This is a genomic window from Bacillus sp. Je.9.29.b (assembly GCF_051129925.1).
Lineage (GTDB): Bacteria > Bacillota > Bacilli > Bacillales > Bacillaceae > Bacillus > Bacillus safensis.
The window spans coordinates 458,839-513,772 of the sequence record NZ_JBCPSO010000002.1 but is presented as its reverse complement, the minus strand read 5'-3'; the positions used below and the strand labels follow the sequence as shown (position 1 = coordinate 513,772).

Sequence of the window (54,934 nt, the reverse complement as noted above, 5' to 3'; positions counted from 1 at the left end):
TTAATGTGACACCGACGAACGGTCTTTTTTTCTCTTCAGCAAACAGCCAAATTGGAAAATTGCTCAGCACTCCTCCATCTACAATGGTACAAATGCCTTTTGATGACTTCAGTTTGACAGGTTCGAAAAAATACGGCAAGCTGCAGCTCATTCGAATGGCCCTCGCCACAGAAAACCGTTCTGGATTTAATCCATATGAAGGAAGGTCGTCTGGCAGAACAAGGATTTTTCCATTCGTTAAATCGGACGCAACGATTTTCAGTGAATCTTTTTTGAGGTCTCCAAACACGGTGACCCCTTTTCGTTTTAGCACATCGGTCAGCCATTTTTCCAGCCGGTCTCCTTTATAAAGACCGAGACGCCAGTAAATGGATACCCACCTGAGCATTTTAAACGGGATGAATTGACATCTCCTATCAAGCAATTGATGCTCATCCATTTCATCTAAAAGCGTGCGAATTTCCTGGCTTGTAAAACCTGCTGCGATGAGTGAAGCAATGATTGCTCCAGCACTTGTACCAGCAAGACGGACAAATTGAAATCCTCTTGCTTCAAGCGCTTCATAGGCACCTGCAAGCGCTGCCCCCTTAATGCCTCCACCTGAGAACACACCATCTATCTTCATCAAGGAGCCCCCTTTGATTTCACGCTAATAATAGTGTAGGAGCTTTTGCTTTCAATTAGAACTTTAATCAAAAAGGACACCCATGCTGAGGGTGTCCTTTTTGATTAAGATTCTTGATTTGTTTGTTCGTTTTTCTTTTGAATCGCTTTCAGCTGAACAGATCGCTCATCGTTTTCTTCAAAAAATTGAACGAGATCGCCGATGCGGTCAATGCTGTTCCAGCTGAGATGATGTTCAATGCCTTCTACATCATCATAAATTTTCTCTTCATCTACACCAATGATTCTTAAAAATTGCTCTAGCAGTTCATGTCTGTATACGAGACGTTTTCCAATTTTTTTGCCTTTCGGGGTTAAAATTAGACCACGATACTTCTCATAAATGAGGTATTCATCTTTATCTAGCTTCTGAACCATTTTTGTTACAGAGGAGGGATGGACAGCGAGTGCTTCTGCAATATCAGAGACTCTGGCATATCCTTTATCTTCTATCAGCATATAAATTTGTTCAATGTAATCTTCCATACTAGGTGTAGTCATAAAACCCCTCCATAATGCACCTTTACTTAATAATCAACCCAATTCTACACCATCGTTCATTAAAAAACAAGGAGTGTCCATCGGCTTAACGCTTGTAATTCCAATCATCTGAGGCATATTTCGTTTTTGCAAGATGATGGACAAACGCTAATTCTTCATCTGTCAGCTCATAAGGTTCAAGCTCAATATTTAATCCTTTTTCAAACCCTCTTTTAAACGCAGCACGCGCATCGTCTATTGTACATGTTCGGTCTGAGATTTCATTGATGGCAACCGCTTTGTTTTTAAAGCTTCGCTGCATCCGTTCTCTCACCCGGTCGTTTGGATAAAGGAACAAATCGAACAATTTGTCCTCATCAAGGTCAATTAAAATAGATCCATGCTGGAGAATGACACCTTTTTGTCTCGTCTGAGCACTGCCCGCTACCTTTCTGCCTTCTACAACAAGCTCGTACCAAGAAGGGGCATCAAAGCATACAGATGATCTTGGGTTCTTTAAGCTTTCCTTTTCTTTATCTGTACGAGGAATGGCAAAATACGCATCGAGTCCCAGCTCTTTAAAGCCCTCTAAAATGCCTTCTGAAATAACGCGGTACGCCTCTGTCACCGTCGCTGGCATTTCTGGATGTTCCTCTGACACAATCACGCTGTAGGTCAGCTCCTGGTCATGAAGTACTCCCCGTCCTCCGGTTGGTCTGCGGACAAATCCAAGACCATATCGCTTGACGGCTTCTAGGTTGATTTCTTTTTCAACGTTCTGAAAATACCCAACAGATAATGTCGCCGGATCCCATCCATAAAAACGGATAACAGGCGGGATGAGCTTCTCACTATGCCAATAAAGCAAAGCTTCGTCCATTGCCATGTTAAAGGCAGGGTCTTGGTTTCCTGAATCAATGAAACACCATTTCTCTTTTTGCATATAAAATCCCTTCTCTTTTACGTAGTCAATGTTAGATGATGGTGGTGACCACCGGTTTTCTCTCTTCATCAGTCTATCAAATAGGGACGGAATTGAAAATAATTCTTACCATTTATGATGACAAGTTTCTTATGCTTTACTATAATAGTATTTGTCTAAAACGTACCATCAGACAGGCTACTGTGCTGATGCTCAAGAAGGAGTCGAGTTGTATTGTCAATATTCAACTATATCGTCCTCTCACTTTGTGGACTTTTCGTTCTTTATTCCATCGGCAGCTACATTTATCAGCAGCGCATTATGAAAACGCTGACGGAAGAAGAATTTATTAAAGGTTACCGCAAAGCCCAGCTCATTGATGTGAGAGAGCCAAATGAGTTTGAAGGCGGACATATTTTAGGGGCTAGAAATATTCCCCTTTCCCAGCTAAAGCAGCGCAAAAATGAAATACGTCCTGACAAGCCTGTTTATCTCTATTGTCAAAATAATTTTAGAAGCGGAAAAGCAGCCCAAACTTTACGTAAAAACGGCTGCCGTGAGATTTATAATTTAAAAGGCGGCTTTAAAAAATGGGGCGGCCGCATTAAAACGAAAAACTAACAAAAAAGACTCTGGGAGCATGATTCCCCCTGAGTCTTTTTTCTTTATTTTCTTTCAAAAACGAGAACTGGATTCCGTGCGGCCTTTGTTTCGTCCATACGTTTGACGACCGTTGTATGCGGCGCTTCCTGCACCACTTCAGGATTCTCTTCTGCTTCTTTCGCAATTTGAATCATTGCTTCGATGAATGCATCAAGTGTTTCTTTTGATTCTGTTTCAGTCGGTTCAATCATGATACATTCCTCTACATTGAGCGGGAAGTAAATCGTTGGCGGATGATAGCCAAAATCAAGTAATCGTTTGGCAATATCCAGTGTCCGCACACCTAATTTTTTCTGACGTTTACCTGAAAGGACAAATTCATGCTTACAATGACGATCAAACGGCAAATCATAATGAGCACTTAAGCGGCGCATCATATAATTCGCATTTAACACAGCATTATCGGTTACAGCCTTTAAGCCGTCTGGCCCCATCGAGCGGATGTACGCATAGGCTCTGACGTTAATGCCAAAGTTGCCATAGAATGGCTTCACGCGCCCAATTGATTCTGGACGGTCATGATCAAAGTAAAAACGGCCTTCCTTCTTCACAAGCACCGGCTTTGGCAAATAAGGAATTAATTCCTTTTTAACGCCAACAGGACCTGAGCCAGGACCTCCGCCTCCGTGCGGGCCTGTAAAGGTTTTATGAAGATTTAAGTGGACAACATCAAATCCCATATCTCCTGGTCTTGCTCTGCTTAAAACAGCGTTCAAGTTGGCTCCGTCATAATAAAGCTTACCACCCGCTCCGTGAACGATTTCAGCCATTTCTAAAATATTTTCTTCAAAGAGGCCTAGTGTATTCGGGTTAGTAAGCATTAAAGCAGCTGTTTCTTCATTAACAACGCGGCGTAAATCTTCTAAATCAACAAGCCCGTTTTCGTCAGATGCGACGGTAATGGTTTCAAATCCAGCGACTGTCGCAGATGCCGGGTTCGTTCCATGAGCAGAATCAGGCACAATGACTTTTGTACGCTGATGATCTCCTCTTGCTTCATGGTACGCACGGATCATCATGAGTCCCGTCCACTCGCCGTGTGCTCCTGCCGCAGGCTGTAATGTCACAGCGTCCATTCCCGTAATTTCTTCAAGATGTTCACCTAGATCGTATAGTAATTCTAATGCACCTTGTACAGTGTCTGCCTCTTGTAGCGGATGAACCTGCGAGAACCCTGCAAGGCGTGCAACCTTTTCATTAATCTTTGGATTATATTTCATCGTGCAAGAGCCAAGAGGATAAAATCCGGAATCAACCCCATGATTGCGTCTTGATAATGCTGTATAATGACGCATAATATCAAGCTCAGATACTTCAGGAAGCTCAGCATCCTCATCACGGATGTACGTCTCATCAAATAAAGACGGGATCTCCTGTTCAGGTACATCTAAATCAGGCAGGCTGTACCCTATTCTTCCTTCTTTAGATAATTCAAAAATAAGCGGCTGATCTTGTTTATTCATGGCGATCCCCCAATTCCTTGATAAACGTATCAATTTCTTCTTTTGTTCTTAACTCTGTCACGGCTACAAGCATGTGCTGCTGAAGCTCTGGGTAGTCTAGCCCTAAGTCGTAGCCGCCGATGATTCCTTTTTCAAGCAATCGTTTATTGGCTTCTTTCACAGGCTCCTGTAACTTGATCACAAATTCATTAAAATGAGCTCCTTCTACATCCGCCTGCAGTCCATATTTTTCTGCTTGCGTCTTGGCATAATGGGCTTTTTGCACGTTTTGATAGGCGATGTCTTTTATGCCTGTTTTCCCTAGTGCCGTCATGGCAACAGAAGCAGCTAACGCATTTAATGCTTGGTTTGAGCAAATATTTGACGTCGCTTTATCTCTTCGAATGTGCTGTTCACGCGCTTGAAGGGTCAGGACAAATCCACGAACACCATTTTCATCTTCTGTCTGCCCGACTAAACGACCTGGCACTTTTCTCATCAACTTTTTCGTCACGGCAAAATATCCGCAGTGAGGTCCGCCAAATGCAGCCGGGATGCCGAACGGCTGCGCATCACCAACGACAATATCTGCCCCGAGTTTTCCAGGAGGCGTCAATAATCCGAGTGCGAGGGGATTGCTAGAGACAATGAATAGGCTTTTTCCTTTATGTGCAATGGGTTCAATGTCTTTTAACGGCTCGACTACACCAAAAAAGTTTGGATATTGCACGAGAACTGCTGCTGTATCATCGCAGACCGCCTTTTCCAATGCAGCTAGATCTGTCTGCCCTTTTTTCGCAGGCACTTCAACAACTTCAATGTTTTGTCCTTTGGCGTATGTTTTTAGCACCGCTCTTGATTCAGGGTGAACCGTTTCAGAAACAACCACTTTTTTCTTCTTTGTGTGTCCCGCAGCGAGCATTGCCGCTTCAGCCAGTGCCGTCCCGCCATCATACATCGAGGAGTTGGCAAGATCCATACCAGTCAGCTCAGCAATCATTGTTTGAAATTCAAAGATTGCTTGCAATTCACCTTGCGAAATCTCAGGTTGATAAGGTGTATACGCTGTATAAAATTCAGAGCGTGAGATGACATGATCGACAATGACAGGCTGGTAATGATCATATACACCAGCTCCAAGAAACGATGCATAGGAAACTGTATCCTTATTCTTTGCAGCTAGTCGGGATAATTCCCTGACAAGTGCTGTTTCAGATGCGGCTTCTTTGATGTTGTATGCTCCTTTGAATCTAACTTTCTCTGGGATATCTGAAAAAAGCTCATCAATCGACTGAACGCCGATGACATCCAGCATTTCTTTTTGATCCTGCTCTGTTTGCGGCAAATACCTGTGCTTCATCCTCTATTCCCCCTCGTTATTTGGCTCTTTTATAAAATGGTGTTGCGACGATTTTGGCTTTTAGACGTTTTTTGCGAACTTGTACCTCCACCTCTGCCCCAAGCTCCGCCACTGAGGTTTCGATCAAAGCAAGCCCGACATTTTTCTTTAATGTTGGGGATTGAGTGCCCGTTGTAACAATCCCAACCTGCTTTTCTCCTAAAAAGACTGGATAATCTGTACGCGGTATCCCTTTATCGATCATTTCAATGCCGACAAGCTTTCGTTTCAGTCCCTCTTCTTTTTGTTTTTTAAGTGCAGCTTTTCCGATAAAATCAGCTTCTTTATCCGTTTTGACAGCAAAACCAATGCCGCCTTCTAATGGAGAGATATCCTTTGTCAGCTCCTGGCCATAAAGCGGAAGTCTTGCTTCAAATCTCAAGGTGTCACGTGCACCGAGTCCGCATGGAATGAGTCCTTTTGGCTGCCCCGCTTCTAATAAAGCTGACCAAAGGTGGACCGCATCTTCTGACTGACAGTAGATTTCAAAGCCGTCTTCCCCTGTGTAGCCTGTTCTGGAAACGAGCACTTCTTTATTTGCGACCTCAGCTTTTGATAAAAACGTAAATGGCTTAAGCGATGTCACCTCTTCATCTGCCACCTCTTTGATGATGTCAGCTGCAAGAGGTCCTTGAAGCGCTAGCAAGGCGGTTTGATCAGAAATATTTTTGATCAATACATCATCCTTCTCTTGGTGCTTCAATAGCCAATCCACATCTTTTTCGATATTTGATGCATTGATGACAAGTAAATAGTGATTCTTTTCTTTTTGGTAGACGAGCAGGTCATCTACCGTTCCGCCATCTTCATAACACATGGCTGTATATAGTGCCTTACCGTCTGTCAGCTTAGACACATCATTGGTTAATAACCTTTGTAAAAATGGAAGGGCATCTTGACCTTTGACGTCCACCTCACCCATGTGAGACACATCAAAAAGCCCTGCTTTTGTTCGAACAGCTTCATGTTCTTCTTTAATGGAAGAAAATTGGACAGGTAATTCCCAGCCCCCGAAGTCAATGGTTTTTGCGCCAAACGTTTCATACGCATGAAAAAGCGGTGTTCGTTTCAACATCAATCGTTTCCCCCTTTTTTCTTACAGTGCAAATGCAAGCTGAATTTTCAGAAAAAAATCACAGCAAAAAAGGACAGAGCGCTCCCTTTTATCAAAAAGAAGTCTCTGTCCTTGCACCTGAAAGTTTACAGCACAATATCCTTGTGCGTTTTCCCCTTTGGTGGTTTGCTAAAACCCTTAAGCAAACACTCTCCAGAGTTGCGTCCGGTAAGAGTACTTTTGCCTGAGAGATTCACTGAATCATTCAGCTTGCTCCTTCGGCGCCTGCCAGTGCAAAATAACCGCCAAGTCTCTCCCCATACCATCATCCGCTCATATTTTTCACATTTATTGGACATACTATCAAAATGGGTGACTTATTTTCTAGATCACTTATCAACATCCTACCATTAGAAATGGATGAAGAGCAACAGAAAAATCATTAACATTTTTAAAATAACCTTTCGATATCGTTCGCTTTTATTCATATATCTAGTCTTTTATAGACCTCTAAAAAAATGAAGCGTTTAAAAACAGAACAATTTTATCAGATCCTACTAGAAAGAAAGGCAGGCGACCACATTGAATATTCAAACGATTTTTGATCAGGAATGGGCAAATGAATTTCAGCAGCGGCTTTCAGCAGACGGCCCCTGGGCGAACTGGGATATGTATCGTTTAGCGACGCAGGTTCAAAAAGTCACAGCCATTGATTCATTCGAGGGGCTGCAAGCTCCCAAGCACCTGCCTGCGTTCACACCTTTAAAGCACCAGCTCGAAGTAGCCAGAAGAGTCGTAGAAGAAATGAATGGGAAAGCCATTCTAGCAGATGAAGTGGGACTTGGAAAAACCGTAGAAGCAGGACTCATTATCAAAGAATACATGATTCGTGGACTTGCCAAAAAGATTCTCATTCTCGTCCCCGCCTCCCTTGTGTCTCAGTGGGTACAGGAGCTGCGGACGAAATTTTATATTGATGCTGTTGAACAAAAAAAGAGCTATGTGTGGGAGCAGTGTGACGTTGTCGTTTCCTCTATTGACACAGCCAAAAGACAGCCGCATCGAGACACGATTTTATCGATTGCCTACGATATGGTCATTATCGATGAAGCACACAAACTGAAAAACAATAAAACGAAAAACTATGAATTTGTGAGAAACCTGAATAAGAAATTCTGCCTGCTGCTGACAGCGACACCTATTCAAAACCGGATCGGAGAAATATTTAATCTTGTTTCCCTTCTGAAGCCAGGACACCTAGGAAATGAACATCAATTTAAAGATATCTTTGCCAAAAAGGACTTGCAGCTTGAAGACCATGACCGATTAAAACAGCTCGTCAATAAAGTGATGATTCGAAACCGAAGACAAGACACAGGCATCGAGTGGACAAAACGGCATGTCAAAACGATTTCCATTGATTTCTCTCCGACAGAACAAGCATTGTATGATGAAATCTGCAAGCTGAAAGAGAATCCGTCTTATACAAAGCATATGTTTTCCATTATGACCTTGGAACGAGAATGCTGTTCAAGCCGTGAAGCAGTTTATATGACGATTAAAAAAATGCAGGAAGAAGAAAAGCATATTCTCGGATCTTCTGCTATAACGCAAATCATGGAGAAAATCAATCAAGTGGAGCAAAACTCAAAGGCGCTTGAAGTCGTCAAACTCATTCAGCAGTTAAATGAGAAGGTCATTATTTTCACCGAATACCGCGCCACACAAATTTATTTACAATGGTTTCTACAGCAAAATGGCATCAGCTCTGTGCCATTTCGGGGCGGCTTTAAGCGGGGCAAAAAAGATTGGATGAAAGATTTATTCAGAGAACGGGCGCAAGTGTTAATTGCGACAGAAGCTGGCGGCGAAGGGATCAACCTTCAGTTTTGTAACCAAATCATCAACTACGACCTCCCGTGGAACCCGATGCGTTTAGAACAGAGAATTGGACGTATCCACCGCCTTGGCCAAGAGCGGGATGTCCACATTTACAATATGTCAACAAACGGAACAGTTGAAGAGCATATTTTAAAGCTTTTATATGAGAAAATTCAGCTGTTTGAAAACGTCATAGGCGATTTAGATGATATTTTAACGAGGATTGATATTGAAGATGTCGAAACAAAGTTGCATCAAATCCTCTTCCAGCATGAACCGGACGGAGACATGAAAAAGAAATTAACCCAGTTTGCTTCTTATTTAACTGAAGCACAAACACCACTTTTAGAAAAAAGACAGCAGGGCTCATAAAGGAGAGTTGATCAATGGAGCAGCATGACATTCACACCTTTCTTCTCCGTTTTTTCAAAGCGAATCAATGCAGCATATTAGAAGAAAGTGCAGGACATATGACCGTACAGCTGACAATCGAAATGGATAAATTGATTATGAACCGTCCTTTTTATTGGCACTGGCTTGAAAAAACTGGCGGTGTACCTGAACCGCGGCAATTGACATTCATCACAGATCAAAAAAAAGCGGGTGATACGACCAGTGGTGAATTTATCCATTTCGGCTCCCCCCGGTTATTTCAAATATTTGAGGCGGTCAAAGAGCAGGGCCGTTTTATCCGGCTTTATGAACGAGTCAGCCCGCTCACGAACAACCAGATCGCCCTTGAGCCATGGCTTGGTCTCAATGTAAAAATTTCTTACCTTGCAGACCGCAAGAAGGATAAGCTTTTATCATTAGGCCTTCATCTCATTCGCGGAGAAGTCATTGAACAATTTCAAGAGAAGCTGGAAGCTCGTGAGCTGTCGTCTCAAATTCCCGATTATTGCTTTACGATGAGTACAATGATTAAGCCTGAAAGCGGAATCAAACGGCTCTACAGCCTCATGGAGCGTTATGCCCATGAGGAGCCGGACGACTGGGCAGTGCGAGCCGTTCAAAAATGGAAGGAAGACTTCGAACTTTTAAACCAATTTTATGAAGGGACTTCAGACACATCTGTAGAATATGAAATAGAAAGACAAGCACTTAAAACTTTATATGAACCAAAAATCAGTCTTACGATTGAAAATGGCGGACTTTTTTACTTACAGCAAAAAAGAGGAGGTTGACTCATGGTCCCCCTCCCCTTTTATGTGACATACAATTTTCGATCAGTCTAAAGCTAAGTTTGTCTGTTTGTATTGGGCGGAAACATGACGCAAGCAAACTATGAGGTCTTACCACCTATGTCTTTCCATTTCATGCGTTAAGTGCCTGAAATACATGATTCAGTATTTTAGGAGGGTATTTGTATGGAAAAGAAAACGAACAAATTAGACAGTGAATGGATTCAATTATTACGCGAAGCTCGCAAGGCAGGACTAACAGTTGAAGAAGTCCGTCATTTCCTCAAATCAAATGAAAAGTCCTCTGAGTCTCCCCCTCTGGTAAGAAGTCATTCTATCAAACCTTTCTGAATGTGCTATAATATCGAAAGGAAGGTGATGACATTGATTGGCCAGCGTATTAAACAATACCGCAATGAAAAAGGCTACTCACTATCAGAACTGGCCGAAAAGGCTGGGGTAGCGAAGTCTTATTTAAGCTCAATAGAAAGAAACTTGCAAACAAACCCCTCCATTCAATTTCTTGAAAAAATCTCCGCTGTTCTGGACGTCTCGGTTCATACACTTTTAAACGAAAAAGATGAAACCGAATACGATGGTCAATTAGATAGTGAATGGGAAAAACTAGTTCGAGATGCAATGACATCAGGGGTTTCGAAAAAGCAATTTCGTGAATTTTTAGATTATCAAATCTGGAGAAAAAAGCAAGAAGAGGAGTAAAGCGCACGTTTTAGCGCATACTCCTCCAATTGCTATGCAGACCTTGATATCAGCCTAAAGACTGGCTTTATTTTTTATCTTCGCTGTGTGCTTTTTCGTTTTCTTTCACGTAGCCTTTTTCATCCGTATGCTTTTTTGGATTGATCGTTAAACCATTCCACTGAGTCGCTTCGAAGGAAAGATCAATTTGAATCGCATCGCCTTGGTATTTATTTTGGATATAGTGACCAGCTTTATCCTTCGTCTGGTCATTGATAAATTCAATGATCATTTCCACTTTATCGTAATCAAACGGATTCTTTGGAATGCCGTCATACTCTGGAGCCACTGTTCCATCAACAGTTGCTACATTAATTTTCCCACTTTCATGTAAAAACTTCTCATCGACGGCATGACGAAGCTTTTCAAATGCGGTCTGATCCTGTTTTGACGTTAATTGATGCAAGTCAAGCAGGTTTGCATGGTCTAAAATAATATTTTTCGGATAACCATTTCCACCTTCGGCTCCAACCGTAAGAACACTCACCTGAAACTGGCTGAGAAATTCTTCAGCTGTATTTTTACCGCCATTCTTCGCGGAAGATCCATCAGTAAACTGGCTATAATCAAGACTCATCAGCACTTGGTTTATCGCTAGGGATCCCTTATTATCAAAATGAAATTCTTTCTTGATCCGATCACCAGGTTTTAAGTTCGAAAGGTTGATGGCGCCGGAGTTCTCTTTAGCAGATAAATCCAGCTCTCCTGTCGAGTAGACCGCGTTTGCCTTTTCAATATCATTAAACGCCGCCCATGTTCCCCCGCCAATTAATGCAAGACCTAAAGCCCCTGATAATACACCTAAACGAATTGATTTCTTCATTGCCATGAATAATAAACCCCCTAATTTATTGTTTTATTGAAACCTGATTAGGTTACAAACGATTTAAGCTTGTTCCTCTTTCATATGTACATCAGCCGTGTGTCTACGATGTTTCGCTGCGCCCACAAAATGAATGGTTGAATAAACGAGCAGCATGACACCTGGTATGATAAGGAGCAAAGCAGTTCCAGCAGATGTCCCTGCATACGAAAGAAGCTTTCCTGCATAAGGAATATTCACTCCCATATACTGCGCAGTTACCTGATCCGCTTTTACCAGCGTGCCGTCCTGATACATATTATTGTCACCCTTCGTCTCAAACGCTTTATTTGCACCCTTTCCCTTCACCCCAACAATTCGATGGGTCACAAAGGACTGATCCTGCTTTGTTTGAAACGTAACAATATCTCCTTTTTTGAGCGTCTCAGGTGAGGCGACCTGTTTTACGACAATCAGTGACCCAGCTGAAAATTCTGGTTCCATCGAACCTGATAATACTTGCTTCAATTGATAACCGAAGATCTGAGGTTCTCCTCCTGTTGTTCTTGATGACAACACGACAATAATAGAGGCTATCATCACCGTGAACACCATCACATAAAGAATACTCCCAGACATCTTCATCCATTTTTTCATAACCCCTTCTCCCCTTCGCCTATCATTTTTTCACTTTAAAAGACAGCTCCATTTAGGACGCCTTTTCTTGACACTTTGAGAGCACCATCGGTTTAGACCAAAAGTACGCCTGATCAGATGCGCCAAACCCTTTAGGATAATAGATTTTAAATGCATAGCTGCCATTTGTTTTTGCTTTATCTGTCGTGACAGTCGCTGTTTCTTGCGACAACAGGGACTTTATGAAGCCCTTCTCAAGAATATGACCATCTTGTAATGGCTTCTGACCATTTCCTATTTTATGTAATTCCCACTTCCATTCAGAGTACGCAATAGGCTGTCCACTATTTTTTAGTGTCATGCTCAGCTTTTGAGGTGCGCAGACTGTTCCTTCGATCATCGTTTGATCGATAAGCTCCAATTGACTTTGATCCCATTTTTTAGGCTGACAATGCTGATCTGTCTGTTCAAAATTTTCATATGTTTTCATGACAAAGCTTTTGTGCTCGACATCGTTAAAAGAAGCATTCGTTGGTGTCATAATGGAAGATGTCAAAATCAAACAAATGGCACAAAAGAGTACAAAGAGCGACTGTTTCATTCATTCCTTCAACTCCTTGAACTTTTGTTCTTTAAAAAGAACGATTATATACAGTATAAGGAAATACCTATAAAACCCAAAACGTCAAATTAGTCCATTTTGTTCTTAAACAAGAACCATTACGAGAAAATTCTCCCATTTCCTCATTTTTTCACCATATTCAATATTTTTTTGTGTGACATTTGTACTTCTTAAAACTTACATAAAAATGCAGGATTTGGTCAGGATATGAAGAAGGTGAGGTGATGTTAAGTGAAATATGGAAAAAGCATAATCATGCTCAGTTTACTGCTGAGTCCTATGATTCTAGAGGACAAACCCGTTGATGCGAGAGGTTTGACTGCCGCCGCAGATCAATGGGAAACGCGGGCAGTCAAAGAAGCAAAAAAAAGATACCCGCTAACGCAAGTATTATTTAAACAAAAAGTATGGGACCGCCACCGCGATAAGGAATCTGTGAAACAGTATCATATTACGTTAAAAGACCATACAAAGGAATTTGGGGTGTTCGTCACCATTTCCTATAACCCTTACTCAAACAAGGTGAATAAAGTGATTGTTGTGGAGGAATACAGCTAAAGTGGCATAAAAAAACCGCCTGCTGGCGGCTTTTTACTTTCGTCGATGGCGCTGGCGTTTTTTAAGCATCATGGAGAAGCCAAACGGCAGAACCCCAAATAAACGCTGTGAAAACGGCGGTTTCGTTTCCATTTTTTCTTGTTTGTGTTCCTTCCGTTCGTCACGTGGTGTATTCATATATTTAATGATTTCCTGCGTCATATATTTTACATAGTCATTTGTTTTCAAGCACATTCACCTCTTCTTCCTTCAAGTGTTACCAGGAAGAGGATGATTTTATACACTGGCTAATCAGGATTTGCCCATCTCATGATTTCACCGGTCTTCCAATCCAGCATCAGTTCACGCTCATCGGATAAACCATCTTTTGTTTTCACCTTCACCAAAACAAGGACAAGTTTTTTCTTTAAATCGCATTTCATCCGCTTCAGTGTCACACGGCCTTCTTCAGTATCAATATGGGTTTTCTGTTTCGCACAAATACGTTCTACTGTGCTGGCAGCTTCACTCACACCCACCCTAAAAAGCTGCTGTTTTTTATAAAAAGAAATCGTCAGCTCTGCACTTTTCAGTTCTTTTTGAAACCCCATCGTTACCGCCCCTAGGATCAAGAGAAAAAATAAAATTGCCGCAAGTACATGCGGATAGATAAACCCTTCCTCTCTTTTCACGATTTACGAACCACTCCTTTATATGTGAAAAAAACGGCTTCATACACTTTACCAGATCCATCTGTGACTTTAAGAATCGCTCTATGCTGACTCGTTCTCACGTGAAATTGTTTCACCTTATGCAATAAAGGAAGATGTCCAGCTTGATCCGTTCGTTTTCGAAGCATCTCTTGGTATGGCTCAATCGTTACCACTCGCCCTTGATCGGAAATATACTCTAACACTTTTCCTCCTTTCACCGATTTGACAGCAGCTGCACGACTTAATTCCTCATCTAATTGCAGGACAGTCTGTTTCCACTCCATTTGGGAAAATCGATTGATGTCTTCAAATGGACGAGCTTTCTCAGCTGCTGAAAAGATCAGCACACAGCCAAAAGAAAGAAATAGAAATAGCTGCAATTGCCACAAAGCTTGTAAAAGGGTAAAAGCTTGGTCATCGCTCCACATGCCGAAAGCATATGGTCTCTTTTTTTTGTACTTTGTATGAAACACATCCCTTCTGTTTACGCCAATTGAAAACATACGTGATCTCGCCTCTCTTCTTTTTGATGGAAGATGTTGTCCCATTTATGAACGCTTCATTCATCTGTTCATGTAAAACCTGATAAGCTTCAAGCTTGGCTCTCACTTCCTTTTTCCCCATCATGAGTTTTTCATAGGCTGGCATGAGCACTAGGGCAGCAAATAGAAAGAGATGACAAGCAAACAGCGTTTCAAACGTACTAAATCCTCTATTGTTTTTGAACATGGATTCGCCCGCTTCCTAAATAAATCGTCAGTTTATACGATTGACTGCCAAATTCGACAATGAGAGATCCACCGCTGCTTGGATGTCCCTTTGCATTAAAATAGATACCTTGCGAGAATGTAGTAGTTTTGATGCTGCCCTTTTTATGCTGATAAGAAGCCATGACTTCGTTACTCTTTTGGTCTATTACCTGATAAGATACATGAGGCGGATCGATCCCAACATGTACACGTGTTTTTTTGATAAATGCAGTATATGATGCCAATTGAAGATCTTGTTTCATGATGTTTACTTGTCTTTTGGCTTCAGCGCTCTCTATTATATTTGGGATTTTCCATCCCATGATCGACAAAACAATCGATAAAACAAGTAAAATCAACAGCTGTTCAATCAGGGTAAAACCCTTCTCATGTAAAAATAATTTATTCATGCTTCACGTTGCCGTTTTGAATGACAATCGCTTTTCCATTAGGACAAGTTAACCCCTTTTTGACATAACCTTCTTTTTCTAATTCAGCTAAAGATGGCGTCTTCCCATCATGCTCCAATTCATATGCCATCACTTGTGTGCTGACCATTGATTTAAGCCCTTCACAGCCCTTTGCCTGAATAGCTTGGTGATGACGTGTGATATTTGGTATGGTAATGAGTAAAAGAATGGATATTACGAGCATGACTATTAACATTTCTAACAGGGTAAATCCTTTATCATTCATGTCTCTGTCCTCCTTCTTACACTTGCTCCATTAGTTGATACATTGGTAAAAGAATAGATAAATACACGATGAGTATAAGAAGTGCTGTTACCCCATAAATAACTGGCTGCAGCCAAGAAATCCATTTTTCAATTTTTAGCTCTGCATTCTCTAATAGAAATTGGCTGTACGTGTACATTTCTCTCGCAAGCATTCCGCTGGCTTCACCATGCTTGATAATGGCTGCAAAATGTTTTTCGAAAAAAGGAGACACGCTTACTTGATGGGCCATGCTTTCTCCTTTTCTTAACTCTTCCATCATTTGTTCACCTATTTCTTGAAGAAAAGGCAGGTAGCTTTGCTGTTTAAAAGCTTGCAAACCTTCGTACATCGATAATCCAGCTTGAAGCAGTCCACTTAGCTGAAGAGAAAAAAGGTACGTATGCATCAGCTGCATCCCTTTATATAAAAAAGGCAGCTTACTCATCACCCTCAGTTTCTCAAGGGTCGACTTTTTCCTAAAAAAAACAGCATAATATCCAATAAGACAGATACACAGACAACTAGTGATGAGCAGAAAAGCATGAAGGAATTGAAATAGTCCAAACATCCCTTGAATCAGCCAAGACATGCGGGTATCCATCGATGAGTACAAAACAGAAAATTGAGGAATGATCATTTGCTGAACGAGTACCAGCACGACCAAAACCGTGAAGATGAGGAAAAGCGGGTAACGTAACATACGTTTAAACGTGTCTAACTGTTTGATTTTCTTCTCTAAAAAACGGGCGCTTTGTTCTAAAGCACGGGCTAGACTGCCATGCTTCTCAGAAAAACATAGTATAGCGATGACTTCCCGCTGAAAATGGAGTCTTTCCAGCACTACATAAAAAGGCTCGCCTTCGTGCAGCCACTGAATACCTAGTTTTAATTGCTGCCGCTGTTGTTTCGATAACTGGATATTCACCATCACTAATGCCTCAATCAATGTATATCCAGCCTGAATTAATTGAGCCAGTTTTGATAGGCATTCAGCTTGATCCTTTTTAGACCATACTTTAGAGGCTCGCTTCTTCATAAACCCAGCGGTGATATGTGTTTTTCGATAAATAGCCTAGTGCCACTCCTTTACGAATTAATTTTTGCAATGTTTCATATGACGAATGAGCATATTCTCCTTTTGCCTCTTTCATACACTCACCAAGCTCTTTTCCGAAAAGCAATTCAAATACATTTGTTCGTCTGAAAGGCCGATTTAATTTACAGTAAAGCTGACATGTTTCTCCGCAAAAAGGACATATGAGCTCAATTAATCGCTGGGCAGCAATCGCAACCATGGTTTGTTCGAGTTCATTCATCGTGACACCAAATTCAAGCATGCGGTAAAGGGCTCCTTTTGCATTTTTTGCATGGAGCGTACTCAATACTAAATGGCCTGTCAGTGCTGCTCTAATCGCCGTTCTCGCCGTTTCAGCATCTCTTATTTCTCCTAGCACAATCACATCTGGATCATGTCTTAAAATAGCGCGTAATCCAGCGGCATACGTGATGCCGGCTTTTTCATTCACTTGAACCTGCAGCACTTCTTCATTCCTTGTTTCGACAGGATCTTCAAGGGTAATAATATTTCGGTTAAAATTCTTTTTTGCAAACTGGATCAATGAATATAGTGTTGTCGTTTTCCCTGAATTTGTTGGCCCAGTAAATAAAATGAGTCCATGCGAGTGGTTTAAAAAGGATAATAATCTGGCTGAGGCTTTCGGAAATAATGATAGATGTTTTATTTTCGGAACATGATCCTGCGGTAAAATTCTAATCACTAAGCTCTCATCATTCACTGTCGGCAAGGTAGACATCCGAATAAATACTTGACCTTTTCTTAGCATCACAGCTAGTGAGCCATTTTGCGGCCTCCTTTTTTCCCCGATATCCATAGAAGATAAAAACTTAAAATGTGCAATAAGCCTCTCTCCGCTTTTTTTATCAATCGTTCGCTGCTGGATTAAATCTGAATCAACACGAAATGACACTGAAGCTTCCTTTTCTTTTGGCACAATATGCACATCAGAAGCCCTCATGCGGCATGCTTCTTCTAGCAGCTCTTGCCTTAAATATTCAATTCCATACAAGTGGATCACTCCTTTCTCTGATCACATTGTAGAATGGCGGAACGTGAATGACAAAAGAGCAATTTATCATTTTCATGACTAATAAATGATGAAAACCCTCAACTCACGATGCATTACATCATTTTTTAGAAAAGAGCATATAAAAAAACCTGACTTTTACAAGTACAGGTTTTTTGGTCATGATGTGGCTTCTTGCGGCTGCTCTTCAAAGATACGAAATCCTCTTTTTTCTAACGCTTTTGCAAGGCTATGCTCAGTATTTACTTTTGAGAAATCAATGCCCAGTTTCACTACAGTTTGAGCGATCTCTGGGCGGATGCCTGAAATAATCGTCTCAATTCCTAGCAGCTTCGCACTATCGACCACTTTAAACAGCTGATAGGCCACCATCGTATCAACAACGGGAACACCAGAAATATCAATAAATAAGTGCGTTAGACGCAGTCTTGAAGCCTGTTCTAGTACGGATTCCAGAATGATTTTGGCCCGGTACGTATCGATCTCTCCAATCAGCGGCAAAATCCCAATTTCCTTTGATACTGGAATAACAGGTGCACTCAGTTCTTGAATCATCTCTCTTTGTGCATTCAGCTGACTGATTGTCACGCGGTCATATTCTTCTGATAAGCGCTCAATCATGTCATCAAATGTGGCGTGAAAGTGCTGATTCCACTGACACACATCTTGCAGCGTCACTTCAAGCTCTGTTTCTTGGGTGAATGTCTCAATTCTCGAACAGAAAATGTGGCGGAAAATCTTAAATTGTCCAATGATTTCATATAACGGCACCTCGTGCACTGCTCGATCACGTGCAATATCAACAGACCACTTTTTCAAATGGTTTTCTACTTTGTCAGACAGCGTCACAAGCGTGGCTGCAATGGTTTGAATAAACGCTGTGTTCTGTTCCTTCAGCTTCTTTTCCGTTTCCTCTGAAGCATGTTTAGAATATAATGAGCCTTCTTCTGTTCTTGTTTTTAGCCATTCTTCGGTCATGACAGGGGCTTCTTTTAGGATAAATTCGTATAATTGCTTTGATTTTTCATTTTTCATTTATTTCTTTCGCTCCTTTTTCACTAAAACTCGTGACATACAACTTTTATGTATAAATGACCGCAGATGGTGAACAATAACATTACACGTTTGATATTGGGCTATAGCCAAGTGGTAAGGCAATGGACTTTGACTCCGTGATCGTTGGTTCGAACCCAGCTAGCCCAGTTCAGCACAAAAACGAAGACGGCTGAAGCTTGTTTCAGCTGATCTTCGTTTTTTATTAGGAAACTGATTGATGAATCGCTTTCTTTTTTGATATTTTCATGAGTTCTCCTGGATTATAACCTACTACCAATTTATTTCCATCAATAATGATTGGTCTCCGTAGCAGCTTTGGTTTTTCAATGAGAAGCTGTAAGACCTCGTTTACTTTTAAGTCATTAATATTTAAATTTAAGCTTTTAAAAGCCTGACTTCGTGTGGCTAAAATTTCATCCATTCCTTCAGTTGTTAAAGAAAGAATCTTTTTTAATTCATCTAGTGTTGGCGTTTCTCTGAAAAGGTGACGCTCTTTAAAATCAATTTGATTCGCCTTTAACCAATGTTTTGTTTTGCGGCAAGACGTGCAGCTCGGGTATGAATAAAAAGTAATGTCACTCATTAGTCTTCCTCCTTAGGTCGTTAACCTTTTCTCTTATGGAGTAAGTACCCTCATGCTTTTCGGCATAAACACTTTTTCATCATTTTTTCAAAAAAATTTTTTCTACATTCAAAATAAATTGTTCACATGATGTCAAAAATGTAAATGTTTACATAACAAGTGGTGATCAGCTATAATATGAATCAAAGGGGTTTTTAAGGGGAGGGAAAGAAATGAATCGCATGTTCCGCGTGCTTGGCTTTTGGACGGGTATTTTTGCTGTCATGTTCTATTTAGGACATATGAAAGATGCATCGCTGCTGTTCTTCGGTCAAACCGTTCTTTTTGTATTTTTATCCTACTTGAATTTATCCGAAAGAATGTATATTTACATTTTCGGAGCGTACTTGACGATTTTCTTTGCCGGATTTACATATTATTCGATTTTCATCATGGTTCCCGGTACCGGACATTAATTGAAAAAAGCATCTCTTTAGAAGAGATGCTTTTTCATGCCTGCAATTAAAGAGAAAATCCATTAATAAACGGATTTTGCTCCTGCTCCGTCAGCACAGTCGTTTCCCTGCCATGTCCGCTTAAAACAAGAGTTGATTCTGGCAATGACAATAATTTATGATGGATTGATTGTAGCAGCACTTCCTGACTGCCGCCTACTAAATCTGTTCTCCCGATGCCGCCTTCAAATAGCGTGTCACCAGAAATAACAAAGCCCTCTTCCGCCGAATAGTAAGACACACTGCCTGGTGAATGCCCTGGTGTATGGAACATTTCTAATGTAAAAGATCCAATTTGAAGCGTTCCTTCTGACGTAATCAATTTTTCAGCTTCTTTGACCGTAATTCCATTCCCAATCAATCGAGCTGAACCGTTTAATTCAGCATTCGTGAGCCATTCTTTTTCATTTTCGTGTACATACAGCGGCACTCCCCACTCTTCGCGCACCTCATCTGCCGCGCCAATATGATCAAAATGAGCATGTGTCAATAAGACAGCAAGCGGTGTGAGCTGTTTTTCTTTTACATAAGCAATCAGCTTTTGCGCTTCACCGCCTGGATCAAAAATTAAGCACTCTCCCTGCTCATTTTTCCAAATATATGCGTTCGCTTGTACATAGCCTAGTGGCATTCTTCTCCAATTCATTTTCATCACCTACTTTATTCATTCTTTTTTATTATGAAGGCTATTCAATAAAAATTCAAACAATCGTCAACTGGAATCTACTCGACAAGCTTTATGAAAACGGTTAAAATGAAAAGAAAGGAAATCAAGGGGATTGATGACAAAGGGGGACTTTCACATGATGCTCGTCATTATTTTTGGTCTAGTCACGATTTTAGCTGCGCTCGGCATCTATCGCTCACTAAAAAAAGTGAACGTACTTGCCATCGCTTTTGCAGGCGCTACATTTTTGGTTTTTGGATGGTTCACTGTCATGACCATCATCTATAGCGGTTATCCAACTGCACATTAAAAGCCTGCTTATAGCAGGCTTTTTTTATGGATTTAAATGCTTATTCACGCTTTCTAATTTGCTTGTAAGTGTTGTGGTTTGATCCCGTCTGTCATCGATGCGAATATTGGTCGCTACTCGGTGCAATCCCTTCTCAAAAGGGGCTTCATGAATTCGCTGAATGACCTCAAATAAAACGGATAATTCGCCTTCAATTAACGTATTCATCGGTGTTAATTGATATTTGATTTTCCCTTCTTGTTGAAAGCCTTCTAAAATTCTTTGTACATCTGCTACGTAAGCACTGACACTTGGTGTTTCAGTGCCTATTGGAATGATGGTGACGTCTGCTATAGCCATAATTTTTCCCCTTTCAATTAAATTCTCATGTTTTCTCGTCCTCATTGTAACCTATCCTCATTCAATCATGCCATGCTTACGTTGCGTTTACGGCAGGTTTGTCTCGTTCTATCGTCAAATCTGCTCTCTCTACCTTCCCGATCTTTGTAAACAGAAGCAGGCATATACCTGAAACAGCTTCAATGATGCCGCCGGCCGCAATGACATACCCAGACCCAAACAGGGTTGCCATATAACCGCCAATGAGGGCGCCTAACGGAATCATCAAGTAGGAAATCATGTTGATGATCGCATACACTTGCGGCTGATCCTCTGCCTTTACTGACAATTGAATCATCGTATGTTCGGGTACGTTAACTGCACTAATGGCTGCTCCTAAAGCAAAAGCTGATATAAACACAAGTGGTAACAATGCGTTCATACCTGTGATAAAGAAGGCGATTCCATCAACAATCCCAGCACCTATAAACAGCAATCCATACCGATTCACTTTTATCTTTGTCAAAACAAACCCCATCAAAAATGCCCCTAGTGCGGTTGTGACTTTGATGAATGAATAGACGACCGGTCCACTATGTAAGTCTTCCGTTAAATAAATAACAGACAATGCTTCCCATGGTGCCGCAGCAAAGTTTGAGCAGACACAAAAAATCGCTAATGGAAACAAAATATGGTGGCTTCTAACAAGTGAAAAACCTCGAATTAATCTTTTGCCGTAAGATAACCCTTTTTTGGCTTTATCGATGATGGCTTCTGTTTGATATGAAATCATGAACACCAATAAAGCGGACAAAAGGTAAAGAGGAATGATCACAAGCATTGTATAACCTACACCTACAAATGCAATCATGACACCACAAATCGTGACCGTCACAAGTCTTACTACATGACTTGCTGATTGGATCGTTGCATTCGCTTTTTGTATGAGGTCCTCATGGACAAGCTTTGGAATAATCGATACAGATGCCGGTTCATAGGAGCCTCCTGTCGCCGAATGCAGCAGCATACAGCCAATGATGAGGACTAATGGTGTGAAACCATAAAAGTAACTAACCACGATCACAAGGATAATTGCTCCTCGTGTTAAATCAGCAAAACACATCCAAAATTTCAATTGATGCGGCTTCATCATAGGCGTAATAAATGGTCCAACAATCGCTTGAGGAACAAAGCTGACTGCAATAAAAAAAGCTGTCCCTATGGCCCCTTTCCCTCCTAGTACTAAAAGCCACAAGATGGTGTTGAAAGATAAACTATCAGCCGTAATTTTGCACATTTTAGAAACAAATAAATAAGTAAAATTTCTTTTCCACAGGCTTTGAGCACTCAATAGTCGACATCTCCCTAAATCATATCCTTTTTTTTACATCCATATCTTTCACAATAGCTTACAAGGAGGCCTTCGTCAATTGCTTCAACATTGTTTTTATTGACCATAAGCAATTGATTGTTTCTCAAAATATGAAAAAGCACCAGACAGGTGCTTTTAACACTTACACGCTTCCCACAAAAGCCGCTTTGTTTTTTCATAGATCGAATCAAATTGATCTATGGAAAGAGGATTTTTCCCTAGACCAAGCTCGACTGTATAGCCCTCACTATGAAATTGATAAATAAACCAATCGCGATAGCCTGCATAGCTGTCGAGATATTGGATCGGTTTGTAGCCGCTTACTAGTTCGAATCGTTTGACCGTTTCTTTTGAGATGGCTGGCTCATGGCCAAGAAACCCCCAATAGATCTCTTCTCCTTGTGTATGAAGGGCGATCAGCCGGTCAAATCGTTTTCGCAACGCAAGATTTGCCATCGCTTTCGCTTCTGGTTCTGTTAATGGCTCGCGCCCTGGATAATCCCGGTAGGACGGTGCCTTCGACTGATGACGATAGTACTCGATCTCCCAATAAGCAGGAAATTGATTGTTTAAATCCACCCCTCGAATATTTGCTTTCCATTCCCGGTAATCGGAATATCCATCGTTTAGCAGTGTGAATTCTTCACGATGAAGACCTAGTGACTCCGGTCCATTACGAACCAAATCCACTCCATCTGGATTGACCATTGGCACGATGGATAAAGCGGTGGTCTGCAGGATATGAACCGCTTCATAATGTCTTGCCTGAACGGGATCTGACGCTGCTAAGCAAAGCGATTTCAACCATTTTAATAAAACAGACGTCGTGATCCATTCATTTGCATGAAATGAGGCATTGAGATGAATAGAATGTAAATGCTGAACAGGCTCTGTTCGGATCTCATAAATAGGTGTATCAAGCACTGAATGGCCAATGACGCTAATATGAAGAAAAGGAAATACGGCTTTCAAGCGGCTCAGCTCTTCTTCTAATTGAGCGCTATCATATTCAAATGTTCCATTAATCCAATCATCGGATTGCTGCAGTCTGTAAGGTGCAATAAATCTCTGCACATCACCAATAGAATTAAATACATGGACTCCTTCTGGAAGTCTATATCCCGGCAAAAGAAGGTTATCAGTGCTTGTTTGATTAGATAAATGAAAAGCAGCTTTGCCAATACCAAGCTGCTTTGCCACAGCATCCCTCCCTGCTTCATCCAGCTGCCATTCAATTTTTCCAAACGACGTTGTCTTCATTTACATCCCTCCTCTCATACTATATGAGCCGTCAGACAAAAAAAGAAAACCTCTGCTTCTAAAATAGCAGAGGTTTTTTCATCTATTAGGACGCCTTTTTCAGCTCCGTTTCACCTTCTTTTTTGGATGGTGAATGGTCCGGGCTGTTTCGATCATAAAATCTAAGGAGATCTCCGTAGATGATTTGATCAGAGAATTGAAGCTCCTGCTTCGCTTTCTCTTCATAAGACTGACACACATTTTTATCTTCTGCTGGCTCGCCTGTCTCTTTATTGTAGCAAACACCATCTGTAAAAATGCTGTCCTTCGTTATAAAGCTTCCATCACGGAGTACTGTAAAGTCATTCTTATCTTTTGATAAAAGGTCATGACCAAATTGAATTTGTTTACTTGTATCAATCCCTAGAAGATTGAGTACAGTTGGACGGATATCGACCTGACCGCCTACCGTATCAATTTCTTTTGGATGTTGATCCGTTACCCCTGGAATGTGTACAACAAACGGGACTTTTTGAAGCTGCACTTCTTCAAATGGCGTAATCTCTTTATTTAAGAATTGTCCCATGGCTTCGTTATGGTTTTCAGAAATTCCGTAGTGATCCCCATACAAAACAAAAATGGAGTTATCGTATAACCCAGCTTCCTTCATCTTTTTAAAGAAAAGCTTAAGGGCTTCATCTTGATAACGCACTGTAGGGAAGTACTTGTTCAGTGTTTTGCTTTTTGAATCATATTCATCAATGAGCTTATCTTCTTCATCTAAATCAAAAGGGAAATGGTTCGTTAATGTAATCAATCTCGTATAGAAAGGTTGCGGGATCGATTTCATTAATTCAGCGGACTGCTCAAAGAACGGACCATCTTTCAGTCCCCAACCAACTGAGTTTTCTTCATTCACATCAAATGATTTAATATCAAAGAACTTATCGTAGCCAAAGCTATCGTAGATAAGGTCACGGTTCCAGAAGCTTTTGTTATTCGCATGAATAACAGAAGAGTGGTAGCCCTCATCCTTTAACAGCTCAGGTGTCGCTGTAAACTCATTACTTGGATTTGTGAAGAACACAGCCCCTCTTCCAAGTGGATAAAGAGAGTTATCTACAATAAACTCTGAATCAGATGTTTTCCCTTGACCTGTTTGGTGATAAAAATTAGTAAAGTTATAACTCTTCTTGATCAATTTGTTTAAAAACGGAGTAATTTCTTTCCCGTTTAATTTTTCATTGATCACGAAACTCTGTGTAGATTCAAGTGATACAAGAATGACATTTCGTCCTTTTGCTTGACCAAATGTCTTTTCATTACGGTCCGTTTGATTTGCGCTTACATAGTTTTCAATTTCAGTTAAGCTATTGCTGTCAGCAAGGGCTCGTTGAGCGGACTGCTTCGATTGCAATACCCCGTCATAAATATGGAAGTTATATAAGCTGATATTTTTCACCAGCATCTCACGGTCAAATGAGCGAGTAAGCAGTTCTGGTCTTTCTGTTTCAGCTAAACCAAGGTTAAAGAAAAATGTAGCTGCCACAAATAAGTAATATGCTGCTCGTTCTTTTCGTGAAACTGTGACATCTGTTCTAAAGGAAGGCTGTTTTTTATAGAGCCAAATTAAAATGATAATATCAACAAACATCAGTAAATCGACTGGTTCAATTAAAGAGGTAATACTGGACCCGAGGTCACCCATATTGTTTGTTTGAAATAGGACGGGGATGGTTAGAAAATCACTATAGAATCGATAAAACACAATGTTGGCTAACAAAACGAATGTTAGGATAAAGCTTGTCACGATAATATATCGATTGCGATTTTTTTCTTTGAAAAATAAACCGATACCGAAGATAAACAAGAGAAAGCTAAGCGGATTAATAAACAGGATAAACTCCTGCATGAAATTTTCAATTTTAATATTGAAGCTAGATTTATAGATAACATAGGTTTTGACCCACATCAGCAATGTCGCAATCAGTAAAAATGAAATCGCCTTTAATCTATTCTTTCGCATTGTAACCTCCTTATGCTAAGCGCGCACCCAGGTCTCTAGATATACCCTAATTATTGGTGCTTCTAGAAAAATAACTAAAGTATATCTTATCCTGTATATGATGGAAAATCAATGTCTTTTTCCTCATGACAAACTTATGAATATGCTAAACATCCAATTTCATGCCTATCTATCGCTTTTTTTAATAAAAATGACATCATTATGACTTTTTTGTTCAAGACAGCCATTTGGTTTTTGCCATCCATGCACCGCCGATAACACCCGCATCGTTTCCGAGTGATGCAATTACCACTTCAACATCGTCAGCGCAAGGCGGGAAAGCATGTTGTTTCACAATGCGCTCTACTTTACTGCGAAGAAGCTCACCTGCTTTTGAAACACCGCCGCCAATTACAATTTTTGTTGGGTTTAAAGCACTAGCAAGATTCGCTAGGACAAGTCCAAGATGTGTCGTCACTTCTTCTACGACACGCATTGCAAGATCATCTCCATTTTCTGCCGCTTCAAATACATTCTTTGCCGATAGCGAAGCGAGCTTGCCAAGTGAAGATGTATGATGCTCGGTTTCTAATTTATCCTTTGCAATCCGGACGATGCCAGTTGCAGATGCGATCGTTTCAATACAGCCTGTTCTTCCGCAGTTACACGGTGCTCCTTGAAATGGAACGGCACAAATATGGCCAATTTCTCCGCCAGCACCTGTCTCCCCTTGAACAACTTCACCGTTGACGATGATGCCGCCGCCAACCCCTGTTCCAAGTGTAACCATCAGGATATTTTTTGCGCCATCACCTGCACCCTTCCACATTTCACCGAGTGCAGCAATATTCGCATCATTTTCAATGACAGATGGAAGTCCCGTCTCTGCCTCTAGGTGATCTTTCAAGGGGTAGTTTGTCCAGCCCAGATTCGTTGTTTTATAGACGATGCCAGATACTTTATCTACAGGTCCAGGCGCACCCATTCCGATCCCAATAAGTGCTGATTTCGGCATACTGATCTCAACCAGTTTATGGTCAATTGATTTGGCAATATCGACTGTGATCGTCTGCCCGGATTTATCCGTAGGAATCTCCCACTTATGCTGAATTTCACCATATAGATTAATGAACGCAAGCTTAATTGTCGTACCGCCAAGATCAATACCTACAAACCAATCCCCTGTCATATGCCCTCCACCTTCACATTGTTTTTCGATTTAATTTGGCTAGCTCCATTTGAAGAATCGTCATTGCGTTTGACCATTCGGTCCGGTCAATGATACCCGATGTATACATTTCCTTCAATTCGTCTGCCATAAATTCTAATTCTACTTCACGATCTCCGAAATACACATAATTTCCAAATCTCATGAGCAGCTGCTGTACATCATATAACGTTTTCATTGTTTCCACCATTTCTTTTCATCAACAGATAGGATAAGCGTATTCATAAATGCGATTTCAGTCAAGTCATTCAACGTGTTTGACTATTTTCGATATATTGTTTCAGCTTTAAAAATTGATCATTTTGAGGATCTTGTTTTAACGCTTTCGCTAATAGATCCTCTGCTTTCGCTGTCTCTCCTTTTTCTACGTATAAAAGCGATAAATGATACAGTTTATTTGGATCATCTGGATCTTTTTCAAGCGACTTTTGTAAATATTGAATAGCCTTATCAAGTTGGCCCTGCTGCGCTTCCGATAGTGCATAGATATGAAGTGCCTCAGCTGATGCATCTTTATCGTGCACATATTCCTCTAGTCGTTCACTTGCTTCGCTATACTTTTTCTCATCAAATAAACTTGCTGCCTCACTTGTTGCCGCTGCTTCCTTTTGATCGTCAGAATGAAACCCTGTATACAATCCAAAACCGCCAATAAAGAGCAAAGCAGCACTCGCAAGAAGCATTTTGACAGGCTGGATCTGTTTAGGCAGACGGACAGCTAATGCCGTGAAAAAACCACCAACCAAGCCGCCAAGATGCCCTGCATTATCAATACCTGATACAGTGAAGCCTATTCCTAGGTTGATGAGGATAATGACAATAATATTTGTCCCCATCGTCCGAAAGAAAAGCTTTCGGTTTGAGATGGCTAAATATAACAGTGCGCCTAAGCAGCCAAAGATCGCGCCAGATGCGCCGGCTGCAATTGCCGTATTAAACACAAAGCTCGCTATAGAACCAAATATGCCGGAAATGAAATAGATGAGCAAAAATCTTCCCGACCCATAAATTCTCTCAACAGCCGCTCCAACGGACCAAAGAGCAAAAGTATTAAAGAGTAAGTGCGTCAAGCCAATATGTAAAAACATTGGTGTAATCAGGCGCCACCATTCACCCTCTAAAATCAGCACATTATTTTTAGCACCAAATGCTGTTAAAGTTGCGGTATTGGTACTTCCGCCTGACAGCTCAAGTAAAAGAAACATCACCACTTGGACAGCGATCAGCAAGTAGGTAAAAATGGGTCTGCCATTTTGAAACACGGCCCGTTCTCGTTCTCGCTGTTTTTCCTGATCATCAAATGCCTGAAGCACGTTCCTTTTCAGCTGCATTGCATCCTCAGCTGTGTCTCTCTTCGCTTCTTCTACATTTACTGCAAGCGATGTATTCAGCCATTTTTGCAGTTCGTTTACATCGTTTTGAAGCGTGTCTGCATTGAGTAATACAGGAGTAACTGTCACCTTATTCTCTTTTTGCGGCTGACCGTTTAGGTCTTCCCAATCATCTACTGGAACATCAGTTGTAAATTGCAGCTGCAGGAGATGAAGAGATCGTTTACGCATAGCTTCTCTCAGCTGATTGATCCGATATGTTTGCTCCTCGATATCTCGAACGATCTCCTGCCTGAAATTCACATCTTTTCTATATAGACGGATGAGATCATAACCTGAGTTTCGTGGTGCTTCAAAAAATATTTCATCTTCTGGGTACGGACTTTGAATCATCTCGTATCCTTTTTGTCTTAGTTCATCAACAACTCGCCAAAATAAACTATCTATGACATTCATACATTCGCGCTCCATTTTTTACATTATTATAGCAAGAATCGTTCTTATCCGCATTTCTAAACAAAAAAATCCCGGCTTTTGCGGGATTAGAATGCTTGGCGAATAAATTTCGTCCGAAAATATGGGATTTTCATCAGCCATTTAATCAAAAAGTGTCGGACTTGATTTTGCCCTAAAACCAAATTCATGAGCCGATAACGATTTTGCACGAGAACGAATGCAAACAGTGTGAACACAATGCTCCAAATCATTTTATTCATCATATTCCCTCCTATGTTCGTATCGTGGCTTAAATAGGATTTGTTTATGCATGAACCATCGTTTTTATCGCTTAAAAGGTTCCTTTCATAAGCAGGCCTTCACAATCTAATCCCTTGTTCTTTTGATTGAATATAATAGACCTCTCCGCACTCTGATTGATCATAAGAAACATCAAATTGATGAAGGTCGATTAAATCCTTGAAAGTATGAGGCAGCTTACAATTCCGCTCTAACTCCTCCACCTTATGCGGGAAGTAACTGTCGTATGGATTTGGTGTATGAACATATACAGCGTCTTAACCAGGGTCATGTTCGTGAATACACATCCAAGTTTGGTATGGCTTTTCAAAGCTTTCAAGCTGTTTTAGCAGCCTATGATATCAAGCGATATGAGCTTTGATATGCTCTCTTCTTATTTTTAAACTATTTTCCCCGACTCCAAAAAAATCAAGGTGCGTATGCCAAAAATAAAACCATGAATCACGATCAAGTTTTAAGTCACAAGTATTTACTTCCTCCCACATATGACGGAAGTATCTTTTCTTTCCACGACATTTTTTCAAAACATATCCTCCGTCAGCTAAAATGCCTTTTAATGAAGACTGTTGATCGCTATCGTTCATGTGACTTTTGATCATAAGCAAGCACCTTCGCTCAACACAAAAAGCCCGTTCTTACGTATAAGCAGCGGACTTTTATTTTGGATATATGGTACCTTTCTCACTGACCATGATTGAGACTGGGATGTCGTGCGTTTCAGCCGGAATATGCTCGGTTTGCTGTACTGTCAAGCAAAGGGCAAGCGTTTCGCCGTGATAGTCAGCTAAGTAGCGGTCATAATAGCCGCCCCCATATCCGATACGGTAGCCTTTTCGATCGAAGCACACACCAGGCACAATGATCAAATCGATTGATTCTTTAGATGCAGCGGCCGACGTCAGAGGGTCTGGCTCTATTAGCCCAAAGTAGCGGGAGATCATTTTCGTTTCCGGTGTATATTCATAAAACGTCATCTCTTTTGTTTCCGGAAAACAGGTGGGTACACATACTGTTTTCCCCTCCTGCCAGGCTTTTTCAATGAGAGGCATTGTCGGTACCTCTTTTCCTCTAGACATGGTGAGTGCAATCGTATTCGCTTGTTTCCATGATGACAGTTGAAACAAGTGCTCATGAAGTAAAGCGGTGCTTCGCTTGAATTCCTCAGCACTCATCTGGTCCAGCTTGGCTAATGTTTGAAGACGAAGCTCTTTTTTCACACAGATCATCTCCCATCATAAAAAAACAGCAGGAAAATTCCCTGCTGCTTACTTTGTTTCACGATGTAAAGTTTGTTTTTTATCACGTGAGCAATACTTTTTGAATTCAACGCGATCTGGATTGTTTCGCTTATTCTTTTTAGTAATATAGTTACGCTCACCGCATTCAGTGCAAGCTAGAGTAATATTTACGCGCATGTTTTTCCCTCCAAACTAAAATCAATTCACATTCAGACCTAACTATAATACCACTTCTAGCTTAGGAATGCTAGAATGTTTTTTCACCAATTTGAATTTCAGTCAATCCCGTCCGCGTTCTGATCCATATCACACCGTCATTTCATGAAAAATGGCCTGCTCCCCTATAAAACCTCAATCTTTGTCGTACTGTATACATGAGGAACCCTCTTTTATTTTGACAGCGAGCAAGATTTTCATACTCGTTTTTCATATAAAAAGAAAAAAGATGAAAAAAAGGTGATTTTTTCAGCAATTCCTTTTGAAACTAGCTTTTTTATGGTATAAAAAAGAAGGGTCGAAAACTGTCTGAAACGATCATGAAAGCCTTTTATGGCTTTCAGCATTAAAATATGAATAAAAGGTGATGAAACATGGAAATTGCAATTATCGGATTGCTTGTTGTCAGTATCGTACTGATCGCATTCTCATATTTTCAAAGAGAGCCGATTAAAGAAGTCGAGCAGGAACTTGAAACGCTTCAACTATCTGCAATGCAAGAAATCTATAAACTGAAAAAGAAAATGAAGGTTCTTGAAGAAGAATTGCTTGAAACAAACATTGTCGTCCGCAAACATTCAGAAATTGATCCATCTATCGCAAGACAAATCATTTCAAAGCATCAAAATGGCATGTCTCCTGAGGCCATTGCGCGCGCTGAGCATGTATCTGTAGATGAGGTCAACATGATCATTAAAGACAATGAGAAGGTGCTTGTATGACGAAAAAAAGCATCCAAACGTTTGCGGCAGGTATGATTCTTGCAACTGGTGTTCTGGCGATCGTTTTTTTCCTCACTGGAAAAGATGAAGCGGCGGCTGATACAACCACAAAAGAAACGCTCGCAGCGAAAGTAACAGACACCGACGTGAAAAACTATTTAGACTCTAAAAAAGAAGTCTCTGTCAGCCGTGAAACATATCAGCAGCTTCTTGATTATAAAGAAAAAGCACTGAAGGCAAATGAAGACGGCGATTCGAAAAATGATAAAGAAACATCAGACAAGCCTAAAGGCAAATCGGTCAAATTTGTTATTAAAAACGGGATGAGCACAAGTGATGTTTCAGACATGCTTGAAAAGGACGGAATCATCAACTCGTCTAAAGATTTTAATGATTACGTGATTGACGCCGGCTACCATAAAGAAATTCGTGCAGGCAAGTTCAATTTAAAAACAGGGATGACGTTTAAACAAATCGTCAAAGCCTTAACAAAATAACAACAAAAACCCCCTGGCGGCGCTGACCTCCAGGGGGTTTTTATTAACCAAATCGACCAGATATATAATCATTTGTTCTTTGATCATTTGGCTCAGAGAACATCACATTCGTATCATTGACCTCAACAAGCTCTCCCATTAAAAAGAAGGCTGTTCTATCTGATACCCTCGCCGCTTGCTGCATGTTATGCGTCACAATGGCAATCGTGTATTTCTCTTTTAATTTCATAATCAATTCTTCAATCTTTAATGTTGAGACAGGATCAAGCGCTGATGTTGGTTCATCCATTAGTAAAATGTCTGGGCTTGTGGCAATAGCTCTTGCGATACAAAGACGCTGCTGCTGACCGCCGGAAAGACCTAATGCAGGTGCACTTAATCGATCTTTCACTTCATCCCAAAGGGCAACATCACGAAGCGCTTTTTCAGCGATTTCTTTCAATTGCTGCTTGCTCTTCACGCCGTGAATTCTTGGTCCGTAGACGACATTATCAAAGATAGACTGAGGGAATGGGTTTCCTTTTTGAAAGACCATCCCGACGTTTTTACGCAGTTCCACTAGATCAACGCGGCCTTTTAAAATATTGTCGCCGTTATACATCATATCTCCGGTGATTTTCACACCTGGCACTGTTTTGACCATAAGATTTAAGGTCTTAATAAACGTTGACTTTCCGCAGCCGGACGGACCGATAATTGCTGTGACTTCATGCTCTCTAATGTCTAAATCAATATGCTTCAGTGCGTGATGCTGTCCGTACCAAAGGTTCATATCATTCACACGAAACACTTCTTTTTTTGCTGTTTCAGTTGCTACTGCATTCATCAAAATCCACCCGCCTTATCCAAATCGACCATTGATATAGTCTTCTGTTTTTTGCTGCGCAGGACGTGTAAAGATACGTTCAGTGGCATCATATTCTACTAGATCACCGTTCAGGAAAAAGGCCGTATGATCAGATACACGTAACGCTTGCTGCATGTTGTGTGTCACAATGACGATCGAATAATCATTTTTCAATTCTGATAATAGCTCTTCAATTTTTGCATTTGAGATCGGGTCTAGGGCAGAAGCGGGTTCATCTAACAAAAGAACGCTGGGCTTCATCGCAAGCGTACGCGCAATACAAAGGCGCTGCTGCTGACCGCCGGATAATGACAAAGCCGAGCGGTGCAGACGATCTTTGACTTCATCCCACAGCGCCGCTTTTGTTAAGCTTTCCTCTACCGCATCATCAAGCACTGATTTTCTTTTTTCACCCGCATACTTTAACGCATGGGTAATGTTATTGTAGATCGATTTAGGAAATGGGTTTGGTTTTTGGAAAACCATGCCGATTTCTCTTCGTAAATTCACCACATTAATGCGGTCATCCAAAATATTGAGCCCTTCGTACATGATCGCACCTTCACTTCTCGCACCTGGGATCAAGTCGTTCATGCGGTTAATGCTGCGTAAAAAGGTTGATTTCCCGCACCCAGATGGGCCGATTAATGCGGTAATTGCGTTCTTCTCAATTTCAAATGAAATGTGATTGACCGCTCTTTTTTCACCATAATAAATGCTTAAATCCTGCACCTGTAAAATCTGTTCCGCTTGAAGTGGAGCCTTTTTTGCTGCAATCTCTTTTTTTTCTGCTAGCATTTGAACCATATCCCCTTCACACCTCTCTCGCATTATTTTGACGTAAGCTTTTTATGAATAAATGAACCAAGCCATCTAGCTGCTAAGTTGAATACTAAAACTGAAAGCACAAGTACGGCTGATGCACCATTTGCAATGGCCTCTGCATCTGGAATGATTCCTTGTGTATTGACGTTCCATATATGAACGGCTAATGTTTCTGCCGGTCTAAAAATATTCAGCGGTGACGTATCAGAAAATGGACTCCAGTTTGTAAAGTCAAGACGCGGTGTGGTGAGACCTGCTGTGAAAAGAAGCGCTGCTGCCTCCCCAAAGACTCTTCCTGATGCTAAAATCGCACCGGTAATAATAGAAGGAATCGCACCAGGAATCAGGACTGTCTTCACTGTATGCCATTTCGTCACACCGAGCGCAAGTGATGCTTCCTTTTGATCCTTCGGTACAGAGCGAAGCGCGTCTTCTGTCACCCTGACCATGACTGGCAGGTTAAACACCGTGAGCGCAAGAGCTCCTCCGATGATCGTATAGCCCCAGCCTGTTAAATTGACAAACATGAGTAAACCAAACATACCAATGACAATAGAAGGAAGTGAAGACAGCACTTCAATACATGTGCGAATAAAATCAGTGACTTTGTTTTGAGGCGCATATTCAGCCATGTACACTCCGCCGCCGACACCAAGTGGTACTGTGATCAGCATTGTTATAAACAAAATGTAAAACGAGTTAAACAGCTGATCCCTAATACCGCCGCCAGAGCCAATTGCACTTGAGCGGGTTGTCAAAAAGTCAAAATTTAATTCTTTTGCACCGTTGAAGATGATATAAGAAAACAAACCAACTAGGATCGCCGTAATAATGGCGGCACATAATCCAAAAACAAACGTGGCAAAACGATCGGTCATTTTGCTATTCATTAAATCTTCCTCCTAGACGACAAGTATCTGATAATGAGTATGAACATAAACGATACAACTAGAAGGACAAGCCCCATTGACCAAAGTGTATTGTTTTCAACACTTCCATACGTTGTGTGACCCATGTTTAACGTAATAATGGTTGTTAATGTACCAGCTGTATCCATAATGCTCTCTGGTAAATTACGCGTGTTTCCAATGACCATCTGAACGGCAAGGGCTTCACCAAATGCTCTTGCCATTCCAAGAACGACTGCTGTCATTAATGTTGGAAGAGCTGCCGGTACAAGCACACGTCTAATCGTTTGCCATCTTGTAGCGCCAAGTGCATAGGATCCCTCACGTAAGCTTTTTGGAAGGGAAGCCATTGCATCAGTTGCAATAGAAGTAACGGTTGGCAGAATCATAATAGAAAGGACAATCGTTCCTGCTAACACGCTGTGCCCTGAGCCGCTTGACTTGAAATGTCCGATAAACGGCACCAATACTGTAAGACCTATGAATCCGTAAACAACGGATGGAATCCCTACAAGCAATTCGATGACTGGCTGGAGAATTTTCCGGCCCCATGCAGGTGCAATTTCTGTCATAAAGATCGCTCCTGCGATGCCTAGCGGCGCTGCAATAAGTGCCGATAGAAGCGTGACGGCGATCGATCCAAAGATAAAAGGAAATGCACCGTACTCCGGGTTTTCTGCTGTTGGGTTCCAATTGATACTGGTTAAGAACTCAATTGGGCTTACACCATTTACGATGAAAGATTGTAAACCCTTAATGCCAAGGAATATTGTGATGGCGATGGATACTGCAATCATTAAGAATGCGCAGAATTTCACCAAAATACTTCCTCTTACTTCATCCATTTGCCTATTTTTCTTCGAGCTGATCAGCCGATCGCTCGCTTCTGTATGTTCTATCTGCTTCATCTTTTTCTACACTCCTATGAATGTCATAAAAGGAAAAGTGAAATGCTCCACTTTTCCTTCATCAGCAATTCAAGACCTCTTACTTATCCGATTGTTTGCCTGTTGCGTCTCTTTCTACTTTCATATTAGAGACTGAGATGTAGCCTTGGTCTTTGACGATTTCTTTTTGTACTTCGTCACTCATAAGGTAATCTAAGAATTGTTTTGCTAGACCTTCCGGCTCACCTTTTGTATAAGAGTGCTCGTATGCCCAAATTGTATATTTCCCGCTTTCTACATTGCTTTCTTCTGGTTTCACACCATCAATGCTAAGCGGTGTAATTTTGTCATCTGTTAAATAAGAGAATGCTAGGTATCCAATCGCACCTGGTGTTTCTGCAATCAGCTTTTTCACTGTGTTTGAAGAATCTTCTGTGATTCCTTCTGCAGGTGTTGCACCATCAAGTGCATATTTCACAAATGTTGCACGTGTTCCTGAAGAATCAGGTCTGTTGACAAGCGTGATTTTTTGGTCCTTCCCGCCAAGCTCTTTCCAGTTTTTGATTTTACCAGTGAAGATTTTTTTCAATTCGTCCTTTGTGATGTCTTTGACACCCACTTCAGGGTTTACAGCTGCGGCCATTCCAACAACTGCTACTTTGTGGTCTTTTAAAGCTTTTGCGTCGATTCCGTCTTTCTCTTCAGCGAATACATCTGAGTTTCCAATTTGTACAGATCCTTCTGAAACTTGAGAAAGTCCTGTTCCTGAACCGCCGGCTTGTACTTGAATATCGGCTTTTGGATGTTTATCCATGAATTTTTCTGCTGCCGCAAGAACTAAAGGCTGCATCGCAGATGATCCTGAGATGGTAATGGAACCTGATGCCTCATCTTTGTTTGAAGCATTTCCTTTACTGTCTTTTGAATCTCCGCTTGAGCTGCTGTTTCCGCATGCTGTGACGAATGCTAACAATGCGATAGTAAGGAAAGTAAGCAGCCATAATTTGTTCTTTTTCATTTCAAGAATACCCCCTGAATAATTTGTCCTACGAGTAATACATTAAAGGTTCTTTATTAATTTCGTTTAAATGGAATGTTAAGGTTTTGTAAATGTCGAAGTTTTGTAGAGAAATTGCGGCGTTTTTTATGAATTTTGTCAATTTATATCGGAATTTTTGAAGAAAACGTAAAAAAACGCCCACAAAAAGTGAGCGTTTTTACCTATGAAAGGTCTAGTTATTTGTTTCTGCTTCATTTTCAATTTTGTTTTTGTTTTTCGCCTGTGTATCATTGCTTTCCTGTTTTGATTTCAGTTCAAAGTACTTATCTAATACTTGTTCACCAATATCATTTGTAATTGGATAGCGCTGGTTGTAATCTTGATACACCCATGGCACGACAACGGAAATAGCCACTTCTGGATTATCAGCAGGCGCATACGCAACAAGAGTGGTGTTATACGTCGATGTACCGCGCTTGCTTTTAATTGGACCGTCATAGAATGATTGAGCGGTTCCTGTTTTGCCAGCTGGATTATACTTTTTGTTGCCAAAGTTTGAATAGGCTGTCCCTCTTGGGTTCTGCATCACAAGCTTGAAGCCTTGCTGAACGCGTTTGATCTCATCACTTGTCATGTCTAGCTTATTCAATACATCCGGTTTGACGGATTCCGTCACAGCTCCAATGCCTCGCTGCGGGTCTGACTCTCTCACTTCTTTGACAAGCTGCGGACGTAAACGATACCCGCCATTTGCAATGGTTGAAACGTATTGCGCCATTTGCAGCGGTGTAAACGTATCATACTGTCCAATCGCATAGTCAAGTAAGAGCCCCGATTGTGTAGACGTTCCTCTGTAGCCCGTTGCTTCGTTTGGCAGGTCAATACCGGTTTTGACGCCAAGGCCAAATTTACTGAAATTGTAGCGGAACGTATCAAATGCTTTCGGATCAATTGGGAGCGGCTGCTTTTTACGATATTCGCTTTTCCCAATGGCGATCGCTGTTTTGAACATATATACGTTTGATGAACGCTCTAGTGCTGTTAAATCATTAATAAGTCCCATATTTTGATAGGATTTCTTCGGCGGTGAATTGGCGATATAGAGAGGTTCATCGTATTGGGTACTTCCAATATGAATAGCGCCTGTTTTATATCCAGTCAGTACCGTTGCCCCTTTTACGGCTGATCCCATCGCATATGAGGATGTCATCGTTCCTAATGCGTAGTCATCGAATTTGTATTTTCCGTTTTTGTTTGAAATCTGCTTACCCGCAACAGAGAGAACCTCTCCATTTCTCGGATCCATCATGACAACAAATGCGCGGTCAAGAAGCTCAGTTCCCCCTCTTTGTTTCGCACTTTTCAAGTTCTTTTCAATAATTTTTTCAACCGCTTTTTGCAGCTGAATATCAATGGTAAGCACAAGGTCTTTCCCGCTCTTACCTTCTGTTAACACTTTAGAGCTTGTGACATTGCCCTGTTTATCAGTTGTACTCTGTTCTTTTTCCTTTTGGCCCTGCAGGACATCTTCATATTGATATTCGAGATAGCTTTTTCCTACACGGTCATTTCGGCTGTAGCCGAGTGATAGATAATGCTCAAGAAGTGACTGCGGAAGACCTTCATCACTCGAAGACACACTGCCGAGCATACTGCGGAGCAGTCCTTTATACGGATAGCTGCGTGACCAGTCTGTCGTCACATCAACACCTGGCAGCTCGTCCAAATGCTCAGAGACGTAAGCAATTTCGCTTGGCTTTACATCTTCATTTTTAATAAATTGAGGCGTAAGTGCATAGCCTCCATCCATCTGCCTTTTAATGGCAAGCACTTGTAAATCTTTTTTCGTCAGTTGATTTAATTCCTTGTCTGTGATGCGTTTTAGCTGAAGCTCATATAGTTTATCATCAGAGACCTTATCGTCACCCTTTAATTCTGATTCCTTTTGAACAAGCTTTTTCGCTTCATTCGGATGCGTTAAGATCCAGAAATCTTTTTTGTCACGATCTGTGATTTTTTTCGTACTCACATGAATCATATCCGCTAATTTCGATGCCACTTTGAGCCGCTCTTCTTGTGAAGTCGTCGAGGTTCTCGTATATGTAATGGCATTCAGCGCTTTATTGCTGACAATCGTATTGTAGTTTCGATCATAAATTTTTCCGCGCGGAGCAGATGAGCTGACATTCACATCCTCTTGTTTTTCTGCCTGCTTTTTATAATCTTCTCCATTGACAATTTGCACAAATCCGAGTCTAACGACAACGCCGGTAAAAATAATAAAGGCAGCTAAAAATAATAAATTCAGCCGGATCGGAAGTGTTTTGCGCCCTTCCTTCGCGTCTTTTTTGTTTTTCTTGTTTCTCATCACATCACCTTTTCTATCAAGAAAGAAATGGCACCCCTTTTTGTGTATAAAAGGTGCCATCATCATTTTAGCGGTTTTTCTATCATTTATCTAGAAATTTGATGTTCCATAGGTAAGAAATTTTACCTTTCTCCCTTAATAAGGTTCGTTTGAGAAACTGGCTTTTGACCGTCAGCCTCTTTCATATCAGCTGTTTTTTCTTTCAAATGAATATCTTTTACAAAGTAATAAATAAGAGTGTGTCCCGCTCCGAGCACAACAAGTGATGCAGGGATTCCGAGCTTATCACCTAGTAAGGTGACAGACAGCAGGAACAAAACAATCGAACAAATACGGCCGGCATTTAAAAATAGCTCTCTGACCACAATATATTCAATTCGGGCCTTTCTGGCGTACCTTGCATGGCCAATGACATCATATGTTAAGGATACATAAGGAACAAGCAGGAGCGGATATCCTATTGCAATGGCTACCGCATACATCAGAAGTGATACATAGGACAAGTGGAAAACGATTAAAAACAAGGCGCCGTATAAAATCAGCCCGCCAAGCATGATGGCCTTCTTCCGCCACTTTTTCTTAATCAAACGTGTAGCGAAGAAATAAGCAAAAAAGGCAACACCTGAATTCACTAAACCAAACGTCCCGAGAGCAAGCTCACTGTTTGTTGCAATAAACACAAAGACACTGATTAAGAAGACAAAGACCCCTTCACGAAGCCCTTGAAAAAAGTGAGCTGTTGTAATCCTACGCCAATTCTCGTCTGCATGACGTTCTTTCCAAATTTGTTTGATCATAAATTTGCCTTTAGACTGCCTTCTTTTGAGGAAAAAGCTCATCACAACCGCTAGTGAAAACAAAAAAAGCGATAATGTGAAAATGACTGTGTAGCCTGTATCATCCGTTAACTGAGAAATGACAATCCCCGCAATGAGAGGACCGATCATGCCGGCAGTTGAGGAAAGCACCCCGAGAAATCCATTAAAGAAGTCTCTTGTTTCAGGCTCGGTGATCTCAAAGGTGAGTACGTTAAAAGCAAGCCAGTAAAAACCATAGCCGATCCCAAGGACACTTCCCAACAAAACAAGCCGTGCGGCCGCTTGTTCTCCTGCCATTAAGACAATTAAATAAAAAGCGGCTAAAAAGATGACACCGAAACGAAGGACAAACGCCCGGTCTATTTTTTTTGCGAGCCGGCCAGCGAATAAAAACGTAATGGGCTGAAGCACCACAATGGCCAAGTTATAAATCGCAAGATCCGTGAATTTCCCGGACTGTTTCCATAAGTACACATTTACAAACGTATTCGAAAGCGCAATGGCAAGTGCGTATAACCCGCCAATCGTGAGGAGGAGCAATAAATCTTTTGTAACATCCATGTCCCCGAACATTTTCTTTAATCTGCTCATACCATTCATTCTCCTTTTCTACACAATAGTCTGTCTCATCAAAAGGCAGATATGTAAAAAAAGGAGGGAAAATATAAAAAGACCTGCTTCTCTAAAGAGCAGGTCTTTTCAAATCAAATGATTTATTTAGCTTCGCTGTAAAGGCGAGCTACTTCATCCCAGTTCACAACATTCCAGAATGCTGAAATGTAATCAGGACGACGGTTTTGGTAGTTTAGGTAGTAAGCATGCTCCCAAACGTCTAGTCCTAGAATTGGCGTTTTTCCTTCAGTTAAAGGAGAATCTTGGTTTGGCGTGCTTGTGATTTCAAGTTTTCCATTGTTCACAACAAGCCATGCCCAACCAGAACCAAAGCGTCCTGCAGCTGCTGCAGCGAAATCAGATTTGAATTTTTCAAATCCGCCTAATTCTTTTTCGATTGCATCTGCAAGTTCACCAGTTGGTGCGCCGCCACCGTTTGGTGAAAGAAGCGTCCAGAATAATGAGTGGTTCGCATGTCCTCCGCCATTGTTACGTACAGCTGTACGAATGTTTTCAGGCACTGAGTTTAAGTTAGCCACTAGCTCTTCAATTGATTGATCTTCAAGAGCTGATACACCTTCGATTGCTTTGTTTAAGTTTGTTACATATGTGTTGTGGTGTTTTGTGTGGTGAATCGTCATTGTTTCCTTGTCGATATGTGGTTCTAATGCATCGTAAGCATATGGTAATTCTGGAAGTTTAAAAGCCATGGTTAAATTCCTCCTTAAAATGTATGTACTGAAATGCTTCCTCTGTAAGTCAGCAATTCACCCTACTCAAAGAGTATCAAAAGAAACAGCTTGTTTCAACGTTATTGCTCATGTTCTGAAACATTTCAGTGTTTATTTTGTATTTAGCCCTTTTGAAAAAGTTTTAAACACCCTTTTTCACTTAGCGAAGGACATAAAATAAAAAGATCCCCAGCATCAGCGCTTGAATCAATCCTTTTGCAAAAACACCTGATACAAATCCAATTAATGAGCCTAATCCGACTTTCACACTCGTCTTCAGATCTTTTTGATGAACAAGGAGCTCTGCAATGACACTCCCAAGAAATGGACCAATAATAATTCCTGCAATGGGTATCACAAAAGGACCAGCTAATAACCCAATGGTGCTTCCCCAAATAGCTGCCTTGCTGCCGCCAAAGCGCTTTACCCCAATAAGGTTTGAGACATAATCTGCCGCAAATAAGACGGCAGTAAACATGGCTTGAATGAGCCAGAACGTCAGGGTAAGCGGCTCGAAGCTAAAGAAGAAGCCATATAGAATAAATCCGAGAACCATAAAGACCACACTCGGGATAATTGGATAAACCAGTCCAACAAACGCAATGATAAATGCACAGCCAATCAGTATCCAATACAGAATGTCCAAGACCCTGCCGCCTCCTTTTTATATGCTGTATACATTATGCCTCATTCCCTCTATCTTAACCAGTGATGAAGGCCATACTTGTACTTGATGGATAGACATTGATACAATATGAGAAATAGAAAAGAATGTAGGAAGTGAATAGGTATTGAACGTATTTAATCTATTGTTAAAAGGAATTTATTCACCAAAAGATATTGCTAAAGCACGGTTTACAGGGATCGGTAAAGCGATTTTATTCATTTTTATCCTCTCAATTATCGCAGCAGTTCCTCAGGGGTATCATATGAGCCAAGAGATCTCGAATGCGATGTCAGGATTTCAGCATGTGATCAAAAAAGATTTACCCGACTTTTCAATCGAAAAAGGAAAGCTTCAAGCGGATCAAAGTGAACCAATAGAAAAAGAAGAAAACGGCATCACGATCATCTTTGATCCTGCTGAAAAAATAAAAGCAAGTGAGCTTGAATCAAAGCAAACGGCTATCGCTTTGTTGAAGGAAAAAGCAGTGATTGCCATTGATGGACAAATGACAGATATTCCATACCAGCTCCTTGGTGGAACGCTGACAAAAGATGAACTCGCCCGCGTCACAAATCAGAACCAAGCGATTATCATCCCTGTCATCTGTGTACTGCTATATCTATCAACTGCGGCTCTCATGTTTATCAGCGCAACATTCCTTGCGATGCTTGGTACATTTATTAAACGAATGCAGCAAAAAGAGCTGTCCTTCCAAATGCTTTGGAAGCTCTCTGCTTATTCACTCACATTAACAACGGTCTTTTTCGCCATCATGAGTGCATTAAACACGCCTGTTGCAAACTCATTTTTATTAAATTGGGTCATTAACTTTATCTTTTTATATCTTGTTGTTAAAGAAATACCTGCAAAAAAAAGCAAATGATCCATCCAACAAGGATTTGTCTACACAATAAAAGCTCCCCCGGCTCGGAGGAGCTTTTTATGTATGTTCATGCTAGGACTCATCTGGATGGATGATCGCAAACAAATAGTGATCCTCCCACACTCCATTAATCTTTACTTTTTTACGATTTAGTCCCTCATTTTCAAAACCTGTCTTTTCAAGTACACGAATGGAACCTTTATTACTTGGCTTTACTCCAGCCTCAATACGATGGAGATTCAACTCAAAAAAGGCATAGTCAATGATTAAACGAATGGCTTCTGTCATATATCCATTTCCGCCCTGCCTTTGATCGAGTACATACCCGAGCCAAGCTCCTTCTATCGGACCTCTTACGACAGAACTTAATGAGATCGTCCCAATTAAAGCATCGGTTTCATTTAAGAAAATACCATGCATGTAAGATTCATCTTGTTTAATTCTTTGCCTACTCCGCTGAATTCGTTCAATTTGACGAGGTAACGTGAAGAAATCATCTTTGACCAAAGGTGTAAATTCCTGAAAATATGAGCGATTCTCAAGCTCTAATGTTAAAAGTGATTCTGCATCATTTTCTGTTAGTGTTCTTACATATATATGCTGACTAACTTTCTTCATTAAATCTCCCCCTTTCTTATTTTATCATAACCGTCATATGAGATTGCTCTCCTATTTACACTAACGACCCAAGCAGTTTTATTACAGACATACTAGAACGAACTAGAACCACCCTTTCCAGCTTTTCTCCTCTTTTTGGTTCTATCATTTCAGGACATGCATAGACTGAAGTAAACTCTTAAAAGCGGTGAGTAAAATGCGGCGAATTCTTTTTTTACTAATCAGTTTGTTTGTCCTCTTTATTATCTTTTTTGATTTAAAAAATGGAACCATCCCTGTTGAGGAAAACCCAGCTGTCCCAGCAAGTGCGCTTCAAACAGCTGAGAAAAAGACTTATAAGAATGTCACTGTTAAACAAGGTGAAACAGTCCTCTCCATCGTACATACAAGCAAGCCACTTGATGATGTCATTAAGGATTTCGAGGAGCTGAATCAAGGTGTTAAGGCGAACGAAATCAGGGCAGGCAGCACGTATAAGTTTCCTGTCTATAAGAGATAAAACGTTAATTCCTTGTCATTCATACAAAGAGACTGTTACAATATGAACTGTAAAACACGACGTACACGGCAAAGAATTGCTTGTACACTAAGGAGCGATTGACAAGTGAGTGAAGTCACACATCGTACTAAAACGCGTCCCGTCAAAGTGGGACCTTTAACTATAGGTGGAAATAATGAGGTTGTCATTCAAAGTATGGCAACAACCAAAACACATGATGTCGAAGCGACAGTCGCTGAAATTAAACGTTTAGAAGAGGCAGGCTGTCAAATCGTGCGTGTCGCATGTCCGGATGAGCGTGCAGCAAATGCAATTGCGGACATTAAAAAACAAATTAACATCCCGCTTGTTGTGGATATTCATTTTGACTACAAGCTTGCACTGAAAGCGATTGAAGCAGGCGCAGACAAAATCCGAATCAATCCAGGAAACATCGGAAGAAGAGAAAAAGTCGAAGCTGTTGTCAAAGCAGCAAAAGAAAAAGGCATTCCAATCCGTATTGGCGTAAACGCTGGTTCATTAGAGAAAAAAATTCTTGATAAATACGGCTATCCAACAGCAGATGGTATGGTCGAAAGTGCACTGCATCACATTAAAATTCTAGAAGACCTAGACTTTCATGACATCATCGTCAGTATGAAAGCATCTGATGTAAACCTTGCAATTGAAGCATACGAAAAAGCGGCTAAAGCCTTTGATTATCCTCTTCACCTTGGGATTACAGAATCAGGTACGTTATTTGCAGGTACAGTCAAAAGTGCAGCTGGACTTGGCGCTATTTTGAATATGGGGATTGGGAACACCCTCCGTATTTCATTAAGTGCTGACCCAGTTGAGGAAGTAAAAGTAGCACGTGAATTGTTGAAATCATTTGGTCTTGCATCAAATGCAGCAACACTGATCTCCTGCCCAACTTGTGGACGAATTGAAATTGACCTCATCAGCATTGCAAATGAAGTCGAAGAATATATTTCTAAAATCAAAGCACCGATTAAAGTAGCAGTTCTCGGCTGCGCTGTTAACGGTCCTGGTGAAGCACGTGAAGCGGACATCGGAATCGCAGGCGCTAGAGGCGAAGGCTTATTGTTCCGTAAAGGTGAAATTGTTCGTAAAGTACCGGAAGAAACAATGGTCGAAGAACTGAAAAAAGAAATCGATAAAATCGCTGAAGAACATTATGCGAAAATGGAAGCTGAAAAAGAAAAACAAGCGAATGCCTAACAAAAAACGCCTGACGTCATAGTCAGGCGTTTTTCTGTTCTTATTAAAAGAACGGGGTGATAAATATGCCTAGGATGACGGAAACAATTCCGATCCCAATTGACCACGCGCCAAGCGCATGTGCTCCTTTTCTTCTTGCAATATAACCAACGACGATTGCCGCTACCCCTAATAGCACCGGCAAGACAAATAATGAGATAATCGCAATCGCGAGTGCTGTATAGCCTATCCCTTTACTGCCTGATTCGTCACCTGCTTGGTCACGTCCTCGTCTATCTTCTCGATCTCTTGAAGCTTGATATGGCTCTGCAATTTCAGCAGCTGTTTCCTCTAAATAGCCATCATCATTACTAAAGTGTGTGTCGATTTCACGATCATTTCTTCTGAAATCCTCGTCTCTTTCCATGATCAATTCCCCCTTTTGGTTAATAGAAAGGAGCTTTTTTAGTATGAGCAAAAATGTCTGTTTCATGATTGCTAAAACTTGCTGGAATTGTGAATTGATTATGTTACACTTTAAGAGTATAAAAATGAGGAGTGTGGGCATGTTACGTTTAGGAATTGATATTGATGGTACAGTGACGGCACAGGACACCTTTGTTCCCTACTTAAATGAGTCGTTCCAATGTGCCATGACACTAGATGATATGACAGAGTATGATTTGACGAAGCTTTTAAAGATTTCTCAAGAAGCATTTTGGGGCTGGATGGATCAGCACGAGCCTCTTATTTATAAACAGGCAAAGCCTGCTGAGGGTGCAAAAGAGATCCTCGACGAAATGAAGCAGCAGCACAGACTGATTTATATTACCGCAAGAAGGCAGCAGCATTCGGATATCACCTACAAGTGGTTTCAAGAACATGATGTGCACTATGATGCTATTGAGCTGGTTGGCGGTCATCATAAGCTGGAAGCCGTTCAAAAGCACAAAATTGATGTATTTTTTGAAGACCATCATGGCAATGCCACAATGATTGCAAAAGAGGCTGACATCCCGGTTATACTTTTTAACTCCCCTTATAACCAGATGCCAATTGACGACAGAATTATACGCGTAAACAACTGGCAGGAAGCATCTAAGTGGATCAAACAATATGAGCAGCGTCTGCAAACTGCTTATTAATGTAACTGAGCGAGCACCGACGCGGAACAAACACGAGGATTTGTCTACACGCTGAAGCCGATACATTTAATGTATCGGCTTTTTTGATGGAGCAAGCTGCCCTTCTTTCATGAGGAAATGGTAAAGTGCCCCCTTCATGCCTGCCTGATTCAAGTAGTAGCAAGTTTCCAGCTTCACCTGAATGTTCTTCCACGCATGCAGTGTATGTAAATGTTTTTCAATATTTTGTAATAAATCTGGTCTTGCACTTACGCCTCCGCCGATAAGAATTTTCTCCGGGTTAAGAACAGTCGCTACATTGTAAACGCCAATGGCTATTCGCTTGTACCATTGATCTACCAGCTTCTCAATGGCCGGATCATGCTTCGCCTTTTCAAAAATTTCTTGACCGTCTATTTGAGTACTTTGCGGTATTCCTTGCTTTTCTTTATAGCTCCGAATTAATCCAGCCGTTGAAGCGCTGCTGTTAAGAGTTGTAAACTGGCCATTTTCCGTCTCTGTCAGCATCATGCCGAATTCACCACCGCGGAAGGATGCACCGCGCACAAGCTGACCATTAGCAAAAATACCCCCGCCGACACCCGTGCCAATTGTCATACAAATAAAGCTGTCACAATCTTTCGCATGACCGCTGTATTTTTCTGCGAGAGCTGCACAGTTCGCATCATTTTCCACTTCTACACGAAGAGATGTTTTCTCTTCTAAAAGTGTTTTTACATTTTGACCATTTAAGGCGATGATGGCGCCTGCAAATTCTGTATAACCTGATTCACTGTCCACAAAGCCTGGAAGACTGATGGTGATACCGCTGACATTCTGCATCATTTGATATTGCCTGACCACATCCGCCATGGCTTCTAAAAACGGTTTAAGCTGCCGGCAGTTCGTTTCATAGTCACCACTTGTGACAAGCTCCCCATCCTGATCCATTAATCCATGTTTCGTTCTCGTCCCGCCTACATCAAACACGACATAATAGGCCACTTTTACCCCTCCCTTTACTTCAAAATGTAGTACCTTGATCTCATTTTAATGAAACAGCCTCCCTTTGTAAAACGTTTTCAAAAGAGAAAACAAAAAAGCCAGCTCCATGGCTGGCTTTTTTATGAGTGAACTTCCTTCGGTTCGCAGGAAGGACACGTTCCATATATTTCAAATTTATGTCCGCTAATATGATAATCCTCTAAATCGGCGTCGAGCTTGTCCATAGGGCAGGCATCGATCTCTTTTGTTTTCCCGCATGTAAGACAAATAAAGTGATGGTGATGATGGGAAAATGAACATTTAAAACGGAATAGTTTCTCCCCTGACAATTCGGTTGTTTCTAATATTCCAAGGTCTTCATATAGTGACAAGTTTCGATAAATCGTATCAAAGCTGAGACCCGGGTAGTCTTCACTTAGTGCCGTCAGCACATTTTTAGCGGTCAAGTATTTATCAGAATCAGAAAACAATTGAAGCATGTCTTCACGTTTGCTTGTATATTTGTAGCCTTTTTCCTTTAATAAATCAAGCGCTTCTTGTACGTTCATGTTGATTCCCCCTTCTGAATTTCCCAATACTAATACACCCGATTAAAATCAAAATCGACAGCATCACAATGGTTCCGCCTGGCGCTAAATCAAGATAATAGCTTAAAATCAATCCGGCCAATACAGACAATTCACCAAATAAGATCGAAAGGAAAATCGCCTGTTTGAATCCTTTGGCAATGCGGATACTTGCCGCAACAGGAAGCGTCATGAGCGCCGACACAAGCAGTGTACCGACGATACGCATCGATGCCGCAATGACAAGTGCAACGACTAAGATAAAAATAAAATGAATCCATTTTGCTGAAATACCAGAAGCCTTTGCATGCTCTTCATCAAAAGAAAGCAGAAACAGTTCTTTATATAAAAGCACAACAACTAACACAACAACGAGTGAGATCCCTACAATAATCCAAAGATCAAGTCTTGAAACCGCACTGACACTTCCGAATAAATAACTAAACAAATCTGTATTAAAACCATTCGCTAGTGAAATGAAAATGACGGAGATCCCAATACCCCCTGATAAAATAATGGGAATGGCAAGCTCCTGATAATGTTTATACACGGAGCGCAGGCGTTCAATAAACAATGAACCTGCAACAGAAAAAGCCATCCCTAAGTAAAGCGGGCTTACCCCTGTCAAAAGGCCAAACTTTTTATCAAGAAATAGACTTGCGGCAATACCGGCAAGTGATACGTGACTGAGGGCATCTGCAATAAGCGAAAGCCTTCTTACGACAATAAATACACCAAGTAAGGGCGCAATAAAACCAATCAGTATACCTGCGATAAACGCATTTTGTAAAAATTCATAATGAAAAAATGGAAATAGCATTATTCATGTCCCCCATGATGGTGATGGTCGTGATGAATCACTTGAATGTCATGCCCGTAAAATTGGGATAGCGCCTGATCATCCATTGAATCAAACGCTTCTGCATCCCCGTGGAAATGCAGTGTCTGATTTAAACAAGCCACATGGGTGACTTTATCAGAAACGGTGCCAACGTCGTGTGTGACGAGAATTAAAGATATTCCTTTTTCTTTGTTCAATGTTTCGAGCAGCTGATAAAAGCCTTCTACTGTCCGCTGGTCGACCCCAACCGTAGGCTCATCCAAAATGAGCAGCTTCGGCTGACTGACAAGCGCACGGGCAATAAATGCACGCTGCTGCTGCCCGCCAGAAAGCTCACCGATGTTTTGATGCTTTAAATCCTGTATGCCAACTGAGCGAATGGCATCTTCCACTTGCCATTTATCCTGTTTGCTCATTCGTTTAAACAAACCAATTTTTGCGGTCAGTCCGCTTGCGACGACCTCATATACAGAAGCAGGGAAACCTGTATTAAAGCTATTCGCCTTTTGAGAAACAAATCCAATTTGATCCCAGTCTCTAAATTTTGAGACAGGCGTGCCAAATAGCTTTAATTCACCCTGCTGCGGTTTAATGAGCCCAAGCAGACATTTTAATAAGGTTGTTTTACCAGAACCATTCGGTCCAACAAGTGCTAGAAAGTTTCCTTCCTCTACTGTTAAATGAATGTGATCAATGACATTTCGCTGTCCATACGAGTACGAAATGTCCTTCATTTCAATAATTGGCTTTGCCATGAATCTTTCCACCTTTAATCAATATAAAAAGAATGATTACGATTTATACAACAAAAAGAAAATGGCTTTTGCCATTTTCTCTGTCCATACATGCATTTCATTATATAAAAGAAAGATAAAAAAGTAAAATAAAAGCTAATGAATGGCTGTTTTGAACTTACCGCCTTTTGTTTCATGCGTATCCATAATCGTGATAAATGCTTGGTCATCAATTTCAAATACAATGGATTTCAGCTTTGTAATTTCAAGCCTTGTGACAACAGCGTAGATAACATCTTTTTCTTCATCTGTATAGCCGCCTTTTCCTCTCAGCTTTGTCGTTCCCCTGCCGAGTCGATGCAGAATCGCATCTGAAATTTCATCATAATGGTCTGATACAATAATCACAGCTTTTGTTTCATCAAGCCCTTGAATGACAGCATCAATTGTTTTCATTGCCAAATAATATGTCATGACAGAATACATAGCCTGCTCTGGTCCGAAAACAAAGCCCGCCCAAATAAAAATGAACACATTGACGATCATGACAAACTCACCGACAGAGAAAGGAATTTTTTTCGTCAGAAGAATTCCCAATATCTCTGTTCCATCCATTGAACCTCCATTACGGATGACAAGTCCAACACCAAATCCAAGTAATAGCCCGCCAAATACAGTGGCTAAGATCGGCTGTGTTGTAAATGCCTCCACATGATGAAGTGAAGATTCAATGACGGCTAAGCTGACAATCCCAATCACAGTGGAAATGAGAAAGGTTTTCCCAATATGCTTGTATCCTGATATCATAAATGGAATATTTAAAATGACAACAATCGTCGCAAAATTAATAAACGGGTTATCTGTAAAGAGATAATCCAAAATAAGCGAAATGCCGATGATGCCCCCATCAATAATATTGTTTGGCACTAAAAATAATTCAATGCTGACTGCTGCACATGCAGCTCCTACTAGAATCAGAAAAATTCTCAAAATAAAATGAGGCACTGATTCCTTTTTGTGCTGTTTACTATTTGCCATACGTTCTCCCTTCTACACATGTTAAATTTTCAATGAACATTTTATCCACTTTACTATTTTATCATTTCACAGAATAAAATAAAATTTTTTGCACATTTTCCGTTTTCGCCCATACATTGTTACAGAGGGGAGGAATGGCATTGATTTTAATTCAAAAAATTGTCCTGCAGCGGCTCAATCAGATCACAGCAAATGATCTGTTAAGGTATGCGAAACAGTATGGCGTCAGTTTAACGTCTCATCAAGCTGCTGAGGTGGCCAAACTCATGAACGGGAAAAACATCAATATTTTTAATGACTCAGAGCGTAACCGGCTTCTTAAGCAAGTGGAAGCGATTACTTCTAAACAGACAGCACAGACTGTGAATGATTTGTTTAACCAGTTTACAAGTTAAGCAAAAAAGGGCCGCATTTAGCGGCACCTCAACATGTTGCATCCTTTTTTACTGACCCGTAATTTTATCTAGTAAGCCTTCATCAAATTGCTTTTCTTTCAGCATAGCAATTTCGAATTTGTAAGGTGGTTTTTTGTTCTTTTTATCTTCACCTACATAAGGCGTTTCTAGAATTTTCGGCACATCTTGAAGCTGCGGATGATGCACAATATAGCTCAGTGCATCGAAACCAATTTCACCAAAACCGATATTTTCATGTCGGTCTTTTCTTGCGCCTTGTACGTTTTTACTGTCATTAATATGAAGAACTTTGATTCGGTCAATACCAACAATTCGATCAAATTCTTCTAATACACCATCAAAGTCACTCACAATCGGGTAACCAGCATCGTGCGTGTGACACGTATCAAAGCAGACAGAAAGAGCTTCGTTATGTGTCACTCCGTCGATAATTTGAGCAAGCTCTTCAAAGCTTCTTCCGCATTCTGATCCTTTTCCCGCCATTGTTTCAAGTGCAATTTGAACCTCTTGACCTTTCACAATGACTTCGTTTAAACCTTCAATGATTTTTTGAATCCCTGCCTCTGCCCCTGCTCCTACATGCGCACCCGGGTGGAGAACAATTTGTCTTGCTCCCAGCGCTTCCGTACGCTCAATCTCAGAGCGAAGGAAGTCTACACCAAGCTCAAATGTCGCTGGATTCACTGTATTTCCAATATTGATAATATACGGAGCATGCACGACGATATCCGTCATGCCATGCTCTTTCATATGCGCTTGTCCAGCTTCAATATTGAGGTCTTCAATTTTTTTACGGCGCGTATTTTGCGGTGCACCAGTATAAATCATAAACGTATTCGAACCATAAGAGGCAGCTTCCTCACTCGCTGCAAGAAGCATATGTTTTCCGCTCATGGATACATGTGAACCAATCTTTAACAATGTTTCCCCCTACTTTCCATTACGCTTTGACTTTCTACGTTCCTGTCTTTTGATTTTATCCATCTCACGTGTCATTTTCTTTTTATATCCAGGTTTGACGGCTTTCGGTTTTCTCACAAGACGTTTTGCTTTTTCTTCAATTTCATTTGGTGCTTTTTTACGTCTTTGACGCTTCAGACGGTCATCTGCATCTCGCCATTCGCCATGAACAATGGTTTTGTTTTCAAACACAACGCCCATTTTCTCAATTTGAATGAGTGCATCCTCATCAGCCAGCTCATAAATGGTCATGGCAATTCCAGATGAACCAGCACGAGCTGTTCTTCCAACACGGTGCACATAAAAATCAAGATCAGATGGAAGTTCATAGTTAATCACGTGGCTGACGCCTTTAATGTCAATCCCGCGAGCTGCAAGATCAGATGCCACAATATAAGTGAACTCCAAATCTTCTATTTGTTTCATGACTTTTTTACGTTCGCGCGGCGTCAACCCGCCATGGAGCACACCGATTTTCATTCCTTTTTCTTGTAAAAATGCTGCGATTTCATCAACAGTTGTTTTTGTATTGGCAAAAATGATCCCTAAATATGGCTGTACATTCGTCACCATCTCATGGAGCAATTTTAATTTATCACGCTGTTTAGAAGGAACTAAAATGTGCTGAATGTTTTCAGCTGTAATCCGTTTTGGTTCAACATGCGCATACTTTGGATTGTCCATATATTTTTTCAGGAAAGGCTTTAGTTTTTCTGGAATGGTTGCAGAGAACACAAGCATTTGCAGCTGTTCTGGCATTTGTGCACCAATACGGTCCACATCTTCTAAAAATCCCATATCCAGCATTAAATCCGCTTCATCAATAACAAGAGAGGTCGCTTTATAAACATTCAGCGCCTGCTCATGAATGAGGTCAGCAATACGTCCAGGTGTACCGACCACCAAATGCGGCTGGTTTTTTAGCTTTTGAATTGATTTCTGCTTGTCCGTTCCGCCAATGTAAAGCTTTGCTTTGATCTCTTCTTCTGGAGAAGCATTCTTTAAAATCGTTTGAGCTTCTTTGAAAATTTGATTGGCTAATTCTCTTGTAGGTGCAGTAATCACTACTTGTACCTGTTCTTTGCTTGGATCAATTGAATGAATCAGCGGCAGTAAGTACGCATGAGTTTTTCCTGTTCCGGTTTGTGACTGGCCAATCACGCTTTCTCCTTTTAAAACAGCAGGGATGATTCTTTTTTGAATATCAGTCGGCTCATAAAAGCCTAGTTCATGAATAGCATCTATAATAAAAGGCTTTAATTCATATGTCGTAAATTTCGTTTCTTTCATGTTTTCACTCCTTAAGGCAATGCCTTTTTGCTCATCTCCTCATTATAGCTGATTTTCAGTAAAAAAACCATGTCCGCTTTTCCTACAGGAAACCAATTGGTGCTTCCTTGCATAACCTATGAAGAGAAAGAGAATGCAGTAAGGGAGGTACAAGTATGTTAGGGCAAAGGCCTATGGGCGATTTTCAGCCGCGCCGTCCCTCACGCCGGCACCTTGGAAATGGCGGACAGCCCGGAATGTTTCAAAGAAGGCAGCAGCCTCCTATCCAACAGCCTTTTCAAGGGCAGGGCAATCCATTTCAGCAAATGATGCCTCGCTCCCCGTCTGTACAGGGAGGCGGTTTACCCGGGATGGGCGGAATTCCAGGAGGTGAGAGCCGTGCACTAGGCGGCGGAGCAGGAATTAAAGGCATGCTCTCTAAATTTCTTCCTGGCGCAGGAGGAGCTGGAGTCTCTGGAGGTGGTGCGGGATTACAAGGAATCCAGAGCTTCACAAATCCTGCGACCCTCTCAAGCATGTTAGGAAATGTTCAAAAAGTGCTCGGGATGGCGCAGCAATTTACGCCAATGATTCAGCAATACGGTCCTTTAGTGAGAAATTTGCCTGCGATGATTAAACTGTACAGCCAGCTTGGCAGTGCGGATGATGATGAAGAAAGTGCAAATGATGCTGATGCAGAATCAACGGAGACTAGCGCGGAAACAGAAGTGCACGAGGAAGAAGCACAAACTGACGAAATAGAAAAAAATAAAGAACCAGAAGACATCCTCGTCAAAAAAACAGCACCTCACACTTCACCTGCTCCTGAAGCAAAACCGAAAAAAAGATCTGGCAGCTCTGTTCCAAAACTATATGTCTAGTGATCTTTTAACGGCGAAGTGTTCACTGCGTATAACAATCTTTGATATATACGCTTACTTTGGCTATAATGGAAGCAAGAGAATGATAAAAAGCCGTTTTTTACGGCTTTTTATATTGTTCTTCTCTAGCAGCACTTCCCTACAGGAGGACGAATAAATGAATGTAATTAAAATATCGCCGCGTGGCTATTGCTATGGCGTTGTGGATGCAATGGTCATTGCTAAAAATGCCGCACTTGATAAGAACTTGCCACGCCCAATTTATATATTAGGTATGATTGTGCACAACAAACATGTCACTGATGCCTTCGAAGAAGACGGTATTTACACACTGGACGGACCAAACCGCTTAGACATTTTAAAGCAGGTTGAAAGTGGAACAGTCATTTTCACAGCTCACGGCGTTTCTCCTGAGGTTCGTCAAATCGCAGAAGAAAAAGGCCTTGTCGCCATTGATGCGACCTGTCCCGATGTAACGAAAACTCACGAACTCATTTCAGAGAAAACAGCCGATGGCTATGACATTATTTATATTGGGAAAAAGGGTCATCCCGAGCCAGAAGGAGCTGTCGGAGTAGCCCCTGACAAGGTACATCTTGTCGAAACAGAAGCTGACATTGAGGCACTCGATTTAACATCAGAAAAACTGCTCATCACGAACCAAACGACGATGTCTCAATGGGATGTCCACGACCTGATGGAGCTGATTAAAGAGAAATACCCTCACGTCGAGTATCATCAAGAAATTTGCCTTGCGACACAGGTGCGTCAGGAAGCTGTATCGCAGCAAGCTGGCCAAGCCGATTTAACCATTGTTGTCGGCGATCCAAAAAGTAATAACTCTAACCGTCTCGCACAAGTGTCAATGGAGATTGCCGGAACGCAGGCTTACCGTATTGGCGACTTAAGTGAACTCAAGCTGGAATGGCTGCAGGGCGTCAAAACCGTTGCCGTTACTGCTGGTGCTTCAACACCAACACCTATTACAAAGGAAGTCATTCGTTTCTTAGAAAACTATGAACCAGATGATGAAACAACTTGGAAGATTGAACGAACCGTTCCTCTTTCTAAAATTTTACCTCGCGTCAAAACAAAGAAATAAGAAAACGTCAGAGCGGATATGCTCTGACGTTTTTTGTTTACATAAATTGAAATGGGTTTGTGTTTGATTCAGAAACAAAGAGCTGTACGTCATACTTTTTATCCGCACATAGCGATTGGAGCTTCGCCTTTACGCCCTCTTTCATAATCTTTTCAGCATAATGTCCTGGGTCCACAACGTTCAGCCCTAGCATCATGGCATCGTGCGCAACATGGAAATAAAGGTCTCCTGTCACATACACATCGGCACCCATTCTTTTCGCTTGATGGATATATTTATTTCCGTCTCCGCCAAGCACCGCCACTTTTTTCACAACAGCATCTTGGTCTCCTACAAAACGAGCACCATTCACATCCAGCTTCGTTTTCACAAATTGCGTGAAATCTCTCAGTGTCATTGGCTCATTTAGCTCTCCAATACGGCCAAGCCCTTTTTGAATAGGAGGAAGATCTGTCGTGTGTACACTATAGGCGACTTCTTCATAAGGATGTACTTTGATCATTTCGCGAATCACTTGTTTTTCTATACTTGCTGGGAAAATGGTTTCAATCCGCACTTCTTTCACAAATTCTAATTGACCCGACTCACCAATAAACGGCTCAGCTTCTTCTGATGGCAAAAAGCTGCCTGTCCCTTCATTTGAAAACGCACAATGGCTGTAGTTGCCGATATGGCCGGCGCCCGCATTTCCTAAAGCTGTCCGGATGGCCTCTTCAAATTCCTCTGGGACATACAGAGCAAGCTGTTTGATTGGATCTTCGTATGTCGGCACTAACAC

At 41.1% G+C, this 54,934-nt stretch carries 67 protein-coding genes, 1 tRNA gene and 2 riboswitches (2 of these 70 running past the window's edge); of the genes, 18 read left to right on the top strand and 50 right to left on the bottom strand.

The features are described from left to right. The 3 genes from AAZR19_RS05955 to AAZR19_RS05945 all read right to left on the bottom strand — a co-directional run. A protein-coding gene (locus AAZR19_RS05955; RefSeq protein WP_024422960.1) for a patatin-like phospholipase family protein crosses the window boundary here: on the bottom strand, positions 1–625 show its 5' portion. Its footprint begins 251 nt before the window's first position; the window shows 625 of its 876 coding nt (coding positions 1–625); the start codon lies at positions 623–625; the stop codon falls past the left edge of the window. Between the two features lie 104 nt (positions 626–729). Further along, on the bottom strand, positions 730–1,164 hold the full coding sequence (mntR, locus tag AAZR19_RS05950) for a transcriptional regulator MntR (protein WP_024422961.1): 435 nt from the start codon (positions 1,162–1,164) through the stop codon (positions 730–732). A gap of 85 nt (positions 1,165–1,249) precedes the next feature. Continuing rightward, positions 1,250–2,086 (bottom strand): lipoate--protein ligase family protein, encoded by an 837-nt coding sequence (locus tag AAZR19_RS05945; RefSeq protein WP_034280239.1) that lies wholly within the window; start codon positions 2,084–2,086, stop codon positions 1,250–1,252. Positions 2,087–2,305: 219 nt separating this feature from the next. On the opposite strand from AAZR19_RS05945, the gene AAZR19_RS05940 reads away from it, so the two are divergent. Continuing rightward, on the top strand, positions 2,306–2,686 hold the full coding sequence (locus AAZR19_RS05940) for a rhodanese-like domain-containing protein (RefSeq protein WP_024422963.1): 381 nt from the start codon (positions 2,306–2,308) through the stop codon (positions 2,684–2,686). 44 nt (positions 2,687–2,730) lie between these two features. Here the strand turns inward: AAZR19_RS05940 and gcvPB are convergent, their stop codons facing one another. Genes gcvPB through gcvT form a run of 3 tightly spaced genes read right to left on the bottom strand, consistent with a single transcriptional unit; the run spans position 2,731 to position 6,644 of the window. Beyond that, the gene (gcvPB, locus tag AAZR19_RS05935) at positions 2,731–4,191 is read right to left on the bottom strand and encodes an aminomethyl-transferring glycine dehydrogenase subunit GcvPB (protein WP_041106844.1); all 1,461 of its coding nucleotides are present in this window, start codon (positions 4,189–4,191) and stop codon (positions 2,731–2,733) included. After that, the gene (gene gcvPA / locus AAZR19_RS05930; protein ID WP_024427996.1) at positions 4,184–5,530 is read right to left on the bottom strand and encodes an aminomethyl-transferring glycine dehydrogenase subunit GcvPA; all 1,347 of its coding nucleotides are present in this window, start codon (positions 5,528–5,530) and stop codon (positions 4,184–4,186) included. Before gcvPA ends, gcvPB begins: the two co-directional genes overlap by 8 nt. A 16-nt stretch (positions 5,531–5,546) precedes the next feature. After that, positions 5,547–6,644 carry a glycine cleavage system aminomethyltransferase GcvT gene (gene gcvT, locus AAZR19_RS05925; protein ID WP_262090184.1) on the bottom strand — a complete coding sequence of 366 codons (1,098 nt, stop codon included), beginning with the start codon at positions 6,642–6,644 and terminating at the stop codon, positions 5,547–5,549. Positions 6,645–6,747: 103 nt separating this feature from the next. Beyond that, a riboswitch (glycine riboswitch) is annotated at positions 6,748–6,842 on the bottom strand. Positions 6,843–6,845: 3 nt separating this feature from the next. Beyond that, a riboswitch (glycine riboswitch) is annotated at positions 6,846–6,952 on the bottom strand. 253 nt (positions 6,953–7,205) lie between these two features. Here gcvT and AAZR19_RS05920 point away from each other — a divergent pair. The 4 genes from AAZR19_RS05920 to sinR all read left to right on the top strand — a co-directional run bounded on the left by AAZR19_RS05920 (position 7,206) and on the right by sinR (position 10,405). Further along, positions 7,206–8,876, top strand: a complete 1,671-nt coding sequence (locus AAZR19_RS05920) for a DEAD/DEAH box helicase (RefSeq protein WP_248350791.1) — start codon at positions 7,206–7,208, stop codon at positions 8,874–8,876. Positions 8,877–8,890: 14 nt separating this feature from the next. Beyond that, complete coding sequence (locus AAZR19_RS05915) at positions 8,891–9,688, top strand: YqhG family protein (RefSeq protein WP_326349563.1); 798 nt, start codon at positions 8,891–8,893, stop codon at positions 9,686–9,688. Positions 9,689–9,871: 183 nt separating this feature from the next. Beyond that, on the top strand, positions 9,872–10,036 hold the full coding sequence (locus AAZR19_RS05910) for an anti-repressor SinI family protein (RefSeq protein ID WP_075623492.1): 165 nt from the start codon (positions 9,872–9,874) through the stop codon (positions 10,034–10,036). A gap of 33 nt (positions 10,037–10,069) precedes the next feature. After that, positions 10,070–10,405, top strand: a complete 336-nt coding sequence (gene sinR, locus AAZR19_RS05905; RefSeq protein ID WP_087975811.1) for a transcriptional regulator SinR — start codon at positions 10,070–10,072, stop codon at positions 10,403–10,405. A gap of 67 nt (positions 10,406–10,472) precedes the next feature. On the opposite strand, the gene tasA is transcribed toward sinR, so the two are convergent. Genes tasA through tapA form a run of 3 tightly spaced genes read right to left on the bottom strand, consistent with a single transcriptional unit; the run spans position 10,473 to position 12,483 of the window. Then, positions 10,473–11,273, bottom strand: a complete 801-nt coding sequence (gene tasA / locus AAZR19_RS05900; protein ID WP_048239220.1) for a biofilm matrix protein TasA — start codon at positions 11,271–11,273, stop codon at positions 10,473–10,475. Positions 11,274–11,330: 57 nt separating this feature from the next. After that, the gene (gene sipW / locus AAZR19_RS05895; protein ID WP_041106855.1) at positions 11,331–11,903 is read right to left on the bottom strand and encodes a signal peptidase I SipW; all 573 of its coding nucleotides are present in this window, start codon (positions 11,901–11,903) and stop codon (positions 11,331–11,333) included. A gap of 52 nt (positions 11,904–11,955) precedes the next feature. Continuing rightward, on the bottom strand, positions 11,956–12,483 hold the full coding sequence (gene tapA, locus AAZR19_RS05890) for an amyloid fiber anchoring/assembly protein TapA (RefSeq protein WP_226014607.1): 528 nt from the start codon (positions 12,481–12,483) through the stop codon (positions 11,956–11,958). Positions 12,484–12,783: 300 nt separating this feature from the next. Between tapA and AAZR19_RS05885 the strand changes: the two genes are divergently transcribed. Further along, on the top strand, positions 12,784–13,062 hold the full coding sequence (locus AAZR19_RS05885; RefSeq protein WP_226014770.1) for a DUF3889 domain-containing protein: 279 nt from the start codon (positions 12,784–12,786) through the stop codon (positions 13,060–13,062). Positions 13,063–13,095: 33 nt separating this feature from the next. On the opposite strand, the gene AAZR19_RS05880 is transcribed toward AAZR19_RS05885, so the two are convergent. The 9 genes from AAZR19_RS05880 to AAZR19_RS05840 form a co-directional block, all read right to left on the bottom strand. After that, entirely contained in the window at positions 13,096–13,290 is a 195-nt protein-coding gene (locus AAZR19_RS05880) for a YqzE family protein (RefSeq protein ID WP_024718846.1), read from the bottom strand. A gap of 59 nt (positions 13,291–13,349) precedes the next feature. Then, entirely contained in the window at positions 13,350–13,733 is a 384-nt protein-coding gene (locus tag AAZR19_RS05875; protein ID WP_076840974.1) for a competence type IV pilus minor pilin ComGG, read from the bottom strand. Beyond that, positions 13,730–14,182 carry a competence type IV pilus minor pilin ComGF gene (gene comGF / locus AAZR19_RS05870; protein ID WP_170871312.1) on the bottom strand — a complete coding sequence of 151 codons (453 nt, stop codon included), beginning with the start codon at positions 14,180–14,182 and terminating at the stop codon, positions 13,730–13,732. The genes AAZR19_RS05875 and comGF overlap by 4 nt, the downstream gene beginning before the upstream one ends. Further along, a complete protein-coding gene (gene comGE, locus AAZR19_RS05865) occupies positions 14,169–14,483 on the bottom strand; it encodes a competence type IV pilus minor pilin ComGE (protein ID WP_041106865.1) in 315 nt (104 codons plus the stop codon). Before comGE ends, comGF begins: the two co-directional genes overlap by 14 nt. Further along, positions 14,467–14,913 (bottom strand): competence type IV pilus minor pilin ComGD, encoded by a 447-nt coding sequence (gene comGD, locus AAZR19_RS05860; protein WP_041106867.1) that lies wholly within the window; start codon positions 14,911–14,913, stop codon positions 14,467–14,469. Before comGD ends, comGE begins: the two co-directional genes overlap by 17 nt. Further along, a complete protein-coding gene (comGC, locus tag AAZR19_RS05855; protein WP_024422977.1) occupies positions 14,906–15,199 on the bottom strand; it encodes a competence type IV pilus major pilin ComGC in 294 nt (97 codons plus the stop codon). Before comGC ends, comGD begins: the two co-directional genes overlap by 8 nt. Before the next feature lie 16 nt (positions 15,200–15,215). Continuing rightward, positions 15,216–16,256: a competence type IV pilus assembly protein ComGB gene (gene comGB / locus AAZR19_RS05850; protein ID WP_034280202.1), complete on the bottom strand. Its 1,041-nt coding sequence runs from the start codon at positions 16,254–16,256 to the stop codon at positions 15,216–15,218. After that, the gene (gene comGA / locus AAZR19_RS05845; RefSeq protein WP_076840973.1) at positions 16,237–17,307 is read right to left on the bottom strand and encodes a competence type IV pilus ATPase ComGA; all 1,071 of its coding nucleotides are present in this window, start codon (positions 17,305–17,307) and stop codon (positions 16,237–16,239) included. The genes comGB and comGA overlap by 20 nt, the downstream gene beginning before the upstream one ends. A gap of 177 nt (positions 17,308–17,484) precedes the next feature. Beyond that, the gene (locus tag AAZR19_RS05840; RefSeq protein WP_056767330.1) at positions 17,485–18,360 is read right to left on the bottom strand and encodes an STAS domain-containing protein; all 876 of its coding nucleotides are present in this window, start codon (positions 18,358–18,360) and stop codon (positions 17,485–17,487) included. Between the two features lie 97 nt (positions 18,361–18,457). Between AAZR19_RS05840 and AAZR19_RS05835 the strand changes: the two genes are divergently transcribed. Further along, a tRNA-Gln gene (locus AAZR19_RS05835) sits at positions 18,458–18,528 on the top strand. A gap of 55 nt (positions 18,529–18,583) precedes the next feature. Here AAZR19_RS05835 and AAZR19_RS05830 read toward each other — a convergent pair. Further along, positions 18,584–18,964: a Spx/MgsR family RNA polymerase-binding regulatory protein gene (locus tag AAZR19_RS05830; RefSeq protein ID WP_007501232.1), complete on the bottom strand. Its 381-nt coding sequence runs from the start codon at positions 18,962–18,964 to the stop codon at positions 18,584–18,586. 212 nt (positions 18,965–19,176) lie between these two features. Between AAZR19_RS05830 and AAZR19_RS05825 the strand changes: the two genes are divergently transcribed. Further along, the gene (locus AAZR19_RS05825) at positions 19,177–19,419 is read left to right on the top strand and encodes a DUF2626 domain-containing protein (RefSeq protein ID WP_003217440.1); all 243 of its coding nucleotides are present in this window, start codon (positions 19,177–19,179) and stop codon (positions 19,417–19,419) included. 46 nt (positions 19,420–19,465) lie between these two features. Here the strand turns inward: AAZR19_RS05825 and AAZR19_RS05820 are convergent, their stop codons facing one another. Then, a complete protein-coding gene (locus AAZR19_RS05820) occupies positions 19,466–20,104 on the bottom strand; it encodes an MBL fold metallo-hydrolase (RefSeq protein WP_076840972.1) in 639 nt (212 codons plus the stop codon). A gap of 157 nt (positions 20,105–20,261) precedes the next feature. On the opposite strand from AAZR19_RS05820, the gene AAZR19_RS05815 reads away from it, so the two are divergent. Beyond that, positions 20,262–20,435 carry a DUF2759 domain-containing protein gene (locus tag AAZR19_RS05815; RefSeq protein ID WP_003217333.1) on the top strand — a complete coding sequence of 58 codons (174 nt, stop codon included), beginning with the start codon at positions 20,262–20,264 and terminating at the stop codon, positions 20,433–20,435. Between the two features lie 24 nt (positions 20,436–20,459). Here the strand turns inward: AAZR19_RS05815 and AAZR19_RS05810 are convergent, their stop codons facing one another. From AAZR19_RS05810 to rpmG, 11 genes are all read right to left on the bottom strand, one after another. Then, positions 20,460–20,774, bottom strand: a complete 315-nt coding sequence (locus AAZR19_RS05810) for an MTH1187 family thiamine-binding protein (RefSeq protein WP_076841038.1) — start codon at positions 20,772–20,774, stop codon at positions 20,460–20,462. 76 nt (positions 20,775–20,850) lie between these two features. After that, complete coding sequence (locus AAZR19_RS05805; RefSeq protein WP_163114805.1) at positions 20,851–22,104, bottom strand: MFS transporter; 1,254 nt, start codon at positions 22,102–22,104, stop codon at positions 20,851–20,853. Positions 22,105–22,260: 156 nt separating this feature from the next. Continuing rightward, entirely contained in the window at positions 22,261–23,385 is a 1,125-nt protein-coding gene (locus AAZR19_RS05800; RefSeq protein WP_076840970.1) for a M14 family metallopeptidase, read from the bottom strand. A gap of 85 nt (positions 23,386–23,470) precedes the next feature. Beyond that, positions 23,471–25,390 (bottom strand): LTA synthase family protein, encoded by a 1,920-nt coding sequence (locus tag AAZR19_RS05795; RefSeq protein WP_075623503.1) that lies wholly within the window; start codon positions 25,388–25,390, stop codon positions 23,471–23,473. Between the two features lie 214 nt (positions 25,391–25,604). Continuing rightward, positions 25,605–26,558 carry an ROK family glucokinase gene (locus tag AAZR19_RS05790; protein WP_076840969.1) on the bottom strand — a complete coding sequence of 318 codons (954 nt, stop codon included), beginning with the start codon at positions 26,556–26,558 and terminating at the stop codon, positions 25,605–25,607. Positions 26,559–26,571: 13 nt separating this feature from the next. Beyond that, the gene (locus AAZR19_RS05785; RefSeq protein WP_008342322.1) at positions 26,572–26,775 is read right to left on the bottom strand and encodes a YqgQ family protein; all 204 of its coding nucleotides are present in this window, start codon (positions 26,773–26,775) and stop codon (positions 26,572–26,574) included. Between the two features lie 70 nt (positions 26,776–26,845). Next, on the bottom strand, positions 26,846–28,384 hold the full coding sequence (locus AAZR19_RS05780; RefSeq protein ID WP_076840968.1) for a rhomboid family intramembrane serine protease: 1,539 nt from the start codon (positions 28,382–28,384) through the stop codon (positions 26,846–26,848). 86 nt (positions 28,385–28,470) lie between these two features. Further along, on the bottom strand, positions 28,471–28,644 hold the full coding sequence (locus AAZR19_RS05775) for a hypothetical protein (protein WP_162176177.1): 174 nt from the start codon (positions 28,642–28,644) through the stop codon (positions 28,471–28,473). A 381-nt stretch (positions 28,645–29,025) separates the two neighbouring features. Next, a complete protein-coding gene (locus tag AAZR19_RS05770) occupies positions 29,026–29,283 on the bottom strand; it encodes a hypothetical protein (protein WP_241770461.1) in 258 nt (85 codons plus the stop codon). A gap of 57 nt (positions 29,284–29,340) precedes the next feature. Beyond that, positions 29,341–29,901, bottom strand: coding sequence for a 5-formyltetrahydrofolate cyclo-ligase (locus AAZR19_RS05765; protein WP_041106883.1), 561 nt, complete (start codon positions 29,899–29,901; stop codon positions 29,341–29,343). Positions 29,902–29,949: 48 nt separating this feature from the next. Then, entirely contained in the window at positions 29,950–30,099 is a 150-nt protein-coding gene (gene rpmG, locus AAZR19_RS05760) for a 50S ribosomal protein L33 (protein WP_008360061.1), read from the bottom strand. A 413-nt stretch (positions 30,100–30,512) separates the two neighbouring features. Here rpmG and AAZR19_RS05755 point away from each other — a divergent pair, with 413 nt between their 5' ends. Beyond that, positions 30,513–30,860, top strand: coding sequence for a hypothetical protein (locus tag AAZR19_RS05755; protein ID WP_024422989.1), 348 nt, complete (start codon positions 30,513–30,515; stop codon positions 30,858–30,860). Continuing rightward, a complete protein-coding gene (locus tag AAZR19_RS05750; RefSeq protein WP_024422990.1) occupies positions 30,857–31,357 on the top strand; it encodes an endolytic transglycosylase MltG in 501 nt (166 codons plus the stop codon). The genes AAZR19_RS05755 and AAZR19_RS05750 overlap by 4 nt, the downstream gene beginning before the upstream one ends. Before the next feature lie 43 nt (positions 31,358–31,400). Here the strand turns inward: AAZR19_RS05750 and pstB (AAZR19_RS05745) are convergent, their stop codons facing one another. The 9 genes from pstB (AAZR19_RS05745) to AAZR19_RS05705 form a co-directional block, all read right to left on the bottom strand. Further along, positions 31,401–32,183: a phosphate ABC transporter ATP-binding protein PstB gene (gene pstB, locus AAZR19_RS05745; protein WP_041106885.1), complete on the bottom strand. Its 783-nt coding sequence runs from the start codon at positions 32,181–32,183 to the stop codon at positions 31,401–31,403. A 15-nt stretch (positions 32,184–32,198) separates the two neighbouring features. Next, positions 32,199–33,011, bottom strand: a complete 813-nt coding sequence (pstB, locus tag AAZR19_RS05740; RefSeq protein ID WP_034280171.1) for a phosphate ABC transporter ATP-binding protein PstB — start codon at positions 33,009–33,011, stop codon at positions 32,199–32,201. A 23-nt stretch (positions 33,012–33,034) separates the two neighbouring features. Beyond that, positions 33,035–33,919, bottom strand: coding sequence for a phosphate ABC transporter permease PstA (gene pstA / locus AAZR19_RS05735; RefSeq protein WP_025092964.1), 885 nt, complete (start codon positions 33,917–33,919; stop codon positions 33,035–33,037). Then, positions 33,919–34,845, bottom strand: a complete 927-nt coding sequence (gene pstC, locus AAZR19_RS05730; RefSeq protein WP_024422994.1) for a phosphate ABC transporter permease subunit PstC — start codon at positions 34,843–34,845, stop codon at positions 33,919–33,921. The genes pstA and pstC overlap by 1 nt, the downstream gene beginning before the upstream one ends. 79 nt (positions 34,846–34,924) lie before the next feature. Beyond that, entirely contained in the window at positions 34,925–35,842 is a 918-nt protein-coding gene (locus AAZR19_RS05725; protein ID WP_075623509.1) for a phosphate ABC transporter substrate-binding protein, read from the bottom strand. Positions 35,843–36,056: 214 nt separating this feature from the next. Continuing rightward, positions 36,057–38,192, bottom strand: a complete 2,136-nt coding sequence (locus tag AAZR19_RS05720) for a peptidoglycan D,D-transpeptidase FtsI family protein (RefSeq protein WP_041106887.1) — start codon at positions 38,190–38,192, stop codon at positions 36,057–36,059. Positions 38,193–38,314: 122 nt separating this feature from the next. Next, positions 38,315–39,601 carry an MFS transporter gene (locus tag AAZR19_RS05715; RefSeq protein ID WP_434702553.1) on the bottom strand — a complete coding sequence of 429 codons (1,287 nt, stop codon included), beginning with the start codon at positions 39,599–39,601 and terminating at the stop codon, positions 38,315–38,317. Between the two features lie 122 nt (positions 39,602–39,723). Further along, positions 39,724–40,332, bottom strand: a complete 609-nt coding sequence (gene sodA / locus AAZR19_RS05710) for a superoxide dismutase SodA (RefSeq protein ID WP_007501264.1) — start codon at positions 40,330–40,332, stop codon at positions 39,724–39,726. Between the two features lie 181 nt (positions 40,333–40,513). After that, entirely contained in the window at positions 40,514–40,999 is a 486-nt protein-coding gene (locus AAZR19_RS05705; RefSeq protein ID WP_024427974.1) for a DUF456 domain-containing protein, read from the bottom strand. A gap of 145 nt (positions 41,000–41,144) precedes the next feature. Between AAZR19_RS05705 and AAZR19_RS05700 the strand changes: the two genes are divergently transcribed. Then, positions 41,145–41,903, top strand: coding sequence for a DUF1189 domain-containing protein (locus AAZR19_RS05700; protein WP_025092961.1), 759 nt, complete (start codon positions 41,145–41,147; stop codon positions 41,901–41,903). A gap of 72 nt (positions 41,904–41,975) precedes the next feature. Here AAZR19_RS05700 and AAZR19_RS05695 read toward each other — a convergent pair whose 3' ends face one another. After that, positions 41,976–42,521, bottom strand: coding sequence for a GNAT family N-acetyltransferase (locus AAZR19_RS05695; RefSeq protein WP_434702550.1), 546 nt, complete (start codon positions 42,519–42,521; stop codon positions 41,976–41,978). A gap of 196 nt (positions 42,522–42,717) precedes the next feature. Here AAZR19_RS05695 and AAZR19_RS05690 point away from each other — a divergent pair, with 196 nt between their 5' ends. Together AAZR19_RS05690 and ispG are read left to right on the top strand one after the other, a co-directional pair. Continuing rightward, on the top strand, positions 42,718–43,020 hold the full coding sequence (locus AAZR19_RS05690) for a hypothetical protein (RefSeq protein WP_039180007.1): 303 nt from the start codon (positions 42,718–42,720) through the stop codon (positions 43,018–43,020). 105 nt (positions 43,021–43,125) lie between these two features. Beyond that, positions 43,126–44,241 (top strand): flavodoxin-dependent (E)-4-hydroxy-3-methylbut-2-enyl-diphosphate synthase, encoded by a 1,116-nt coding sequence (ispG, locus tag AAZR19_RS05685; protein WP_024423001.1) that lies wholly within the window; start codon positions 43,126–43,128, stop codon positions 44,239–44,241. Between the two features lie 43 nt (positions 44,242–44,284). Here the strand turns inward: ispG and AAZR19_RS05680 are convergent, their stop codons facing one another. Further along, the gene (locus AAZR19_RS05680; protein ID WP_025092959.1) at positions 44,285–44,647 is read right to left on the bottom strand and encodes a DUF308 domain-containing protein; all 363 of its coding nucleotides are present in this window, start codon (positions 44,645–44,647) and stop codon (positions 44,285–44,287) included. 139 nt (positions 44,648–44,786) lie between these two features. Between AAZR19_RS05680 and AAZR19_RS05675 the strand changes: the two genes are divergently transcribed. Continuing rightward, positions 44,787–45,365, top strand: a complete 579-nt coding sequence (locus tag AAZR19_RS05675; RefSeq protein ID WP_434702547.1) for a 5' nucleotidase, NT5C type — start codon at positions 44,787–44,789, stop codon at positions 45,363–45,365. Positions 45,366–45,431: 66 nt separating this feature from the next. On the opposite strand, the gene AAZR19_RS05670 is transcribed toward AAZR19_RS05675, so the two are convergent. The 5 genes from AAZR19_RS05670 to AAZR19_RS05650 all read right to left on the bottom strand — a co-directional run bounded on the left by AAZR19_RS05670 (position 45,432) and on the right by AAZR19_RS05650 (position 49,528). After that, a complete protein-coding gene (locus AAZR19_RS05670; protein WP_434702545.1) occupies positions 45,432–46,349 on the bottom strand; it encodes an ROK family protein in 918 nt (305 codons plus the stop codon). Between the two features lie 119 nt (positions 46,350–46,468). Beyond that, a complete protein-coding gene (locus tag AAZR19_RS05665; RefSeq protein WP_003217433.1) occupies positions 46,469–46,897 on the bottom strand; it encodes a Fur family transcriptional regulator in 429 nt (142 codons plus the stop codon). Then, positions 46,875–47,735, bottom strand: coding sequence for a metal ABC transporter permease (locus tag AAZR19_RS05660; RefSeq protein ID WP_034280150.1), 861 nt, complete (start codon positions 47,733–47,735; stop codon positions 46,875–46,877). Before AAZR19_RS05660 ends, AAZR19_RS05665 begins: the two co-directional genes overlap by 23 nt. Continuing rightward, entirely contained in the window at positions 47,735–48,511 is a 777-nt protein-coding gene (locus AAZR19_RS05655) for a metal ABC transporter ATP-binding protein (RefSeq protein ID WP_434702542.1), read from the bottom strand. The genes AAZR19_RS05660 and AAZR19_RS05655 overlap by 1 nt, the downstream gene beginning before the upstream one ends. 135 nt (positions 48,512–48,646) lie before the next feature. Further along, a complete protein-coding gene (locus tag AAZR19_RS05650) occupies positions 48,647–49,528 on the bottom strand; it encodes a YitT family protein (RefSeq protein ID WP_075623517.1) in 882 nt (293 codons plus the stop codon). 140 nt (positions 49,529–49,668) lie between these two features. Between AAZR19_RS05650 and AAZR19_RS05645 the strand changes: the two genes are divergently transcribed. Further along, positions 49,669–49,923 (top strand): DUF2624 domain-containing protein, encoded by a 255-nt coding sequence (locus tag AAZR19_RS05645; RefSeq protein ID WP_024423008.1) that lies wholly within the window; start codon positions 49,669–49,671, stop codon positions 49,921–49,923. A 48-nt stretch (positions 49,924–49,971) separates the two neighbouring features. On the opposite strand, the gene AAZR19_RS05640 is transcribed toward AAZR19_RS05645, so the two are convergent. Next, positions 49,972–50,865: a deoxyribonuclease IV gene (locus tag AAZR19_RS05640; RefSeq protein WP_024427965.1), complete on the bottom strand. Its 894-nt coding sequence runs from the start codon at positions 50,863–50,865 to the stop codon at positions 49,972–49,974. 9 nt (positions 50,866–50,874) lie between these two features. Continuing rightward, on the bottom strand, positions 50,875–52,194 hold the full coding sequence (locus AAZR19_RS05635; RefSeq protein ID WP_034280145.1) for a DEAD/DEAH box helicase: 1,320 nt from the start codon (positions 52,192–52,194) through the stop codon (positions 50,875–50,877). Positions 52,195–52,349: 155 nt separating this feature from the next. Between AAZR19_RS05635 and vrrA the strand changes: the two genes are divergently transcribed. Further along, a complete protein-coding gene (gene vrrA / locus AAZR19_RS05630; protein WP_087975794.1) occupies positions 52,350–53,054 on the top strand; it encodes a VrrA/YqfQ family protein in 705 nt (234 codons plus the stop codon). 157 nt (positions 53,055–53,211) lie between these two features. Then, positions 53,212–54,156, top strand: coding sequence for a 4-hydroxy-3-methylbut-2-enyl diphosphate reductase (locus AAZR19_RS05625; protein WP_024423011.1), 945 nt, complete (start codon positions 53,212–53,214; stop codon positions 54,154–54,156). Between the two features lie 37 nt (positions 54,157–54,193). On the opposite strand, the gene AAZR19_RS05620 is transcribed toward AAZR19_RS05625, so the two are convergent. Continuing rightward, positions 54,194–54,934, bottom strand: partial view of a Nif3-like dinuclear metal center hexameric protein gene (locus tag AAZR19_RS05620; RefSeq protein ID WP_087975793.1) — the 3' portion only. It continues 381 nt past the right edge of the window; the window shows 741 of its 1,122 coding nt (coding positions 382–1,122); its start codon lies off the right edge, out of view; its stop codon occupies positions 54,194–54,196.

Bases quoted from the DNA above. Each gene is read 5' to 3' on its own strand.
- mntR (WP_024422961.1), bottom strand. From the start codon at position 1,164: ATGACTACACCTAGTATGGAAGATTACATTGAACAAATTTATATGCTG.
- AAZR19_RS05945 (WP_034280239.1), bottom strand. From the start codon at position 2,086: ATGCAAAAAGAGAAATGGTGTTTCATTGATTCAGGAAACCAAGACCCT.
- gcvPB (WP_041106844.1), bottom strand. From the start codon at position 4,191: ATGAATAAACAAGATCAGCCGCTTATTTTTGAATTATCTAAAGAAGGA.
- gcvPA (WP_024427996.1), bottom strand. From the start codon at position 5,530: ATGAAGCACAGGTATTTGCCGCAAACAGAGCAGGATCAAAAAGAAATG.
- gcvT (WP_262090184.1), bottom strand. From the start codon at position 6,644: ATGTTGAAACGAACACCGCTTTTTCATGCGTATGAAACGTTTGGCGCA.
- AAZR19_RS05915 (WP_326349563.1), top strand. From the start codon at position 8,891: ATGGAGCAGCATGACATTCACACCTTTCTTCTCCGTTTTTTCAAAGCG.
- AAZR19_RS05910 (WP_075623492.1), top strand. From the start codon at position 9,872: ATGGAAAAGAAAACGAACAAATTAGACAGTGAATGGATTCAATTATTA.
- tasA (WP_048239220.1), bottom strand. From the start codon at position 11,273: ATGGCAATGAAGAAATCAATTCGTTTAGGTGTATTATCAGGGGCTTTA.
- sipW (WP_041106855.1), bottom strand. From the start codon at position 11,903: ATGAAAAAATGGATGAAGATGTCTGGGAGTATTCTTTATGTGATGGTG.
- tapA (WP_226014607.1), bottom strand. From the start codon at position 12,483: ATGAAACAGTCGCTCTTTGTACTCTTTTGTGCCATTTGTTTGATTTTG.
- AAZR19_RS05885 (WP_226014770.1), top strand. From the start codon at position 12,784: ATGATTCTAGAGGACAAACCCGTTGATGCGAGAGGTTTGACTGCCGCC.
- comGF (WP_170871312.1), bottom strand. From the start codon at position 14,182: ATGTGGAGCGATGACCAAGCTTTTACCCTTTTACAAGCTTTGTGGCAA.
- comGE (WP_041106865.1), bottom strand. From the start codon at position 14,483: ATGTTCAAAAACAATAGAGGATTTAGTACGTTTGAAACGCTGTTTGCT.
- comGD (WP_041106867.1), bottom strand. From the start codon at position 14,913: ATGAATAAATTATTTTTACATGAGAAGGGTTTTACCCTGATTGAACAG.
- comGC (WP_024422977.1), bottom strand. From the start codon at position 15,199: ATGAATGATAAAGGATTTACCCTGTTAGAAATGTTAATAGTCATGCTC.
- comGB (WP_034280202.1), bottom strand. From the start codon at position 16,256: ATGAAGAAGCGAGCCTCTAAAGTATGGTCTAAAAAGGATCAAGCTGAA.
- AAZR19_RS05840 (WP_056767330.1), bottom strand. From the start codon at position 18,360: ATGAAAAATGAAAAATCAAAGCAATTATACGAATTTATCCTAAAAGAA.
- AAZR19_RS05830 (WP_007501232.1), bottom strand. From the start codon at position 18,964: ATGAGTGACATTACTTTTTATTCATACCCGAGCTGCACGTCTTGCCGC.
- AAZR19_RS05825 (WP_003217440.1), top strand. From the start codon at position 19,177: ATGAATCGCATGTTCCGCGTGCTTGGCTTTTGGACGGGTATTTTTGCT.
- AAZR19_RS05820 (WP_076840972.1), bottom strand. From the start codon at position 20,104: ATGAATTGGAGAAGAATGCCACTAGGCTATGTACAAGCGAACGCATAT.
- AAZR19_RS05815 (WP_003217333.1), top strand. From the start codon at position 20,262: ATGATGCTCGTCATTATTTTTGGTCTAGTCACGATTTTAGCTGCGCTC.
- AAZR19_RS05810 (WP_076841038.1), bottom strand. From the start codon at position 20,774: ATGGCTATAGCAGACGTCACCATCATTCCAATAGGCACTGAAACACCA.
- AAZR19_RS05800 (WP_076840970.1), bottom strand. From the start codon at position 23,385: ATGAAGACAACGTCGTTTGGAAAAATTGAATGGCAGCTGGATGAAGCA.
- AAZR19_RS05795 (WP_075623503.1), bottom strand. From the start codon at position 25,390: ATGCGAAAGAATAGATTAAAGGCGATTTCATTTTTACTGATTGCGACA.
- AAZR19_RS05790 (WP_076840969.1), bottom strand. From the start codon at position 26,558: ATGACAGGGGATTGGTTTGTAGGTATTGATCTTGGCGGTACGACAATT.
- AAZR19_RS05785 (WP_008342322.1), bottom strand. From the start codon at position 26,775: ATGAAAACGTTATATGATGTACAGCAGCTGCTCATGAGATTTGGAAAT.
- AAZR19_RS05780 (WP_076840968.1), bottom strand. From the start codon at position 28,384: ATGAATGTCATAGATAGTTTATTTTGGCGAGTTGTTGATGAACTAAGA.
- AAZR19_RS05775 (WP_162176177.1), bottom strand. From the start codon at position 28,644: ATGAATAAAATGATTTGGAGCATTGTGTTCACACTGTTTGCATTCGTT.
- AAZR19_RS05770 (WP_241770461.1), bottom strand. From the start codon at position 29,283: ATGATCAAAAGTCACATGAACGATAGCGATCAACAGTCTTCATTAAAA.
- rpmG (WP_008360061.1), bottom strand. From the start codon at position 30,099: ATGCGCGTAAATATTACTCTAGCTTGCACTGAATGCGGTGAGCGTAAC.
- AAZR19_RS05755 (WP_024422989.1), top strand. From the start codon at position 30,513: ATGGAAATTGCAATTATCGGATTGCTTGTTGTCAGTATCGTACTGATC.
- AAZR19_RS05750 (WP_024422990.1), top strand. From the start codon at position 30,857: ATGACGAAAAAAAGCATCCAAACGTTTGCGGCAGGTATGATTCTTGCA.
- pstB (WP_041106885.1), bottom strand. From the start codon at position 32,183: ATGAATGCAGTAGCAACTGAAACAGCAAAAAAAGAAGTGTTTCGTGTG.
- pstB (WP_034280171.1), bottom strand. From the start codon at position 33,011: ATGGTTCAAATGCTAGCAGAAAAAAAAGAGATTGCAGCAAAAAAGGCT.
- pstA (WP_025092964.1), bottom strand. From the start codon at position 33,919: ATGAATAGCAAAATGACCGATCGTTTTGCCACGTTTGTTTTTGGATTA.
- pstC (WP_024422994.1), bottom strand. From the start codon at position 34,845: ATGAAGCAGATAGAACATACAGAAGCGAGCGATCGGCTGATCAGCTCG.
- AAZR19_RS05725 (WP_075623509.1), bottom strand. From the start codon at position 35,842: ATGAAAAAGAACAAATTATGGCTGCTTACTTTCCTTACTATCGCATTG.
- AAZR19_RS05720 (WP_041106887.1), bottom strand. From the start codon at position 38,192: ATGAGAAACAAGAAAAACAAAAAAGACGCGAAGGAAGGGCGCAAAACA.
- AAZR19_RS05715 (WP_434702553.1), bottom strand. From the start codon at position 39,601: ATGAGCAGATTAAAGAAAATGTTCGGGGACATGGATGTTACAAAAGAT.
- sodA (WP_007501264.1), bottom strand. From the start codon at position 40,332: ATGGCTTTTAAACTTCCAGAATTACCATATGCTTACGATGCATTAGAA.
- AAZR19_RS05695 (WP_434702550.1), bottom strand. From the start codon at position 42,521: ATGAAGAAAGTTAGTCAGCATATATATGTAAGAACACTAACAGAAAAT.
- AAZR19_RS05690 (WP_039180007.1), top strand. From the start codon at position 42,718: ATGCGGCGAATTCTTTTTTTACTAATCAGTTTGTTTGTCCTCTTTATT.
- AAZR19_RS05680 (WP_025092959.1), bottom strand. From the start codon at position 44,647: ATGGAAAGAGACGAGGATTTCAGAAGAAATGATCGTGAAATCGACACA.
- AAZR19_RS05675 (WP_434702547.1), top strand. From the start codon at position 44,787: ATGTTACGTTTAGGAATTGATATTGATGGTACAGTGACGGCACAGGAC.
- AAZR19_RS05665 (WP_003217433.1), bottom strand. From the start codon at position 46,897: ATGAACGTACAAGAAGCGCTTGATTTATTAAAGGAAAAAGGCTACAAA.
- AAZR19_RS05660 (WP_034280150.1), bottom strand. From the start codon at position 47,735: ATGCTATTTCCATTTTTTCATTATGAATTTTTACAAAATGCGTTTATC.
- AAZR19_RS05655 (WP_434702542.1), bottom strand. From the start codon at position 48,511: ATGGCAAAGCCAATTATTGAAATGAAGGACATTTCGTACTCGTATGGA.
- AAZR19_RS05650 (WP_075623517.1), bottom strand. From the start codon at position 49,528: ATGGCAAATAGTAAACAGCACAAAAAGGAATCAGTGCCTCATTTTATT.
- AAZR19_RS05635 (WP_034280145.1), bottom strand. From the start codon at position 52,194: ATGAAAGAAACGAAATTTACGACATATGAATTAAAGCCTTTTATTATA.
- vrrA (WP_087975794.1), top strand. From the start codon at position 52,350: ATGTTAGGGCAAAGGCCTATGGGCGATTTTCAGCCGCGCCGTCCCTCA.
- AAZR19_RS05625 (WP_024423011.1), top strand. From the start codon at position 53,212: ATGAATGTAATTAAAATATCGCCGCGTGGCTATTGCTATGGCGTTGTG.